We start from the raw sequence: 56,117 nt of genomic DNA, 5'->3' as shown, positions 1-56,117 counted from the left end.
TGCCGTCGAGCACCATCGTGTACCGGCCGGCGGCGGGGAACGTGCATCGACCGGTGCCGCAGACGATCGAGCCTTCCTGGTCGTACACCCGGCCGAAGGTCTCGTAGCCGTCCGCGCTGGGCGTGCTGAGCCGGTAGTCGCCGGCCTCCGGAACCTCCAGGGTGCGACAGCGGATGCCGCCGGGCGCCGGTGCGACGCCGTAGCTGCCGACCGCGACGGTGGGGCAGCCCACGGCGTTGGAGAGCCGCCGGATTTGAATCCGATACGTCAGGTCGGTGTAGTCGTCGTTCCACTCCCAGAGGTACGAGATCGCCCGGTAGCTGCCCGCGGCCGGGAGCACGCACCCGTCGTTTCCTGCCTCGGTGCAGATCCACGCACCACTCTCGTCGACCAGCCACATGAAGGCCTCGCCGTACTCGTCCGGCGAGTCGTACGTGACCACCCGGTCACCGGCCTCACCCTCGAACGGTTGGCAGTTGGTCTGCACCGGCGAGGTCTGGTGCAGGCGCACGGACGGCTGGTCCCACGAAATGCCGGCGGTCGCGGCGCACCCGTCACTGCCGTCGAGCCGGGCCACCGCGACCTGGTAGTCCACGTCGTTGTCGGTGCCGTCCTGGTGGCGCACCATCACCGTGTACGTCCCAGCCGCCGGCAGCGGGCAGGAGCGCTGGTTCTCGAACTCGTTGCAGACCGCGCGGCCCGTCGTGTCGTACACGTCCCACCAGATCCACTGGTCGTCGAGACGCTGGAAGCGCACCAGGACCGGGATCGCGGCCGCCGCGGTGAAGGTGTGACAGGCCACGTCGGCCTTGCGCACCGTTCCACCACCGGTGGCGGTGCCCGGGTCGCCGAACGAGGCCAGCGCCACGGCCTGGCAGCCCACCGGGTTCGACAGCCGCGGCATCTTCAGCGTGTAGCTGCCCGCCGTGCCGTAGTACTCGCGCACCAGCAGCCGGTAGGGCCCCTGCGTGCTGAGCGTGCACATGCCTCCGTAGCGGATCTCGCAGAGCGACTCGTACGACGCGTCGAGGATCTGCCCCTGGATGTCACCGCTGCCGAGCGGCTCGGCCACCTGCAGCACCGAGTTCACCGGCTGGTCGAACGTGTAGCACTGCGCGGCCGCACCGGCCGGAAGCGACTTCGTGACCCCGGGGGAGCCGAAGGAGAAGTAGCTCTCCGGCAGCGTCTCGCACGCCGACGGGGTACGCGTCGACTCGACCGCGATGGTGTAGTCGCCGCGTCCGGTGGGGTACGGGAGCGTCACGGTGATGGTGTAGGTGCCGGCCGCGCCGAGCTGGCAGCTGCCCGAGTCGTTGGAGAACCGGCAGACGTGCTGGCCGGCGGCGTCGGTGACCGAGGCGCCGACGGAGAACTCGCCGCTGCCCCGACCGAGCTGGGTGACCAGGACGTCCTGGTCGGCGGTGCTGGTGACCGTCCACTTGTGTTCCTGCCGGTCGACGATCGACCGGCAGGTCTCGACCTTGCCGAAGGCCAGCTTGCCGCCGCAGGTGGGGCGGTACTGGGTCAGCGGATTCCGGGTGGCCTTGGCCGTCCGGTGCCGGGTCGGCTCCACGGTCGGCTCGCCGACGGTCCGCTTCCCCGGCGCGGTGGGCGCGACGGCCGCGATCGGGGTCGGTGCGGTGGCGCGTGCGGTCGTCGTAGCGGCCGGCGGTGCCGTCGTGGTGGCAGCTCCGGCGGTCACGGTCGTCGTGGCCGACCGGGCGGTGGTCGCGGCCGGTGCGGTCCCGCTGGCGCCGGCGGCGGACGGCCCGACCAGGAACGCCGGGACGGTCAACACGGCGACGGCGGCCATGGCGAGCCGCGGCAGCCCCCTGCTGGTCCGGTTCTTCGGGCAGGCGGGCAGGGTTGTTCTCACATCGACTCCCCCATGAGATGCCGCGCGGCGACTGCGCGGGCGAGGAGATGATTCCATGCAGGATGATCACTGACAATCCCGCTTTCCGCCCGGGAAAGCCACTGGTCAGCGCCGGCCCGGCACCCTTGCCGACGGGCGGCGGACCCGCTGCGGTGTACGCCCGGCCGATCCGCGCGGACCGGCCGGGCGTTGCGTCTGCGTACCGCTAGAGGTTGTAGCCGCCGGCGACCTCGATGTTCTGGGCGGTGATCCAGCGGCCCTCCTCGCCGAGCAGGGTCGCGATCACCATGCCGATGTCGTCGGGCTCGCCCACCCGGCCGAGGGCGGTCTTCGCGGCCAGCGCCGGGATCACCTCGGGGAACCGCTCGAAGGCGTTGTCGGCGAGCCGGGTCCGGGTGGAGCCGGGGGCGACGGAGTTGACCCGAATGCCGCGCGGGCTGAACTCCTTGGCCATGTACCGGGTCAGCACCATCAGGCCGCCCTTCATGGTGGCGTACCCGGAGTAGCCCGGCTCCAGGCCGGACTCCATCGCCGAGTTGCTGGCGACGTTGACGATGGCGCCGCCGTCGGCCAGCAGCGGCAGCAGGGTCTGGGTGAGGAAGTACGGCCCCTTGAGCAGGACCCGGAAGAACCTGTCGAACAGCTCCTCGGTGGTGTCCTCGAACATCGACATCTGGGCGAAGCCGGCATTGTTGACCAGGAAGTCGAAGGTGTCGCGCTGCCAGGTGTCGCGCAGCGCCGCGACGACCGACTCGCGGAACGCGGGGAAGGTCTCGCTCCGGCCGACGTCCAGTGGCAGCGCCACGGCCGTGCCGCCCTCCTTCTCGATGCTCGCCACCGTGTCCAGCGCGCCTGACTGGTTGGCGCCGTAGGTCAGGATCACCCCGGTGCCGCGCTTGGCGAGCTGGATGGCTGCGCTCTGCCCGATGCCGGAGCTGGCCCCGGTTACGACTGCGACCCGCATGATGTGACCACCTGTCCATTTCTGGAGCTGCTGTTTGCTCCTTGGGATCTGACTCACCAATCAAACCCAGGCGAGCTGCTGAATCGGTAGAACGATGCTCTCCACCTCTTGCCTGATCCTCTCCCTGGTGGGAATGCGGGTCGAGTGCTTCAATGGCCTCATGCCCCTCGACGAGCTGCGCGCCCTGCTCGCCCGCCACGTCCGCCCCGACGGGACCACCGCCATCGACGACGTCCTGATCGCCAAGGTCGAGCGGTCCGATCCGCCGTCGGCCTCGATGTCCGGCACGGTGCTGGCGCTCATCGCGCAGGGCGCGAAACGGCTCGCGCTCGGCGACCGGGTCTACGAGTACCGCGCCGGGCAGTACCTCGTCGCGTCGGTCGACCTCCCGGTCACCGGCCACTTCACCGAGGCCAGCCCCGACCGGCCGGCACTCGGGTTCGGGCTCACGCTGCAACCGGCCGCCGTCGCGGAGCTGCTGCTACAGGCGGCCCCGGGAGACCTGCCACCCGCCACCGGTGGCGTGCCCTCGGGCATCGCCGTCAGCGACGCCTCCGACGAGCTGCTCGACGCGGTGATCCGGCTGCTGCGCCTGCTCGACCGGCCCCGCGACATCGCCGTGCTGGCGCCGCTGATCAAGCGGGAGATCCTCTGGCGGCTCATCACCGGCGAGCAGGGCGCCGTCGTCCGCCAGCTCGGCCTCGCCGACAGCAGCCTCGCGCACGTCGCCCGGGCGGTCCGGTGGATCCGCGACCACTATCGGCGGTCGTTCCGGGTGGAGGAGGTGGCCCAGCTCTCCGGCATGAGCGTCTCCGCCTTCTACCGCAACTTCCAGGCGGTCACCGCGATGAGCCCGATCCAGTTCCAGAAGCAGATCCGGCTCCAGGAGGCCCGGCTCCTGCTCGCCACCCACCCCAACGACGTCACCGGCGTCGGGCACCGCGTCGGCTACGACAGCGCGTCACAGTTCAGCCGCGAGTATCGCCGCCAGTTCGGCACACCACCGAGCCAGGACGCCCTCCGACTTCGCGGCTCGACGCTCACCGCCGCCTCGCCCCTGCCGTAACCGCCACCCGAGCCTGTCGCACGGCCCCCTCCGAGCCGGCGCCGCGGATCGGGGTGAACAGCCCGGCGATCGCGATCAGGAGGCAACCGCCACCGGCGACGAGGGCGACGGCGGTGACGCCGAAGCGGCTGGTGGCCCAGGTCAGCGCCGCCGCACCGGCCGGCCCGAGCGAGTAGTGCGTGCTCCAGAAGGCGGACGTCACCCGGCCCAGCAGGTGATCCGGGGTGATCTCCTGGCGCAGCGACATCGAGCAGATCCCGCCGACGCTGACGCCACAGAGGTAGACCGCGGTCAGCACCGTGACGGCGGGCACCGTCCCCGCGACCCCGATGCCCACGAGGGCGAGGCCGCAGAGCGAGATCGCGCCGACCCAGGTGACGCCGAAGCCGCGTCGACGCCGCAGGGGCGCGGCCAGCAGCGCGCCCGCGATGGTGCCGAGCGCGGCCAGCCCGAGCACGGTGCCGACGGTGCCGTCGGAGCCGCCGAGGTCGTGCTTCACGTGGTAGATGAGCACGTCGGTGAAGCCGAACGTCAGGAAGATGAAGACCGAGAGCAGGACGGTCAACGAGCGCAGCACCGGCTGACGCCAGAGGAACCGCGCCCCGGCCAGGAACTCGGCCAGTGGCCGCTCCCGTCGCGACACGCCCTCGCCGAGCGCCGAGCCGTCCCGGGCCGCCTGCCGGAGCCGGACCACCCAGAGACCGGCCGCCGACAGGGCGAAGCTGGCCGCGTTGATGGCGATGGCCGCGGTGGGGCCGAACCGCGCGGAGACCACGCCGGCGAGCAGCGGACCGCCCACGGCTGCCGCCGCGTACGTCGCCTGCAACCGACCGTTGGCCTCGGTGATCCGGTCCCGGTCGACCAGGTTGCGGACCGCGGTCACCGCGGCGACCTGGAACAGCATCCCGGCCGCCTCGCAGATCGGCAGGACCACGAAGATCAGCCAGACCTGCGGGCCGGCGAGCCAGGCCAGCGGCACCAGGCCGTAGAGCACCAACCGGGCCAGGTCCGCGGTGATCATCAGGGTGCGCCGGTCGTACCGGTCGACCAGGACGCCGCCGAAGACCCCCGCGCCGACGGACGCGACGCCGGCCACGGCGGTGAGCAGACCCATCTGCGCGACCGACCCGGTCGCGTGGAGCACGAGCAGCGGCATCGCGATGTAGGCGAACGAGTCGCCGACGGCGGAGAGCGACTGCGCGAGCCAGTAGGTGCCGAAGTTGCGGTCCCGCCACAGCGGACGACCGACCGGGTCGACGGGGAGGCTCACGCAGCCGAGCGTAGTACCGCTGCCGGACAGGCTCGGGGGCATCGGCGGGCGCTCTGCCGGGCACCCCGTGCCCGCCCGGTTGTGGCACGATTACCGGCCGTGCGCCCTCCGCGTGTCCTGCTGCTGGTGTCCGCCGTGGCGGGCGTGTTCTCGGTCCTGGCCACGCTCTTCTCCGAGTCGCGGGCCGCCCTTCAGTCCGGCCTCGTCGCGGCGGTCGCCTTCCTCGGGTACGTGCTGCTGGCCGGCCGGGTGGCGCCTCGGGTGCGTACCGCGCTCGCCGCCGGCATCGGGTTTTTCGCCCTGGTCATGGCCATCCAACTGTGGTGGCTCCCCGAGCAGCCGGCGGGAAACGGTTGGCTGGAGCCGTTCTACGCGCCGCTCGACGGCAGCGGGCCGGACGTGGGGTCGGGGCAGCTCGAGTCCGTGTTGCTGGACCAGTGGCGGCGGGGGATCGACCGGGAGCGGATCGCCGCGGTGGGGCTGCTGCTCGGCGTGCTCTGCCTCGCGTTCGCGGTGTTCGCCCTGCCCGCCCGGCATCGGTCGAGGCGTGCGCTGCTGGCCAGGGTCGTCGTCGCGGTGCTGCTGCTCGTGGTGGTCGGTGCGGATGCTTGGGACCGGGTTGACGACGCCCCGCTGTCCGGAGTGCTCGGCGTCGCGTTGCCCGCGCTGCTGGCCACCCTGATCGCGGCCGGGGTGGTGGTCCTGTCGGGTTTGCGTGCTGACCGGTTCGCGCTCGTGTCGCTCGGAGCGCTGCTGCTCGCGGTGACGGCGGGCGCCGCCTTCACCGATCTCGCGGATACCTGGGCGGCCTGGCAACGGTCCGCCGACGAAAGCGGCGACGCCTTCCTGTCGGTCGGCATCGCCGTCCCGTCGGACCGCTTGGCGGACCGGTCCGCGGTGGTGGGCGCGGCGGTGGCGCTCGCCGGGCCGGCGCTGCTGGCGATCGGCGCCCTACGCGCCTCCCGCGACCCGGACCCGACCTGACGGGCGCCGGTGGCCCCGGCGCCGGTTCAGCAGGGGCCGGCGCCTTCGACGAAGAGTTGCCGGGCCCACTCCGCGTAGCCCGCGATGACGTTGCGCACCCTTTGTCCATCATGGAGGAAGAGGTAGCCGCGGTCGCCGCGCCGGGCCAGCAGGCCGTCGAAGCGGTACGTCCCGCGTGGCGCGTGCAGCGTGATGACGGATGGATATCGGGACCAGACCTCGGTGACCGGGGTGCCGACCGTCACCCCCTCCGGGGTCTGCATCGGGTCGCCGGCCCAGAGCAGCACCAGCCGGTCGTCGACGAAGACCGGGCTGACCGTCTCGTGCCCGGTGAGCAGCGGGCCGCAGGCGTCGACGTCCGAGCGCAGCACGCCGCGTCGGGTCAACTCGGCCTCGGTGTCGCCGAATGCGACGTTGCGCAGGCCGTTCAGGTCGAGCACCTCCACGCTGCCGGCGCGTACCGGCCCCTGTGGAGCGAATGTTGGTCCGTTCGGTGCGCTGCCGGAGATGACGGCAGCTGTCAGCAGCCCTGCGATAAGGGCAAATTGGCGCAATTTCATCGGCTTCCCCCGGGGTCCTAACGGGACGGGGGCGTCCAGGTTGCTGCTATTTGCCGGATTCCTGACTTTCCCATTGCTCGGCTAGGTCGTCCCAGTAGTCGGCGCTGAGCCGCCGCCGCCCGTGCGCCAGCCAGCCGTCGGTGTTCCGCTCAAGGTGCAGCCCCAGCTCGGCGAACGGGTCGATCCACGTCCCGGGCTCGACGCCCAGCTCGACCAGCGCCGCGTTGATCGGCCACTGGGCCCGGGGCGACTCCAGCGTGTCGTCGAATCGCGGCCCCCAGGAAACCGCGCCGCCCAACCAGAGCACCGCCGACTGATATCCGAGGCCGCCGGAGAACTCCGCCTCCAGGTAGCCGAGCGGGCCCCGCTGCGACCAGCCGGCCAGCACGTCGGTCAGGGCCGGTGCGAGCAACAGGTGGAACGGATGGTCGGCGTCCGGAGCGTCGACGCGGAAGTCCGGCAGCTCGCCGGTCAGCTCCTCGATCAGTTGCGGGGTGACCGGCAGCAGCGCGAAGTCCTGCCGCAGCTCGCCGAGGACCGCGTGATCCAGCTCCGCGGTCTGCTCGCGGAGCAGTTCGGCATCCGCGACGACCGCGCTGAGCTGGTAACTCATCGGCAACCTCCGGCATCCACAGCCTGTGGATGGAACATGTGTACGACAGATCGAGCGCTTGGCCGGGGTCGTGCTCGGCCCGGGTCTCGGCCTGGTCGTGCTCGGTCGGGTCGTGCTCGGCCCGGGTCGTGCTCGGCCTGTTCTGCTCGGGCGGGCTCGGTCAGCGGTGCTCGGGCAGCTTCGCGACGAACGCTCGCCAGGCCGTCGGCGCGAAGATCAGTGCCGGCCCGGTCGGGTCCTTCGAGTCGCGTACGCCGATCACGCCGGGCAGGTTGTCGGCGACCTCGACGCAGTCGCCGCCGTTGCCGCTGCTGCGGCTGCTCTTGCGCCACCTTGCGCCGTTCAGCTCCATGTCTCCGCCACTTCTGAGATGAGGTCGAGAGATTGCCGGCGGGAGAGCGCCTCGCCGCGCACGTTCTCCCATGCCGTCAGTATCGCCGCGATGTCATCAGGGTCGCTAACCACTTGTCCCTGGAGCTGGTTGTCCAGGTAGCCGGCGACCCGGTGGTCCCGCGCGGCGGCGATCACGAATGGTCCGTTCAGTCCTGCGTACGCGCCGACCGTGGCCGGCACCACGTGCACCCGGACGTGCGGCTCGCCGCAGGCCGCCACCAGGGCGCGCAGCTGCTCCCGCATGGTGGCCGGGCCGCCGACCGGCCGGCGCAGCACCGCCTCGTCGACCACCGCGGTGAACTGCGGCGGGTCGTCCTGCTTGAGGATGCCCTGCCGGTTGAGCCGCGCGACGATGAGCCGCTCGACGTCGCCGCGCGGGATCAGCCCGGCGCCGCCGAGCACCGCGCGGGCGTACGCCTCGGTCTGCAACAGCCCGGGCAGGACGACCGACTGATACGACCGCAGCGACACCGCCTCGCGCTCGATCTCCTGCCACGGCCGGAACCAGATGGGGTCACGACGTCTCGAAGTGTCCGGCCAGATGTCCGCCACGTCCCGGCGAAGCTCCTCCGCGGCCGACAGCCGGTGCCGGGCGTGCGGGATGCGGCCCTCGGTCAGCCACCGGCCGACCGTCTTCGGGTCGACGCCGACTCGTTCGGCGAGCGATTCGATCGTGTGCCCGGTGTCGCTGAGCGCCACCCGGAGCGCGTCGTTCACGGGCGCCTCCATCGGATGTCCCAAATATCTGGCCACCATATCGCTACGCCCTGTGTTTGTCTGACCACTAGCGGGAGCCTGGTCTGGTGAACCACCTGACCGTCGGCACGACGATCCGGGTGCCCGAGGAGGCGTACCGGTTCGGCGAGGGGCCGCTGACCCTGCTGATCACCGAGGTGCTGAGCGTCGGGCCGTTCCAGGGCGCCGAGTGGGCCGAGGTGCGCGGCCACGAGGTGCATCCCGACGGCACCCTGCGGGCCCGGCAGAGCTACGCGCTCGTCCGCGTCGACCGGGCCCGGCAGGTCGAGGTGCGAGCCCTGTGACCCGCCGCCGCGAACACCTGCCGACCCGGCCCACCTGGCGCTGCGCCGCCTGCGGCATCGCCTGGCCCTGCTCGCCGGCGAAACTGCGACTGCTCGGCGAGTACCGGCACGACCGTGCGGCGCTGACCGTCTACCTGGCGACCCTTCAGGCCGAGGCCGCCGAGGAACTCGCCGCCCTCGACCAGGCCCCGCCGCCGACCGACCTGACCAGCCGCTTCCTCACCTGGGCCCGGCCGTGACCCCGGCGCTGCGGGTGCCGCCAGCGGCGCCGCTGGCCGTGGCCGCCGCTGCTCACCCTCGCCCGCAGCGGGCGTCGCCCGCCCACCTGAGCCGGGCGGGGTGCCGCGGGCGCGACTCGGCGCGGCGCACGGCGCAGGTGAGTCTGATGTGGACCGTGAGCAGCGACGCAACGTGTTAATCTCTGTCACTAGGCATGATCACCTTGAGCGACCGAGGGGACACATGGTGGCCGGCGTTCCAGGCACGGGCGGCTTGCTGGACCCGGACGGCGCCATGGAGCGCCTGGCCGAGTGGAAGGGCCGGATCAACCAGCTCGCGGCCGACACCAAGGCGATGAGCGACCAGCTCCAGGAGCTGCGGGTGACGGCGGCCGACGACAACGGGCTGGTGGAGGTCACCGTCGACTCCTCCGGGCAGTTGATCGACCTCTGGCTCGGCCAGCGGATCCACCGGGTCGCGCCCGACGTGGTCGCCAGGACGGTCATGAACACGATCCGTGCCGCCCGGCAGCAGTTGGCCGACCGCTCGCAGGCGATCATCGCCGACACCATGGGCACCGAGTCGCCGGCGGCGCGGGCCATCGCCGAGCGGGTCGGGCAGCAGCTGCGCGACGCCGACCCCGCCGCGGACGGCCCCGACGACCAGCAGCGCAGGTGGTGACCGCGTGGGTGACGGATTCGAGGTCGACGCGGAGCAGATCCGCCAGCACGCGCGCAACATAGACGCGCTGCGCGGCCGCTTCGGCGCGATCAAAGGTGCCAGCGCGCACATCACCGGGGACGACGCGGCGTACGGGGTGCTGTGCGGGTGGATCTCCGGCGTCCTGGAGAGCCGGCACACCCGGCAGGACGAGCTGATCGCCTACGTAGAGGAGAACCTGGCTCTGGTCGTCAAGGGGCTGGGCACGACCGCCGACAACTACGACAACGCCGACGCCGACTCCAGCAACACGATCCGCAAGGCGGGGAGCGGGTTGGACGGCAGTCGGGCGGGGGCGGCGCATTGAGCGACGGGTCGCTGATCGCCGACGTCCAGTCGACCCGCAAGCCGTGGACCGGGGCGGCCGCCGCCGACAGCTTCCAGGGGCTGGTCGACGCCATTCGCAGTGAGGGTTGGGTCGACGACCTCATCGCCGGTGCGGCGTTCGGGGTGGAGGCCGTCGCGACCGTGCTGGACCCTTTCAGCGCGCTGCTCGCCAACGGGCTGGGCTGGGCGATGGAGTACTTCGAGCCGCTGCGGCAGGTCCTCGACGAGTTGACCGGGATGCCCGACGTCGTCGCCTCGCACGCCGCCACCTGGGACAACATGGCCGCCGAGCTGGAAAGCATCGCCATCGACCTGAAGTCGCACCTCGGCGCGGACACGCCGCTCTGGCAGGGGCAGGCGGCCACCGCCTACCAGGGCCTGATGGCGCACAACGTGGCGGCGATCGACGGGATGAGCGGCATCTCCGCCGCGATGGCCGCGGCGACGCAGGCCGCCGGCAACCTGGTTGCGTTCACCCGTGACGTCGTACGCGACCTCATCGCCGACCTGGTGGCGCGCGTGGTCATCTGGGCGGTCGAGGCGATCTTCGTGGTCACCATCCCGGTGATCGCCACGCAGATCGTGGCGGCCGTGGTCAAGTGGGGCGGACGCATCCTGACCTACGTCGCCGCACTGATCAGCAGCCTGACCAACCTCACCAAGCTGCTGAACGGCTAGGGCCGGCGATGGCGAAGCCCAAGACACCCCCGGGCGGGCACGGTGGCGGCGGGACGACCCCGCGCCCGGGTGACGGTGACGGCGAGAGCGGCATTCCCGGGCAGCGGCGGCGCAGTTCCACCGAGGTGCCCGACAACGTCTCCCGGGCCCAGGAGGTCGCCGGCGAGGAGGCGAAGCTGGGTCGCCCCGGCGGCGACTCCGGCGAATCAACGGGCCGGCCCTCCGGCGGCAACGACGACTACCAGACCCCCAAACCCGGCACCCCGGAGTACGACCGCCGGGTGGAGGAGCTGGCCGCGGACCCGGCGCACAACGGCAACATCAGCGCCAAGTCCCGCCGGGAGGCCGAGGTCGGGCTCGCGGCGGAGGCGGAGGGCAAGATTCCCGGTCCGATTCGCCGTGCCGAGCTCGACAACTCTGATCCCGCGTTCCAGAAGGACCAGGGCGAATTCATCGACTCGAACGGCGACAACTGGGACGTGAAAGCGCCGGCCGACGTATTCCCTGCTGGTCGGCACGCCGGCCAGCCGATGCCCGAGGGAATGCGGGGGCGCTACGATGGCGACGAGTTCGAGCAGAAACTCGCCGACGAGGTAGCCGGCGGACAGAATGTGGTCATCGACACCAAGAATCTGTCCCCGAGCGCCGTGGCTGATCTGAAGAGTCGGGTCGCCGGTCGCACGGACTGGGACGGCAAGGTGGTGTTTGACAAATGAGCAGATACAAGCGCAGCAGCGCGGACGTGATCCGCTGGCCGGAGAGCCCCGACGCCAGGGAGGCGCTTGAGGAGTGGTTCGCCACCGCTGCTCCGGGCACGTCCTACCTGTCCGGCGACTTTCTCGACTTTCGCGGCGCCGATCTCAGCAACCTCGACCTGACCGGCGCCTACCTGGCCAATTCCAACCTGACCGGCGTGCGTTTCGAGGACGCCAACCTCGGCGACGCCAATCTCAACAACTGCGAGCTGGAGCGCGCCGATTTCTCCTTCGCCGATCTGGCCAAGGCGGAAATGGTCGGCTGCCTGGCCGGAAACGCGCGGTTCCGCGCGGCGCGGCTGTTTTCGGTCCAACTCGACGAAGCCGTGCTGGCCGGCGCCGATCTGAGCCACGCGATCCTCAACTCGGCCAAGCTCTACCGCACCGATCTGCGCGAGGCCGACCTGCGGTTCGCCAGCCTGCGGTGGTGCACGCTGGGCGGCACGACCATGCCCGCCGTGCTGACCGGTGCGCGACTGTTCGGCTGCCAGCTCGAGGGCGCGAAGGGGTCCGTCATCGGCCCGGTCTTCGTCGACGAGGAGGCCAACCGGTCGCTCGGCGGCGCCGACCTTCAGGCCTGGTTCGCCGAGCAAGGCGCGGAGCAGGTGCAGGTCGCGAGCTGACGCCGTCCCGCCGGCGCAACGGGCGGGCGAGGCGAGCATGACCGTGGCGACGACACAGGGCCGGTCCCCGTTGGGGCCGGCCCTGTCGTCCGTACCGCCACCGCGGGTCTCCACGGCTGGTCGAACGGGCTGATCCGCCCAGCTAGGGGTGGGTTCGCGCCCTGAGTCGCCGAGCTACCGTGCGGACCGGGCCCATCGTTTTTTCTCCGGGCTGCGGTAAATGGATCGGGGCGCTGGTGCGTAAAGCAGGTGTGGAACGAGAAGGGACGGACTTCGCGGAGTTCTATCAGCGCTCTCGGGACGACTGCCTGCGCGCCGTACTGGCCGGTACGGGCGATCGCGCGCTGGCAGAGGACCTGGTCGCTGAGGCGTTCGCGCGAGCCTGGGCCTCCTGGCGGAAGGTGAGCCGGCATCCGGCACCGGCGGCGTGGGTGGTGCGCACCGCCCTCAACGTCCGGGTGTCCTGGTGGCGGCGGCGCAGACGTGAGGTGGCGCTCGACGCCCACGACCGGGCGCAGCTCGCCGAGGACGGACTCGGCATGGACGACGCCCTGCTGACCGCCATACGCCAGCTGCCGAAGCGGCAGCGTGAGGTGATCGTGTTACGCATCTGGCTCGACCTGGACACCAAGGCCGTGGCCGATGTGCTGGGCATCTCCGCCCGAACCGTAGCCGTCCACCTGTCCCGTGCCACCGCAACCCTGCGGGCGCAGCTCGTGCCCGTAGCCAGTTAGGAGATTGGACATGAGAGACGATGAGGTGCTGGACGCGGTGAAGCAGACCCTTTCCGACGTACAGATGGATCGTCCGGTCGGGGCGATCGAGCGGCGTGGCCGGGCGCGGCGGCGCAACCGCAGCCTCGGCCTGGCCGGTGGTGGCCTCGCGGCCGTGGCAGCGCTCGCGCTGGCCGTGCCGATGGCCACCCAGCAGCTCGGCGCGGCCCCGGCCGGCGACGGCGCGGCCGCTGGTGGCAGCACGACCGGCGCTACCACGGCGATGGCGCCGGTGGCGTTCACGCTGACCAAGCAGGCGGACAGCACGGTGAAGCTGACCCTGAACTACAAGCAGGTGCTGGATCCCGCCGCCCTGCAGAGCGCGCTGACCGACGCGGGTGTCCCCGCCGAGGTCAAGGCCCACGCGCTCTGCGTGCCGAAGGGCAAGGAACTGCCGGGGGCCGACCAGGTCTACCGGACCGAGAAGGTCAACTGGCCCGACGGGTCGCCGAAGCAGTACGACCTCGTCGTCGCGCCGGCGAAGATGCCGAAGAACAGCCGCATCTACTTCAGCGTCTTCTCGGTGCGGGGGGCCGAGGAGTTCGACAAGGCCGCCCACTTCCTCGTGTCGGACGGTGCCCCGATGAGCTGCCGGTCCGACAAGGAATTCGCCCCGGCGGGCTCCTGACCTGTGCCGTACTCCCTGGTGGGGTGAGCTGACGGTCGGTGAGTGGGCCCGCTCATCGACCGCTGGCGTGTCCGGGTGGTTCGCGTCGTGCAACCCCTGGCCATGGCATCTCCGTTTCAGGGGTGCGCCGTCTGTGGCGTTCTGCGATGGGGGACCCTGATGAACACTCGTCGGCGACGTGTCGACGCAGCGGGCCGAGCGAGCGGGCGCGGACCGTCGCGGCGGGGACTGCTGGCGGTGGCGGTGCTGGCCCTCACCGGCGGCGGTGTGGCCGAGGCGAGCGCCGTCTGGCGGCTGTCCGGTGGCCGCGACGAGTCGACGCCCGAGGCGGGGGGCCGGGGACCCGTCAGCCCGCCCACACCCAGTCCGACGCCGGACCACCTTGCCGCCGCCCGGCAGAAGGTCACGGCGTACCTGGAGAGGGTCGGGAACGGCCAGGTCGCGGTGGCGGTGAAGGACCGACGATCCGACGTCGCGCTCACCGTCGGCGCCACCCGCTTCCAGACGGCCAGCATCGTCAAGGTCGACATCCTGGCTGCCCTGCTGCTACGAGCGCAGCAGCAGAACCAGGGGATCACCGACACCGATCGGCGCAACGCCAAGAAGATGATCACCGCGAGCGACAACGTCGCCACGACCGCGTTGTACCGCCGGATCGGCCGGAAGTCGGGACTGACCTCGGCGAACAGGACCTTCGGCATGAAGGAGACCACCCCCGCCGCGTCGTGGGGGATGACCACGACCACCGCGGCCGACCAGATCCGTCTGCTCACCTCGCTCACGGACGAGGACGGCCCACTGGACGAGGACGGCCGGACCTACCTCTTCGACCTGATGGGCCAGGTCGAGGAGGACCAGGACTGGGGAGTTCCCGCAGCAGCGGGCGCGCAGACCACGGAGGTCTACGTCAAGAACGGGTGGGACACGGTGACCGCCGACGGTGGCCTCTGGCAGGTCAACACGATCGGGCGGCTCGTCGAGCCCGGGCACGACTGGCTGGTGGCCGTGCTCTCCAACCACCACCGGACGCAGGCTGCCGGCATCCGGATGATCGAGGCCGTGGCCCGGTACACCCTCGGCGAGCTGCGCAAGATCCCCACGGCGCCGGCGGCCTAGACACGACTCAGGGCCGGTCCCCGTTGGGGCCGGCCCTGTCGTGTTCCTGCTCGAGCGAGCGGAGGATACGAGATTCGAACTCGTGAGGGTGTAAACCCAACACGCTTTCCAAGCGTGCGCCCTAGGCCTCTAGGCGAATCCTCCGCGAGCCAGGATACAGGCCTCCGCCGGCCGGGCCACCCCACCACCCCCTGAAGATCGACGGGCGGTCGGGTAGGGTTGGTGGCACCTCCCGTGCGGCGGTATCTCGTGAACCTCCCCAGGGCCGGAAGGCAGCAAGGATAAGCGAGCTCTGCTGGGTGCACGGGAGGCCTTTCTGTCTGTGGGCCGGTTGATCCACTCCACGTCGCCGATGTGGGGCTGTCCCGGACGCCACGACACCGCCCTGTCGCCGACATCGAGTTGATCAAGCCGGCCGTGCCGAGCGGCCCGCGCGCAACGATCCGGCGGGGTGGGTGGTCACCCGGGGCGGACCGGCGCAGAATGGCTCGGTCGAGAGGAGGCGGGACGAGTGGCACTGGCGCTCTACCGCAAGTACCGGCCGCGTACCTTCGCCGAGGTCATCGGGCAGGAGCACGTCACCGAGCCGTTGTCGCAGGCGTTGCGCAGCGGGCGGCTCAACCACGCCTACCTCTTCTCCGGCCCCCGTGGCTGCGGCAAGACGTCCAGCGCCCGGATCCTGGCCCGTTCGCTCAACTGTGAGCAGGGGCCCACCCCGGAGCCATGTGGGCAGTGCGACTCCTGCCGCTCGCTCGCCACCGACGGCGCCGGCTCGATCGACGTGATCGAGATCGACGCGGCCAGCCACGGTGGCGTCGACGACGCCCGCGAGCTGCGTGAGAAGGCGTTCTTCGCGCCGGCCAGCAGCCGCTTCAAGATCTACGTCATCGACGAGGCGCACATGGTCTCGTCGGCCGGCTTCAACGCCCTGCTCAAGCTGGTCGAGGAGCCGCCGGAGTACGTCAAGTTCATCTTCGCCACGACCGAGCCGGAGAAGGTCCTCGGCACGATCAAGTCGCGGACCCACCACTACCCGTTCCGGTTGATCCCGCCGAAGGTGCTCCGGCCGTACCTGGAGCAGCTCACCCAGGCCGAGGGCGTCGACGTCGAGCCGGCGGTCTTCCCGCTGGTGGTGCGGGCCGGCGGCGGCAGCGCCCGGGACAGCCTCTCGGTGCTCGACCAGCTCATCGCCGGCGCCGGGCCGGAGGGGGTCACCTACTCCCGGGCCGCCGCGCTGCTCGGCGTCACCGACGCCGCGCTGATCGACGAGATGTGCGACGCGCTGGCCGCCGGGGACGGCGCCGCCGCCTACGCCACCGTCGACCGGGTCGCCGAGGCCGGGCACGACCCGCGCCGGTTCGCCGCCGACCTGCTGGAACGGATGCGCGACCTGATCGTGCTCCAGCAGGTGCCCGACGCCGCCACCAAGGGCCTGATCGACGGCCCGGCCGACCAGATCGAGCGGATGGCCGCGCAGGCCCAGCAGCTCGGCCCGGGCACCCTGTCCCGCTGCGCCGACATCGTGCACAACGGCCTGGTGGAGATGCGCGGCACCACGGCGCCCCGGCTGCTGCTGGAGCTGATCTGCGCCCGGATGCTCCTCCCCGGCGCCGACGACACCGCCGGCGGCCTGCTCCAGCGCCTGGAGCGCATGGAGCGCCGGCTCACCCTGGCCGGCACCGACGCGCCGACCGCCGCCGCCGGCCCCGGGTCGGCCACCCCCACCTCCGGGGTACGCCAGGAGCCTTCCGCCCCGCCCGCGGCTGCCGCCGCGCCGCACCCGGAGACCGCCGGCACGCCGGCGGCTGCCGGTGCGTTGACCGGGGCTGCCGCCGCCCGCGCCGCCGCCACGGTCGCCGGCGCCCGTTCCACCGCGCCCGCCCCGGGCTCGGCCAACCGGTCCCCGGGCGCTCCCGCCCCGGTGGCCGGAGCCCAGGCCGGGCACGGCTCGGAACGCGCCATCCCCGGCGCGGGCCACGGCGCCTCCGGCGGGGGCCACGGCGCCCCCGGCGCGGGCCACGGCGCCCCCGGCGCGGGCCACGTCGGTGCCACCGCGCATGGCTCGGAACGCGCCGTCCCCGGCGCGGACCATGCCGCCGCCGCGCCCGGCTCGGAACGCGCCGCCCCCGGCGGGGGCCACACCGCCGCGGTGTCCGGCTCGGAACGCGTCGTTCCCGGCGGGGACCGCATTGCCGCCGCGCCCGGCTCGGAGCCCGCCACCTCCGGCGCGGACCAGGCCACCCCCGCCCGCCGGCCGGTACCGCCGTCCGCGGTGATGGCCGACCCGGCCACCCCCGAGCCGCCGCGTCCCGGCGCTGCCCCGGCCGGCGCGCTGGACGCCGTCGCGGTCCGCCGCGTCTGGCCGGACATCGTCGCCAAGGTCAACCGGATCAAGAAGCCCGCCGCCGCGCTGATGCGCGACGCGGTGGTCCGCGACGTGGACGGCGACACCCTGGTGCTGACCGTGAAGTCGCCGGTGCTCGCCCAGATGATGGGCAACCACACGTCGGTGCTGGTCGAGGCGCTGTACGAGGAGTTCGGCGGTCGCTGGCAGATCCGCTGCGAGGTGGCCGGTGAACGAGGCGCCGCTTCGCTCGCCGGGCCGCCCCCCGCGGCGACCGCCCCGCCCCGCCCCGCCCCCGCAGCACCGGCCGCACCCACGTCGCCCTCTTCGTCGGCAGCGGCGACTTCACCGGCAGCACCAACTTCGCCGGCAGCGCCAGCCGCGCCAACTTCGCGGGTTGCGGCGGCTTCGTCGAGCGCGCCGACGAGCGCGGCCCCGGCCCGTTCCGCAACCGCCTCGCCGGCCGGCCCGACGTCCGGCGCGGCCGGTGTCCGGCGCGGCGCGTCCACTGGTGGCCGCGCGGCCGGAGACGGTCCGGCTCGTGCCGGTTCGGCTGGTGCCGGTTCGGCTGGTGCCGGTCCGGGCGGAGGCGGTCCGGTCGGTGCCACCGCGCCCGCCGACGACGAGGAGGACTGGCCGGAGCCGGCCCGCCCTGGCGGAGCCGCGTCCGGCCCGGACAACTTGGCCAGCACGAGCGACACCGGCAGCACGGGTGACACGGGCGAGGACTGGCCCGAGCCGGCCCGCCTGGGCGGCCCGCCGGCGGATGCGTCGACCGGACCGTCCGATCGTCCGGCCGCACCGACCAGCGCCTCGGCGGGCCCGGCCGGTCGGTCGACCGGCGCGGCGTCCGGCGGACCGGCGTCGGCCGCCCCGCGCCAGGCCGGGAACGGCAGCGCCCCGGTGAGCAGCGCCATCGCGGCCGCTCGAGCCGCCGCAGCGGGCCGAGGGCCGCGTCCCACCCAACCGGTCCGGCAGACCGCGGACAGCGACTGGGCGGGCGAACCACCGTACGACCCGGACTACGACGGGCCGGTCCGTCCCGGCGGGCGACCGTCGGCCCCGTCGGCCGCGACCCCGGTCTACGAGGGGTTCGACCCCGGTGACGAGCCGCTGGACGACGTGATCGACGAGAAGACGGCCCGGGAGTCCAGCGAGGCTCAGGCGGTACGGCTGCTCCGCGAGGCACTCGGCGCCGAAAAAATCAACGAAGTAGACGCCCGCTAACGCGGTCGCCCCCCACCCCCCACCCCCCACCTCGCCCCGCCCCACGCTGCGGTCGATCATGCACTTATGGTGCCCGACTGATGCCGGTACGAACCTTTCGTTCACCCCCACAACTGCATGATCGACGGGGCGGGGGCTGGGGGCGGGGCGGGGCGATCGACGGGGCGGGGGCGGGGCGCGCCGGGCCGCGCCGGGCCAGGGCGGGCGGGGCGAGGGTCGCGCCGGGCCACGGCGGGGCGAGGGCCGTGCGGGGCCAGGGCGGGCGGGGCCAGGACGGGCGCGCCGGGCCGCGCTGGGCCAGGGCGGGCGGGGCGAGGGCCGCGCCGGGCCAGGGCGGGGCGGGGGCCGGGGGCGGGGTGGCGGTGCGGGGTTAGGGGCGTTGGGCGGGGAGGCCGTGGGGGTGGGCCTCGGCTAGGAGTTGGGGCGGGGCGGTGTTGATGCGGGCGTGCAGCTGGAAGTGACGGGCGTCCACCAGGTCCGGCTCGAAGAGCAGGTGCGCGACCGGCGCGTCGGCGTCGGCTGCGGCGGCCAGCCGGTCGAGTTCGGTGTTCACCCGCTCCCACTCGTCGGCGGGCACGTACTGCCGCATCACCGAGTGCCACACCACGGTGAGCGCGCCGGGCCGTGGGTCGATCCCGGCCAGGAAGTCCGCCGCCCCCGCCGCCGTCACCCGGGCGGGCACCCGTCGGGCCAGCGTCAGCGCCCCGGCCAGCCGGGCGGCCCGGTCGGTGTGTTCCGGCCAGACGTACGCCCGCAGCGCCAGCGCGCCGTCCTCGCTGGTCGGATCGAGCGGGGTGAGGTCGCAGCCGAGCCGCTCCACCACGGTCAGCTTCGGGTACGCCCCCGCGGCGGCGCGCAGCCAGTCGGGTGTGCCGTCGCGCCAGGCGTCCGGCAGCCGCACCGGGGAGTCGGGCCGGCCCCCAGGCCCAGCCCGGCGCCTCGACGCGGAACAGGTCGGCGCGCAGGTTGAGCCCGGCGCTCGCGCCCAGCTCGACCAGCCGCACCGGCCGCCCGCCCACCTCGCCGAGGGCGTAGAGCAGGCCCGCGATCAGCAGGTTGGCACGGCCCACCTCGTTGGTCTGCGGCGGGCGGCGCAACCAGTTCCGTACCGTGTCGCGCTCGGTGTCGACCACCGCGCGGAACGCGTCCCAGCAGGCGTCGGCGTCGCCCGGCGCCTGCCGCCCGCCGGCGCTGGGATAGAAGGCGGCCAGCTCCGGTGCCCGTCCGGTGAGCACCAGGGCGTGCACCCCGCCGAGCAGCCGCAGCGGGACCGCCGCGTCGAACGGGGCGTCCAGGTAGCCGGCGAGCACGTCGGCGAACAGCCCGCCGGCGCGGACGTCCGCGGCCGCCCGCGACAGCAGGTCGGCGTATCGGCCGGCGGCCATGGCCGCGCAGGCCCGGGCCTGCCGTTCCAGGCTGGTCGCGGCGTGCTCGACGGTCATCCGGTGCCCCCTCGTGCTCGGTTCCCGTGATCGTCCGTCCGGCGCGCGGCGGGCGGAAGCACCGGGCGGGGCGAGCCTGCTCACAACGGATAGGCTGAGCGGCGGCCGAGCAGACGAGTGCGAGAAGGAGCCATCGTGCGCCCAGGTGGACAGCCGAACATGCAGCAGATGCTGAAGCAGGCGCAGAAGATGCAGCAGCAGATCGCCAAGGCGCAGGCCGAGCTGGCCGAGGCCGAGCTGACCGGCACCGCGGGTGGCGGCCTGGTCACCGCGACCGTCGCCGGCTCCGGCGAGCTGAAGGCGATCAAGATCGACCCCAAGGCGGTCGACCCGGACGACGTCGAGACGCTGGAGGACCTGGTCGTCGCGGCCGTGCACAACGCCGCCGAGGCGGCGCGGGAGCTGACCGAGCGGAAGATGGGCCCGGTAACCGGCGGCATGGGCGGCCTCGGCCTGCCCGGTTTCTGAGCGGCTGATGTACGAAGGCGCCATCCAGGACCTGATCGACGAGCTGGGGCGGTTGCCGGGCGTTGGCCCGAAGAGCGCCCAGCGGATCGCCTTCCACGTCCTGTCGGCCGACCCCGCCGACGTCAACCGGTTGGCCGGCGCGCTGCGCAAGGTCAAGGAGCTGGTCCGGTTCTGCACCACCTGCTACAACGTCGCGGAGTCCGAGCAGTGCCGGATCTGCCGCGACCCGCGCCGCACCAGCGAGGTGCTCTGCGTGGTCGAGGAGCCGAAGGACGTGGTGGCGATCGAGCGGACCGGTGAGTTCCGCGGTCGCTACCACGTGCTCGGTGGCGCGATCAATCCGCTGGAGGGGATCGGGCCCGACAACCTGCGCATCCGCGAGCTGATGACCCGGCTCAGCGGCGGCGAGATCCGCGAGCTGATCCTGGCCACCGACCCGAACACCGAGGGTGAGGCGACCGCGACCTACCTCGCGCTGATGGTCAAGCCGATGGGCATCTCGGTGACCCGGTTGGCCAGTGGTCTGCCGGTCGGCGGCGACCTGGAGTACGCCGACGAGATCACCCTCGGGCGGGCCTTCGAGGGGCGTCGGGCGGTCTGACGACCAGCGCGCGTTGATCTGACACCTGTCGCCCGGACCGGCGGGATCGACGTAACAGTTTGGCATCGTGAACACCGAATCCTCGGATTTGCCCGCTGTTCACCTTCGAATCGACGGCCAAACCCCGGCAAAGACACGATCCGATACCAACCGTCCATGCCACGGTTTCCGCACGGTCGTAACGGGAGCTATGGTCACCGCCATCGGTGACCCCTGTCACCACGTTGTCCGTACCCCCAAGGACGAGGTGAAGCACATGCGTGCACCCAGGCCGAAGGTCGCGATAGCGGCCGTCGCGGTCGCGGCCCTCGCGGTAGCAGGCTGCGCCGAGAGCAACCGCGATGACAGTTCCGGCGGTAGCAAGAAGGACACCCTCGTCTTCGGCGTCGCCGGAGACCCGAAGGTGCTCGACCCCAGCTTCGCCAGCGACGGTGAGTCGCTGCGTGTGGCCCGCCAGGTGTTCGAGACCCTGGTCCGCCCGGAGGAGGGCGGCACCAAGGTGACGCCCGGTCTGGCCGAGACCTGGACGCCGGATGCCGCCGGCACCACCTGGACGTTCAAGCTGCGCTCCGGTGTGAAGTTCCACGACGGCACGGACTTCAACGCCGAGGCCGTCTGCTACAACTTCAACCGCTGGTACAACGGCAAGGGCCTCATGCAGAGCCCCGACGTGACCGCGTACTGGCAGGACGTCATGGGCGGCTTCGCCAAGAACGAGAACCCGGACCTGCCGCCGAGCCTCTTCAAGTCCTGCACCGCCAAGGACGCGACCACTGTGGACCTGGCCTTCACCCGGGTCTCCAGCAAGATCCCGGCCGCGCTGATGCTGCCGTCGTTCTCCATCCACAGCCCCAAGGCTCTGGAGCAGTACGACGCCAGCAACGTGGGCGGCACCGCCGAGGACATCAAGTACCCGGCGTACGCCACCGAGCACCCGACCGGCACCGGTCCGTTCAAGTTCAAGTCCTGGGACGTCGCGAACAAGACGCTGACCCTGGAGCGGAACGACGACTACGCCGGCACGAAGGCCAAGCTGAAGACCCTCATCTTCAAGACCATCTCGGACGAGAACGCGCGTAAGCAGGCGCTGCGCTCTGGCGACATCCAGGGTTACGACCTGGTCGGCCCGGCCGACGTCAAGCCGCTGGGTGACGAGGGCTTCAACGTCCTCACCCGTCCGGCGTTCAACGTGCTCTACCTGGCGATCAACCAGAAGGGCAACCCGAAGCTCGCCGACATCCGGGTCCGGCAGGCCATCGCGTACGCGCTGAACCGGCAGGCCCTGGTCGACTCGAAGCTGCCCCCGGGCGCCAAGGTCGCGGCGAACTTCATGCCCGACACCGTCGAGGGCTGGAACGGCGACGTCACCAAGTACGACTACAACCCGGAGAAGGCCAAGCAGCTGCTGGCCGAGGCCGGGGCGTCGAACCTGACCCTGAAGTTCCACTACCCGACCGAGGTCACCCGGCCGTACATGCCGAGCCCGAAGGACATCTTCGAGCTGCTCTCGGCCGACCTGCAGGCGGTGGGCATCAAGGTCGAGGCCATCCCGCTGAAGTGGAGCCCGGACTACCTGAACGCCACCACCTCCGGGTCCAAGCACGACATCCACTTCCTCGGCTGGACCGGTGACTACGGCGACGCCTACAACTTCATCGGCACCTTCTTCGACCGGCCGAAGGACGAGTGGGGCTTCACCAACAAGGCCCTCTTCGACCAGTTCAAGGACGCCGACACCACCGCCGACCAGGCGGCCCGGACCGAGAAGTACAAGGCCCTCAACAAGGCCGTGATGGACTTCCTGCCGGGTGTGCCGATCTCGCACTCGCCGCCGGCGATCGTGTTCGGCAAGGACGTGATCGGGATCAAGGCCAGCCCGCTCACCGACGAGCGCTACGCCAGCGCCGAGTTCAAGTCCTGACCTGACGCAAGGAACGCGGGCGGGCGCTGGATCCTCAGCGCCCGCCCGCAACCCTCCGCACCCCCTCCGAGGCTGCCCGTGTTCCGGTTCATCGTCAGACGCCTGCTCCAGCTGATACCGACGCTGTTCGGGCTCTCCCTCCTGCTCTTCATCTGGCTCCGGCGTCTGCCCGGCGGCCCCGAGACCGCCATCCTCGGCGAACGCGGGACGCCCGAGATGCGCGCCGCGATCCGCCGCAACATGGGCCTGGACGAGCCGATCCTGGTGCAGTACGGCCGGTTCGTCCGACGGCTGATCCGGCTGGACCTCGGCACCTCCACCTCGACCAAGCGCTCCGTGGTCACCGAGTTCGTCGAGCGCTTCCCGGGCACCGTCGAGCTGACCGTCATGGCCATGGTGATCGCGATCGGCATCGGTATCCCGCTGGGCTACCTGGCCGCTCGCCGTCGGGGCCGGTTCCTCGATCACGCCTCGGTCGGCGGCTCGCTGATCGGCATCTGCATCCCGGTCTTCTTCCTGGCGTACGTGCTGAAGGCGATCTTCTCGGAGAACCTGCACTGGTTCCCCTCCACCGGACGGCAGGATCCGACCATCGGCGCCACCCGGGTCACCAACTTCTTCGTCCTCGACGGACTGATGACCCGGGAGTGGGACGCCGCCGCCGACGCGCTCTGGCACCTCGTGCTTCCGGGCATCGCGCTGGCCAGCATCCCGCTGGCGATCATCGTCCGGATCACCCGGGCGAGCGTGCTGGAGGTGCTCAACGAGGACTTCGTCCGGACCGCCGAGGCCAAGGGCCTCACCGAGCGGACCGTCCGGGGCCGGCACGTGCTGCGCAACTCGCTGCTGCCGGTGGTCACCTCGATCGGCCTGCTCACCGGCGGCCTGCTCTCCGGCGCGGTACTGACCGAGACCGTCTTCGCCTACGGCGGCATCGGGGCCTTCATCTACGAAGCGATCAGCCAACGTGACTATCCGGTGCTGATGGGCTTCATCCTGATCATCGCGGTGGTGTACGTGCTGGTGAATCTCCTGGTCGACCTCTCCTACAGCCTGATCGACCCGAGGGTGAGGGTCCGATGACCATCACCACCGGTAAGAAGCGGGAAAAGATCGACCGGCTCGGTGAGCTGGCCGCCGTCCGCGACGACGAGCAGGGCGTCAGCCTGTGGCGGGAGGCGTTCCGGCGGCTGCGCCGCAACCCGGCGGCGATCGCCGGCGCGGTCATCCTGGCGCTGTTCCTGCTGGTCGCCATCGTCGGCCCGTTCTTCGCCCCGCACCCCGCGGACGCCCAGCTCTGGAAGGGCGAGGTCCGCCTCGGCGACTTCCCCGGCCCGCGGGCCGAGAACTGGTTCGGGACCGACCACATCGGTCGGGACGAGTTCAGCCGCATGATCGTGGGCGCCCGGCAGACCCTGCTGGTCGGCGTGATCTCGACGCTGATCGGTCTCGCCGTCGGCTCGTTCATCGGCGGCGTCGCCGGCGCCGCGGCCGGTCTGGGTGGCCGGTGGGGCCGGAGCCTCGACAACGTGCTGATGCGCTTCGTCGACATGCTGCTGGCGATGCCGAGCCTGCTGCTGGCGATCAGCATCGCCGCCATCCTCGGGGCCGGGCTCACCACGGTGATGATCGCCGTCGGTGTGGTGTCGGTGCCGGTCTTCGCCCGGCTGCTACGCGGTTCGATGATCGCCCAGGCGAACAGCGACTACGTGCTGGCCGCCACGTCGCTCGGGGTGAAGAAGCCGAAGATCGCGCTGACCCACGTGGTGCCGAACTCGCTCGCCCCGGTCATCGTGCAGGCCACGCTGACCCTGGCCACCGCGATCATCGAGGCCGCGGCGCTCTCCTTCCTCGGCCTGGGCAACAACGACGCCTCGATCCCCGAGTGGGGGGTCATGCTCGCCGACGCGCAGCAGTATCTCGACACCGCTCCCCGGCTGGCGATCCTGCCCGCCCTCGCCATCATCATCACCGCGCTGGGCTTCACGCTGCTCGGCGAGGCGATGCGCGAGGCCCTCGACCCGAAGCTGCGGAAGTAGGTCTGCGCAATGGCACTCCTCGAAGTTGACGACCTCTCGGTCACGTTCGCCCGACGTGGTCAGCGCACCGTGAACGCGGTGGACGGGGTCTCGTTCTCCGTCGACGCCGGCGAGGTGGTCGGTCTGGTCGGCGAGTCCGGGTGCGGCAAGAGCGTCACCTCGCTGGCGATCATGGGCCTGCTGCCGAAGCAGCCGGGCCTGCGGGTCGGCGGCAAGGCGGTCTTCGACGGCACGGACCTGCTCCAGCTGGACGACCGGTCCCGGCGGGACATCCGCGGCCGGGACATCGCCATGATCTTCCAGGACCCGCTCTCCTCGCTGAACCCGGTGATCCCGATCGGATTGCAGGTCACCGAGGTGTTGGCGCGGCACCGGGGGATGAAGGGCGAGGCGGCGGCCAAGGAGGCGGCGGCGCTGCTCGACCGGGTCGGCATTCCTGACCCGAAGCGCCGGCTCAAGGAATACCCGCACCAGCTCTCCGGTGGCATGCGGCAGCGCGCGCTGATCGCCATGGCGGTGGCCTGCCAGCCTCGGCTGCTCATCGCCGACGAGCCGACCACCGCGCTGGACGTCACCATCCAGGCGCAGATCCTGGAGCTGCTCAAGGAGCTGGTCCGCGACTCGGGCACCGCGCTGGTGATGATCACGCACGACCTCGGCGTGGTGGCCGGCATGTGCGACACGATCAACGTGCTCTACGCCGGGCGGGTGGTGGAGACGGCCCGCCGTCGTCCGCTCTTCCGCGAGCCGCGCCACCCGTACACCGTGGGTCTGCTCGGTTCGGTGCCGCGCCTGGACGCCGGACGCGGCGAGCGGCTCATCCCCATCCCCGGCTCGGTCCGCGACGTGCTGCCCTGGCCGGACGGCTGCGCCTTCGCCCCGCGCTGCGCCCGGCGGATCGACGAGTGCGTCGGCGAGCCGCCGGAGTTGGTGCTGGCCCACGACGGCCGCAGCTACCGGTGCGTCAACCCGGCCCCGGTGCCCGGCTCGGTGCCGCCCGCGGCGAAGCTCGGCCCGGACGCCCCCGCCGCACCGGCGGACCCGGCGACCGCTCCGGCCGACCGGGCCACCGCCCCCGCCGCACCGGCCGACTCGGCCACCGCACCGGCGGACCCGGCGACCGCACCGACCCAGGTGCCCGCTCCGCGCGAGGAGGAATCAGCATGAGCGACAGCGACATCCTCGTCGAGGTACGCGACCTGAAGGTGCACTTCCCGATCCGGCGGGGGGTGCTCTTCGACCGGACCGTCGGCCACGTGAAGGCGGTCGACGGGGTCGACCTGAGCATCCCGCGGGGTAAGACCTACGGGCTGGTGGGCGAGTCGGGCTGCGGCAAGTCGACGCTGGGCCGGGCGCTGCTCCAGCTGACCCCGCCCACCGACGGCGAGGTGAGCTTCGACGGCGTCGAGCTGACCAAGCTGGCGCCGGGCAAGCTCCGGTCGATGCGCCGCCGGATGCAGATGATCTTCCAGGACCCGATGTCCAGCCTGGACCCCCGACAGAACGTCGAGTCGATCCTGACCGAGGGGTTGCAGACGCACGGGATCGGCGCCGACCGCAACGAGCGCCGCAAGATCATCGGCGAGACGCTGGACGCGGTCGGGCTGCCCCGCTGGGCGCTGTCCCGCTATCCGCACGAGTTCTCCGGCGGTCAGCGCCAGCGCATCGGCATCGCCCGCGCGGTGGTGCTCGGGCCGGAGCTGATCGTCGCCGACGAGCCGGTCTCCGCGCTGGACGTGTCGATCCAGGCCCAGGTGGTCAACCTGCTGGACGAACTCCAGGACAGTCTCGGCCTGACCTACCTGGTGATCGCGCACGACCTCGCCGTGGTGCGGCACATCTCCGACACGGTCGGCGTGATGTACCTGGGTGCGTTGGTCGAGGAGGCGCCGAGCGACCGGCTCTACACCGAGCCGCTGCACCCGTACACCCGGGCGCTGATGTCGGCGGTGCCGGTGCCGGACCCGGACGTCGAGGACCGCCGGGAGCGGATCCTGCTCGCCGGCGACCTGCCGTCGCCGGCCAACCCGCCGTCCGGCTGCCGGTTCCACACCCGCTGCCCGTGGGCGCAGCCCACCCGGTGCGCCGACGAGCGGCCGGCGCTGCGGGACATCGGCGGTAGCCGGGTGGCCTGCCACTGGGCGGAGCAGATCGCCAGCGGCGAGCTGCGACCGCACAAGGTCAGCGTCCAGATCGTCCGTCCGGAGGGCGAGGGGGAGACCCCGGGCGTCGTCTCCGCACCCAGCGAGCCCGGCTCGTACGTCTGATCCCGGCCCGGCGGCGGCCTCGGGACCGCGCGACATGCCGCAGCGTCATGATCATGATGCTGCGGCATGTCGCCGTTTCAGCGGCGGTGCGGTGCGACGTCCGGCGGCGACCCGGCGCGGGGCGGCGGTCAGCCCTCGGGGCGGTGCAGCAGGCCGACGGCGATGCCGTGCACCGCGTCCAGGCCGGCCGGGTCGGGCAAAGCGGCGCTGCCACCGGTAACGGTGTACCACTCGTCGGCGTCCTTGTACTGCACCCGCAGGATGACCCGGCCGTCGGCCCACTCGGCGCGCAGGGTCAGCTCGCCGGTGACCACGCCGACCTCGTCGGTCATCACCCCGCCCGGTCCGGGCACGACGTCGGCGGTCCGGCTCTGCGGGCCGGCGGCCGGGGCGGTGCCGCTGCCGGCGTCCGCCTGCATGCCGGCGCCGGGCACCGCGGCGGCGGCCCCCGACGGCCCGTCGGCGTTCATGCCGGCACCCGGTGTCGCGGCCGGCGCTCCGCCGTCCGCGTTCATGCCGGCGGTGCCGGGCCCGCCGGCGCTGGTCTCCGGCCCGGTCACGGCTTGCTCGCCCATGTGCAGCCCTCCAACATGTCGGTCAGGGCGGCCTTCTCGGCGCTGGTCACCGTCAACCGCCAGTGGTGTTTGACCGTCACCCAGTGCTCGGCGTACTGGCACCAGTACGACCGGTTCGCCGGTTTCCACTGCGACGGGTCCTGGTCACCCTTTGCCCGGTTGGAGGAGGCGGAAACCGCGATGAGCTGCGGTCTCGTCGTGTCGTTGGCGAAATCGCCCCGCTTCGCGTCGTCCCACTCGTCGGCGCCGGAGCGCCACGCGTTGGCCAGCGGCACCATGTGGTCGATGTCCACGTCGGACGGATCGGTGAAGGCGCGCCCGTCGTAGACGCTCTCCCAGCGCCCGCCCACCACGTTGCAGCCGGAGAGCTTGATGTTCTTCCCGTCCCGCTTCAGCACGGTGTCCCGCACGTCGCAGTTGGTGCCGGTGTCCCGCCAGTGCGGAAAGCGTTCCCGGCTGTAGCCCTTCATCGACCCGGCGCCGGCCACGGTCAGCTCGCCGAGCTGCTCGACGGCGTTGCCGCCGTCACTCGTCGGCGCCGGCTCCGGCTCGTCCACCGGCACGCAGCCGGCCGCGGCGAACGTCAGCGCCGCGGCCGCCGCGGCCACGAGCACCGCGCGCGGTCCTGATCTGGTACGCACAGACGACACCCTTCCAGCTTGCGCGCTTCCGGCGATCCCGCACAGTACCCGGACACGGTTTCGGCGTTTCGTGGCGTCTCCCAGATAGTGCGGGAAAGATGGGTAGCCATGACCCAGCCCGCTCCCGCCCTCCGGATGGGCACCGCCGCGGGCCGGGGCACACTGCTTGCCGCGGTCCTCGCCTCCGGCATGGTCTTCCTGGACAGCACGGTCGTCAACGTAGCCCTGCCCCGGCTCGGCCGCGACCTGAACGCCACCGTGGCGGATCTCCAGTGGACCGTGAACGGCTACCTGCTGATGCTCGCCGCGTTCGTGCTGCTCGGCGGGGCGCTCGGGGACCGCTTCGGCCGGCGCCGGATCTTCCTGATCGGGGTGGTCTGGTTCACCGCCGCGTCGGTGCTCTGCGGGCTGGCCCAGGGGACGGGCTGGCTGGTCGGCGCCCGGTTCCTCCAGGGTGCCGGCGGGGCGCTGCTGACCCCCGGCTCGCTCTCGGTGCTCCAGTCCAGCTTCCACCCGGACGACCGGGGTCGCGCGATCGGCGCCTGGTCCGGGCTCTCCGGGGTCTCCACCGCGCTCGGCCCGTTCATCGGCGGCTGGCTCATCGACGCGCTCTCCTGGCGGTGGATCTTCTTTCTGAACCTGCCGCTCGCCGTGCTGGTCGTGCTCGCCGCGCTGCGCTGGGTGCCGGAGAGCCGGGACGAGAACGCCTCCCGTACCCGGGCCGGGAGCCGCCAGCACCGTCGGTTCGACGTGGCGGGCGCGCTGCTCGGCGCGCTCGCCCTCGGCGGCATCACCTACGCGCTGATCGACGCCCCCGGCCGCGGCCTCGGTGCCCCGCCGGTGTGGGGGGCGGCGCTGGCCGGGGTGGTCGGCGCGGTCGCCTTCGTGCTGCTGGAGCGGCGCCGGGGCGACACCGCCATGCTGCCCACCGGGCTGTTCAGCAGCCGGCTCTTCTCGGTGCTGAACATCTTCACCGTGGTGGTCTACGCCGCGCTCGGTGGCTTTACCTTCTTCTTCGCCGTCTACCTGCAGAACGTGCTCGGCTGGTCGGCCCTGCTCACCGGAATCGCCCTGCTACCGATGACCGTGCTGCTGCTGGTGGGCTCGGCCAGGGCCGGCGCGCTGTCGGCGCGGATCGGGCCGCGGCTGCCGCTGACCGTCGGCCCGGTGGTCGCCGCCGTCGGCTTGCTGCTGCTGCGCGAGGTCAGCCCGGGAGCGTCGTACTGGCCCGACGTGCTGCCCGGGGTGCTGCTCTTCGGCGCCGGCCTGACCCTGGTGGTGGCGCCGCTGACCGCCTCGGTGCTGGCCGCGGTCGCCGACCGGTTCGCCGGGGTGGCCAGCGGCTTCAACAACGCCGCCGCCCGGGCCGGCGGCCTGCTCGCGGTGGCCGCGCTGCCGCTGCTGGTCGGCCTCTCCGGCGCGGGGTACGAGCAGCGCGGCGCGCTCACCGACGCGTTCCGGGGGGCGATGGCCTGGTGCGCCGGGTTGCTGGTGGCCGGCGCGGTGATGGCTCTCGTGCTGATCCACCGCCCGCCGCGGTCGGCACCACCGTCGCAGCCCTGCCACTCGTTCCCGGTGTCCACCCCGCCCGCCGGCGGGCGCGACCGCGGGGAAGGGCCCGGCTGAACCGCGCCCTTCCCCGTCGGTCGTTTCAGCCGCGCGCGCGGTTGACCGCGCTGGTCACCGCCTTGATCGAGGCGGTGACGATGTTCGCGTCCACCCCGACGCCCCAGACCGTGCGGCCGTCGACCTCACACTCCACGTACGCGGCGGCCTGCGCGTCGCCCCCGGAGGAGAGCGCGTGCTCGTGGTAGTCGAGCACCCGTACGCCCACGCCCACCGACTGGAGCGCGTTCACGTACGCGTCGATCGGGCCGTTGCCGACCGCGGTGAGCGTCGGCTGCTCGCCGCCGACACCGACCCGGGCCTCGATCTCGACCTTGCCCTCGACGGTGCCGATCGTGTAGCCGGCCAGCGTGACCGCCGGGTCGGGCTGGTGGTCGACCAGGTAGTGCCGGGCGAAGATCTCCCACATCGCCGACGGCTCGACCTCGCCGCCGTCGTGGTCGGTGACCTGCTGGACCACGCCGGAGAACTCGATCTGGAGCCGGCGCGGCAGGTCGAGCTGGTGCTCGCTCTTCATGATGTACGCGACGCCGCCCTTGCCGGACTGCGAGTTGACCCGGATGACCGCCTCGTAGGTGCGGCCCAGGTCCTTCGGGTCGATCGGCAGGTAGGGCACCGCCCAGGTCTGCTCGTCGATCGGCACCCCGGCGGCCGCGGCGTCCGCCGCCAGCGCGTCGAAGCCCTTGTTGATGGCGTCCTGGTGCGAGCCGGAGAAGGCGGTGTAGACCAGGTCGCCCGCGTACGGGTGGCGCTCGTGCACCGGCAGCTGGTTGCAGTATTCGACGGCCCGCTTCACCTCGTCGATGTTCGAGAAGTCGATCATCGGGTCGATGCCCTGGGAGAAGAGGTTCAGGCCCAGCGTGACCAGGTCGACGTTGCCGGTCCGCTCGCCGTTGCCGAAGAGGCAGCCCTCGATCCGGTCCGCGCCGGCCAGCAGGCCCAGCTCGGCGGCGGCCACGCCGGTGCCCCGGTCGTTGTGGGGGTGCAGGCTGAGCACCAGGCTGTCGCGGCGCGGCAGGTGCCGGTGCATCCACTCGATCGAGTCGGCGTAGACGTTCGGCGTGGCCATCTCGACGGTGGCCGGCAGGTTGATGATCAGCTTCCGGTCCGGCGTCGGGTCGATCACCTCGATGACCCTGGCGCAGACCTCCAGCGCGTACTCCAGCTCGGTGCCGGTGTACGACTCCGGCGAGTACTCGTAGTGGATGTCGGTGTCCGGGGTGTGGATCTCGGCGTACTTCTGGCAGAGCCGGGCGCCGGTGGTGGCGATGTCGGTGATGCCGTCCCGATCCAGACCGAAGACCACCCGGCGCTGGAGCGTCGAGGTGGAGTTGTAGAAGTGCACGATCGCCCGCTTCGCGCCGCGCAGCGACTCGAAGGTCCGCTCGATCAGGTGCTCCCGGCACTGGGTGAGCACCTGGATCGTCACGTCGTCCGGGATCAGGTCCTGCTCGATCAGCTGGCGGACGAAGTCGAAGTCGGTCTGGCTCGCCGACGGGAAGCCGACCTCGATCTCCTTGTAGCCCATCTGCACGAGCAGCTGGAACATCCGGCGCTTGCGCTCGGGCGACATCGGGTCGATCAGCGCCTGGTTTCCGTCGCGCAGGTCCACCGCGCACCAGCGGGGTGCGGCGTCGACGTGCCGGGTCGGCCAGGTGCGGTCCGGCAGGTCGATCCGGAACTGCTGCTGGTAGGGCTGGTAGCGCTGGAACGGCATCCGGCTGGGGCGCTGCCGGGCGATCGGATCGGTCTCGGCGTCGGTGACAGGTTGAGCCATGACGGAGTGCTCCCGTGGGTCATGTGGGCGTCAGCAATCGGAAGGTGTCGGCGAGGTGCCGGGCGACGGTGCCCGTGCGGGTGCCGAGGAAAAGTTCGGATGTGCTGGACGGCGCGGTTCGACTCCGCGACGAGGTGCCGGCCGGTCAGGCCTCGTCGCGGCAGCGAAGGAGGAGCGCACGCCACATGACAGGGTGACCCTACGTGATGGGACCGGGGGCGGGAAGGCTGGTCCGCACTATGAGACCGGATTCATCCCTGCCTCAGCGCAGCAGCAGGTCGGCGACCGGGCGGCGGTGGCGCAGCCCGGTCTCCCGGTCGCGCAGCTCGGCCGGGAGGGTGAACGGGTCACCGAGCCGGCCGACCGCGGCGACCACCAGCGGGCGGATCCCGCCCGGCAGGTCGAGTTCGGTGGCGAGGCCGGCCCGGTCGAAGCGGGTGAGCTGGCGCACGTGCAGGCCGAGCGCGGTGGCCTGCACGGTCAGGTGCGCGATCGCCTGCCCGAGGTCGTACGCGGCCCGCTCGGCGTCGCCGCCGGTGTGCGCGCCGACCACCAGGGTGGCGGCGTGCCGGGCCCAGCCCTGGTCGCGGCCCGGGAGGTTGATCAGGATCCGCTTCCAGGTCTCGTCGTCCCGGTGGCCGAGGGCGAACCGCCAGGGCTGCCCGTTCTCCGCCGACGGCGCCCAACGCGCCGCCTCCAGCAGCGAGGCCGCCTCGTCCGGACTCAGCTCGGCGTCCGGGTCGAAGGCCCGGGGGCTCCAGCGGAAGGCGAGTAGCGGGGTGAGATCGGCCATGGGGGAAGCGTCCCGTATGGCCGTTTCGCCCCGACGGACGGGCCGGGTAAATGTGGGCAAGAGCACCCGTAACGGGATGAAGATCAGGACGTTCCCGGGCTCGGGCTGCCGGACGGGTCGGGTGGCGGCGGCGAGCTGGTGCCGAGCGGCTCGCCCTCGACCACCGGCCCGGCGAGCTGCACCGTGACCGGCGCCGGTCCCGGCGGGCCTGCCAGCTTGAGCGTGCCGTGCTCGGTCCGCACCGCCGTGGGGGTGCCGTCCTGCTCGTAGCAGTAGATGCCGACGTCGAGCGGGGCGTTCAGCGAGGCCGAGGTGGTCTCCACCGAGTAGCAGACGCCGCTGGCGCCCGGCAGCGGCTTCGCGGGCGAGACCGACAGCGGGGCGCGCCGGTCGGTGAGCACGTCCAGCCAGTCGGTGAACGGGTGCTGTACCCGGGGGTCCAGCCGGCGCGGGAGATTGTCGTCCCGGTCGCCGAGGCGTACGCAGCTGGCCGGCTCGGGCCGGACGGCCGACGGCAGGCCGCACTGGAAGAGCCCGTCCGGGGTGGCGGCAAGCGAGATGTCGGCGCCCCCACCGAGCGCGCCGCCGGGCACGTCGACCCGCCAGCTGCCGTCGTTCGCGCTGGTGACCACGATCGTCCGATCGGGCTGACCGGCCCTGCTCTGCGTGTAACTGGCCACCAGGTGCCGGTCCTGCGCCGCCGCGGCCAACCCGGCCAGCTCGTCGCGGGCGGCGTCGACCGCCACCGGTTCGGGCTCGGCCGGCGGCGGGGTCGTGGGCTGGTCGGTGGCGCAGGCGACGAGGAACGCCGGCAGGGTGAGCGCGAGCGCACCGAGCGAGAGCCGGCGCAGGCGGCGCGGGCCGGTCTTTGGGCGGCCGAGCGGACGCTCGTGGCGGCTGCGTCGGGCCGGGTGGGAGTGGGCGGGCACCGGCCCATTCTCCGGTGCCCCGCGTCCGGGCGGGGCCCGGTGGACCCGGCGCCGGTCGGCGTGTCGCCCGCCGTCCGGACGGGCCGGCCCGGGCCGGATGGTGGGATCACCTGACCCGCCGGTCGGGCCCGCCCGATACGCTCAGGAGGTCTGACACGCGCCGCCGGCCCCGTGACCGGCGGCGTCGGCACGCTCAGGGTCGCCGGGAGGGAGTGCACCGTCGTGGCACTCGTGGTGCAGAAGTACGGCGGGTCCTCCGTCGCCAACGCCGAGCGGATCAAGCGGGTGGCGGAGCGGATCGTCGCCGCCCGTAAAGCCGGTGACGACGTCGTGGTGGTGGTCTCCGCGATGGGCGACACCACCGACGAGCTGCTCGACCTGGCCAACCAGGTCAGCCCGCTGCCGCCGGGGCGCGAGCTGGACATGCTGCTCACCGCCGGGGAGCGGATCTCCATGGCGCTGCTCGCCATGGCCATCCACAACCTCGGCTACGAGGCCCGCTCGTTCACCGGCTCACAGGCCGGAGTGATCACCACCTCGGTGCACGGCCGGGCGCGGATCATCGACGTGACCCCGGGCCGGCTCAAGGGCGCGCTCGACGAGGGATCGGTGGTGATCGTCGCCGGCTTCCAGGGCGTCTCCCAGGACACCAAGGACGTCACCACGCTGGGCCGGGGCGGGTCGGACACCACCGCCGTGGCGCTCGCCGCGGCCCTGCACGCCGACGTGTGCGAGATCTACACCGACGTCGACGGCATCTTCAGCGCCGATCCGCGGATCGTGCCGAACGCCCGGCACATCAAGCAGATCACCTACGAGGAGATGCTGGAGCTGGCCGCCTGCGGCGCCAAGGTGCTGCACCTGCGTAGCGTGGAGTACGCCCGGCGGGCGGGGTTGCCGATCCACGTCCGTTCGTCATACTCGACCAACACCGGCACGATGGTCACCGGATCGATGGAGGACCTTGCTGTGGAGCAAGCGCTGATCACCGGGGTCGCCCACGACCGCAGCGAAGCGAAGATCACGATCGTCGGGGTGCCCGACGAGCCGGGCGCCGCCGCGAGCATCTTCGACACCGTGGCGGGCGCTGAGATCAACATCGACATGATCGTGCAGAACGTCTCCACCGAGGGCACCGGGCGGACGGACATCTCCTTCACCCTGCCCAAGACCGACGGCCCGACCGCGATGGCGGCGCTCAGCAAGATCCAGGAGTCGGTCAAGTTCAAGGGCCTGCTCTACGACGACCACGTCGGCAAGGTCTCGCTGATCGGCGCCGGGATGCGTTCGCACCCGGGCGTGGCGGCCGGCTTCTTCGCGGCGCTCGGCGCCGCCGGCGTCAACATCGAGATGATCTCGACGTCCGAGATCCGGGTCTCCGTGGTCTGCCGGGACACCGACCTCGACGCGGCGGTCCGCGCCATCCACGAGGCGTTCGAGCTCGGCGGTGACACCGAAGCCGTGGTCTACGCGGGGACCGGGCGGTAGCGCCGATGGGGGCGCTGCCCACCCTTGCCGTGGTCGGGGCGACCGGTGCCGTCGGCACCGTGATGTGCGAGCTGCTCACCGGGCGCCGCAACGTCTGGGGCGAGATCCGGCTGATCGCGTCCGAGCGGTCGGTCGGGCGCAAGGTGCGCTGCCGGGGCGAGGAGCTGACCGTCCAGGCGCTGACCGCCGAGGCGTTCGACGGCGTCGACGTGGCGATGTTCGACGTGCCCGACGAGGTCTCCGCCCAGTGGGCGCCGCTGGCGGTCGGCCGCGGCGCGGTGGTGGTGGACAACTCGGGTGCGTTCCGGATGGATCGGGACGTGCCGCTGGTGGTGCCCGAGATCAACCCGGAGCAGGTCCGCAACCGGCCGAAGGGCATCATCGCCAACGCCAACTGCACCACCCTCGGGATGATCATCGCGGTCGCTCCGCTGCACCGCGAGTACGGCCTGCGCGAGCTGGTGCTCGCCTCCTACCAGGCGGTCTCCGGAGCCGGCCAGGCCGGCGTGGACGCCCTGCACGCCCAGCTCGGCAAGATCGCCGGCGACCGGGCGCTCGGCTCGCGCACGGGCGACGTACGGCAGGCCGTCGGCGACGACCTCGGGCCGTTCCCGGCACCGCTGGCGCTGAACGTGGTGCCCTGGGCCGGCTCGCCCGCCGACGGCGGCTGGTCGTCCGAGGAGATGAAGATCCGCAACGAGTCGCGGAAGATCCTCGGCCTGCCCGACCTCAAGGTCTCCGCCACCTGCGTCCGGGTGCCGGTGGTGACCGGGCATTCGGTGGCCGTGCACGCCGTCTTCGCCACCGAGGTCGACGCCGAGGGGGCCCGCGAGGCGCTGCGGAACGCACCGGGCGTGATCCTGGTCGACGACCCGGCCGCCGGCGAGTTCCCGATGCCGATCGACGCGGTCGGTACCGACCCGTCCTGGGTCGGCCGGATCCGGCGCGCCCTCGACGACCCCCGGGCCCTGGACCTCTTCATCACCGGCGACAACCTTCGCAAGGGCGCCGCCCTGAACACCGCCCAGATCGCCGAGGTCCTCGCCACCGAGTTGACCCCGCGCTGATCTCCCACCCCTACCGGGGCGGGTCAGGCGGGAGCCAGCCGGACGCCGTCGCGGCCGTGTCGTTTGACGGCGTAGAGGGCCTGGTCGGCGCGGCGGAGCGTGAGTTCGGCGGATTCGCCGAAGCGGGGGAGCGCCACCCCGACGCTGATGGTCCGGCCGGTGCGCCGGGCCGCCTCGGTCAGCCGCTCGGCGATCCGGACCGCCTCCTCCGGGCGGTTCACCTCGATCACCGCCACGAACTCGTCGCCGCCGATCCGGTACAGCTCGTCGCCCTGGCGCAGGGCACCCTCCAACGCCCGGGCCAGGTCGACCAGCAGCCGGTCGCCGGCCTGGTGGCCGTACGTGTCGTTGACCGTCTTGAAGCCGTCCACGTCGATCGCCAGCAGGGCGGTCCGGCCGGGCGTGGCCGCCGCGATCCGCTGGCCGAACGGCCCGGTGTGCCGCAACCCGGTGAGCGGATCCGAGCTGGCCTGCTCGCGCAACCGGGCCAGGGTGCGCAGCCGGTCCAGGCCGTTCCAGGCCTGCGCGGCGAGCAGCTCCATCAGGCTGACCGTGGTCGGGTCGGGGCGCAGCAGCCGCTCGTCGGCGACGAGGAGCACGCCGCCCTCGTCCGGCGGGCCGACCGGGACCGCGACCAGGGTGCGTACGCCGGCGGCGGCGAGCGGGAGGTAGTCCTCGGTCGGCGGGTGGTCGGCCTCGCCGAGGGTGTAGCCGGCACCGTAGCGGTGCGCCCGACCGACGATGCGGCCGAGCGCCGCCGGCCCCGCCTCGGTCAGCTCGGCGCGGATCCGGGACTCCAGCTCGCCCGGCACGCGTGGCGGCGCGCCGAGCCGGGCCTCGTCCCGGTCGCCGAGCAGCAGCACGGCGGCGGAGAGGGTGGAGACGTCCCGGGCGGCGCAGATGGCCGCGCTCATCAGGTCCCACTCGCTTCCGGCGGTGGAGAGCGCGGCGGCGTGCCGGAGCAGCTTCTCGCTGCGGCTCTCCGCCGGCGCCCCGCCGAGCGCCGTGATCCGGGCGCCGAGCTGGACGGCCAGCCGCGCCGCGGTGTCTCGCCACGGTGCCAGGTCGACCGGCGTGCTCCACTGCAGGTCCAGCACGCCGATCGGCCGCCCGGCCCGGTCCAGCACCGGTACGCAGATCTCGGCCGTCACGTCCGGGCGGACCGGTAGGTAGTCGGGGTCCGCGTTGACGTCCGGCACCACCGCGGCCTCGCCGGAGGCGTAGACCCGCCCGACGATGCCGGTCTTCGGGGGTACGGTCGCGAAGACCTGCCAGGCGCCGGTGGCGGCGACGCAGCGCAGCCGGTCGTGGGCCTGGAGCAGCACGGAGATGGTGGCCGGGGCGTACCGGGCGAGCGTGGTGACGGTCCACTGGCAGGCCTCCACGGCGGTCGAGGCCATGGGGAGGCGGACCGTGACGTCACGGATGACTCGCTGGTGATCCACTCGCACGTCGTTCCAGGTAGGGGTGGGGTCGGCCGGCGCCGAACCGTGCGATCAAGCGTACTCACGTTCGGCGCGGTGCCGTCCCGCTCAGGAACGCGCAGCGGCTTCGTACACATGTGCTATCCACAGGCTGTGGACACAGCCGGTGGACAGAGCGGCCGCCGAAGGGGCGGCGCGACGATAGCGTGGACATCCCGCCGCGAGGAGGCGCCCAGATGCTCATCGCCCAACTCAGCGACCCGCACCTGACCACCGGCCCGCTCGCGGCCGAACCCGCCGCCGGGCTGCACCGCGCGCTCGGCCGGGTGCTCGCGCTGCGGCCCCGCCCCGACTGCGTAGTGATCACCGGCGACCTGGTCGAGCACGGCAGCCCCGAGGAGTACCAGGCGCTGCGGGCACTGATCGGCCAGTTCCCGCTGCCGGTGCACCTGGCGGCGGGCAACCACGACGACCGGGAGTCGCTGCTCGACGCCTTCGGCGGCACGCCCTGGCTGGGCGGGGGCTTCTCGGCCTACTACCACGTCGACCACCCGGAAGCCACCGTCGTGGTGCTCGACTCCCTGGTGCCCGGCGCCGACGGTGGGCAACTCGGCGAGGAGCAGCTGAGCTGGCTGGACGGGGTGCTGGCCGGCCGCTCGGAGGTGCCGGCCGTGGTCTGCCTGCACCACCCGCCGGTCCCGGTGGGCATCCCGGCCGCCGACGCCATCCGGCTGGCCGACGCGGACGCGTTCGCCGAGGTGATCCGCCGGCACCGGCACGTGGTCCGGGTGGCGGCCGGCCACCTGCACCGGCCGGTCACCGCGCCGTTCGCCGGTACCGTGCTCACCGTCGCCCCGAGCACCGTCCGGCAGAGCTCGCTGACCATGCGCGCCGACGACGAGATCGGCTGGGTCGCCGAGCCGACCGCCTTCCTGCTGCACCTCGTCGGCCGCGACGAATGTGTCACGCACACCGTGCAGGTCAGCCACGCCGCCGGGCAGACCTGCGGGTTCTGACCGGATGCACCTCTGGTACGTCGCGTACGGGTCGAACATGCACGCCGCCCGGCTCAACTGGTACCTGACCGGCGGCTGCCCGCCCGGCGGCCGCCGGACGTACCCCGGCTGCCGGGATCCGCGACCACCCCGACGCACCGCGCCGGTGTGGCTGCCCGGCGGCGTCTACTTCGCCGGTGAGTCCCGGGCCTGGACCGGCGGGATGGCCTTCTACGACCCGCACCTGCCGGGCCGGGCCGCGGCCCGCGCGTACCTGCTCACCACCGACCAGTTCGCCGACGTCGCGGCGCAGGAGATGTACCGGCCGCCCGGCGCGGACCTCCACCTGATCGCCGAGGCGTTGGCGACCGGGCGGGCCACGATCGGGCCGGGCCGCTACGAGACGCTGGTCTGCGCCGGCCAGCGGGACGGCCTGCCGCTGCTCACCTTCACCGCGCCCGGGCCCGCGTCGGCGATGCCCTGGACGCCGCCGGCCCCGGTCTACCTCCGGATGATCGCCCGCGGCCTGCACGAGGCGTACGGCTGGCCGGCGGCCCGGATCGCGAGCTACCTCGCCGACCGGCCGGGCGTCGCCGGCGGATGGCAGCGGGCAGACGTCGAGGCCCTGGTGGCCGCGGAGCTATCGGCCGGCGCCACCGGTATCCCTGGTGGACGGTCTCCGGTCCCGGGCGGGACGACCTGCGGTGACCCGACGGTCAGGTCGGACTCATCCGGTTGACCCGGCCGGGTCGCCGGACGTATTCGCAGGTCTGATGGGCTCCCCGGTCGACCGGCCGGGCCGGGGATGAGAGGCTGTCCCGGACGGGGCAGTGACCCCCAACCGCTGCCACCGAGACCGATCCTTCCGACGGTGTCGGTCGGTGCCCGGCCCACCCATCGTCCGGGCACCGTACGCACCGATTCCCATGAGGAGTTCCATGACCATCCCCGGGATGCGTCGGGCCGCCGTCGGCCTGACCGCACTCGCGGTGGCCGCGTTCGGCGCGGTCACCACCACCCCCGACCAGGCGGAGGCGGGACCGAAGCCCGTCGACGTCACCCTGCTCGCCCTCAACGACTTCCACGGCAACCTCGAACCGCCGACCGGTTCCAGCGGCACCATCGCCGGGCAGACCGCGGGCGGCATGGAGTACCTGGCCACCCAGCTGGCCGAGCTGCGCGCGGCGGCCAAGAAGAAGAACAGCATCACGGTGGCCGCCGGTGACCTGATCGGCGCTTCGCCGCTGCTGTCGGCCGCGTTCCACGACGAGCCGACGATCGAGGCGCTGTCGATGGCCGGGCTGGACTACGCCAGCGTCGGCAACCACGAGTTCGACGAGGGCGCCGCCGAGCTGCTGCGGATCCAGAACGGCGGCTGCCACCCGGTGGACGGCTGCGCCGACGGCACCCCGTTCAAGGGCGCCGGCTTCCAGTACCTCTCGGCCAACGCGTTCAAGACCGCCACCGGCCGGCCGCTGCTGCCCCCGTACGCCATCCACAAGGTGCAGGGCGTCAAGGTCGGCTTCATCGGGATGACCCTGGAGGGCACCCCGGAGATCGTCAGCCAGCAGGGTGTGGCCGGCCTGAGCTTCGCCGACGAGGCGGAGACCGCCAACCGGTACGCCCGTGAGCTGCGGCGCAAGGGTGTGCAGACGATCGTCGTCCTGCTGCACGAGGGCGGCACCCAGGCCGCCGGCGGCGGCATCAACGACTGCGTCGGCATGACCGGCCCCATCGTGGACATCGCCAACCGGATGGACCCGTCGATCGACGTCGTGGTCAGCGGGCACACCCACCAGGCGTACAACTGCGACATCAACGGCAAGCTGGTGACCAGCGCCAGCTCGTTCGGCCGGCTGGTGACCGACATCGACCTGAAGATCGACCGGCGTACCGGCGACGTGCTCACCGCGCAGGCCGAGAACGTCGTGGTCACCCGGGACGTCGCCAAGGACCCGAAGCAGACCGCGTTGATCGAGCGCTACAAGACCGTCCTCGGCCCGGTCGCCGACCGGCAGGTCGGCGAGACGACCGCGGCCATCACCCGGACGCAGGAGAACCTGCTCGGCACGTGCTCGCCGGCGGTGCCGGCCTCGTGCGGCGAGTCGCCACTGGGCAACCTGATCGCCGACGCGCAGCTCGCGGCCACCGACGACGAGCAGAACGCGGTCGCGGCGTTCATGAACCCCGGCGGCGTCCGGGCCGACCTGGACGCCGGCCCGGTCACCTACGAGGAGGCGTTCACGGTCCAGCCGTTCGCCAACAACCTGGTGACGCTCGACCTGACCGGCGCGCAGCTCTACTGCGTGCTGGAGCAGCAGTTCGTCACCGGCCGGATCCTCTACCCGTCTTCGACCGTGGGCTACGTGGTCGACCTGAACGGCACCACCGCGCCGACGACCGACCCGTGCGCCGGTAGCCGGGTCGTCCGGGGCAGTCTCACGCTGGGCGGCGCGACCGTCGACCCCGCCGCCACCTACCGGGTGACGGTGAACAACTTCCTGGCCGGCGGCGGTGACGGCTTCAGCGCACTCACCGCCGGCACCAACCTGGTCACCGGCCAGATCGACCTGGACGCCTTCGTGGCGTACCTGACCGCCGAGTCGCCGGTCTCCGCCCCGGCGCTGGACCGGATCCGCACCACCGCCGAGGTCCCCGCCGCCTGACGGCAGACCCCGAACCCATCGGGCCCCGGAGCACCCGCTCCGGGGCCCGACCCCTCCCTGCCGCCCAGCCCTCGCCGTGTTGATCAAGAGGTTCGCGTCAGGATCGGGCCCGTTCCTGACGCAAACCTCTTGATCACCGGGCCGGCCCGCCCCCCCCGGGGGGTGGGGGGTGGGGGGTTAGGCGGGGGTGGGGGTGGGTTCGGGGGATGACGGGGTGAGGAGCTGACGGCCGTCCTGGGTCGGGTTGAGCAGCCGGCGCAGGGAGAGCGCGACCAGCGATGCGATCAGGCAGCCGCTGACGACGGCGATGACCCAGATCTTTCCGTCGGCCGCGCCGATCAGCGGGCCGGCGGTCACCGGGCCGATCACTCCGCTGATGCCGAAGATCATCGAGCTCATCGCGTTGTAGCGGCCGCGCAGCTCGTCGGTGGCGAGCGCGTTGGTCAGCGCCGGCATCACCGGCGAGAGCAGGGTCTCGCCGAAGCCGAAGATCGCCGAGCAGGCCACCACGCCGAGCGCGGCCAGCAGCGCGTTGCTCGTGCCCACCACGCCGGCGGCCCCGAGGACCAGCCAGGCGATGGCGAACACGGCGCCCACCACGGCGAGCGCGGCGGTGCGGCTGCGCCCCTCCATCCGCCGGATCACCAGCAGTTGGGCGAGCACGATCATCACGGTGTTGGCGGCCAGTGCCCAGGCCACCACCCGTGGACTGACCTCGACGACCCGGACGGCGTACGCGGCGAAGCCCACCTCGATCTGCGCGTAGCCGCAGGTGGTGAGGACCAGGCCGAAGATCACCAGGCGCCGGAACGGACGGTCGCGCAGCACCGTGAGGTAGCCGCCGGCCGACAGCCGCTCGCCGACCGGCCCGGCCGCGAGCCGGTGGCCCACCCCGGGGAGGGTGAGCAGGATGAGCGCCGGCATCAGGTAGCTCACCGCGTCCAGCAGGTAGATCGTCTGGAAGGTGACCGGCCGGCTGGTGTCGATGATCGCGCCCGAGGTCAGGCCGCCGATGCCGATGCCGAGGTTGAGCAGGGCGAAGTTCAGCCCGAAGACCCGCTGCCGCTCGCCGTCGTCGGTCAGCGAGGCGAGGATGGTGTTCTGCCCGGACCAGATGGCCGAGCTGCCGACGGCGATCACCGTCATCACCAGGAACGCCGACGCGGTCGAGTCGACCAGGGCGAGCGAACCGGTGCCCACCGCCTCGATCAGCAGGCAGGGCAGCACCACCCGGCGGGCGCCGAACCGGTCGATCAGCGTGCCGCCCAGCGGCGACAGCGCGAGGGTCACCGCGCCGTACCAGCCGATCACCAGGCCGGCGCGGGCGTCGGTGAGCCCCCGTACGTCGGTCAGGTAGATGAAGAGGAAGGGCAGGGTCAGGCCCCGACCAACCGCCGACAGCAGGGTGCCGAGGAGCATCCGGCGGGCTTCCGGGCGGCGGGGCAGGGCGCGACGTAACATGCCGCGATTCTGGTCGGCGGGTGTGACGAGCAGAAACCCGTTTATCGCCACCGGCGGTCGCGAACGTCGCGCCTTTCCGGTGTACGGGCGTCGCCGACGTGACGAAGCCCACGGGTCCGGTCGACGTCGGAGCGTTCTGCGATGCTGACCCGGTGACCACGACCTGGCGCCAGTTGCCCGCCCCCGCCCGTGAGATCGCGGTGGCCGCCGTCGACGCGGTGACCGCCGCCCAGCAACGCGACGGCGAGGCGTACGACGTCGCGGTGGCCCGGCTCGGCGCGGCCGAACGGTCCGGCCTGGTCCTGGGCGCGGTGGTCCGGCTGCTGCTGGAGGAGAGCCACCCGGACGGCCTGGACGGTGACGACGTCCGCCAGGTGCTGGAGCGCTGCGTCCGGGGCGCCGCGCAGTGGCGACCCGACGTCGACCCGCACGTGCTGCTGGTGCTGCTCGCCGGCGCGCTCGGGGTGTACGACCCGGACGGCGACGAGTCCCCGCCGGATCCGTCGGCGCTCGCCCGGCACGTCCCGCTGCTCGTCGCCGACCTGCTGGCCAGCACCGGCCGACCGCTCGCCGGCTACCTGTCGGCCGCCTTCCTGGAGATCGAGCGCGCCGAGCGGCAGGACTGAGAGCCGCAGCGCCCAGCCCCAACGTGGGCCGGGACGCCTCGCCGCGCACCGCCGCCGCGCAGGACACCGCGGGCGCGGCTGATCGGGGAACCGGGCGCGCTGTGCCGGATTCGGGCAGAAGATGGCAGCATGCCCGCCTTCTGGTCCCGCTACGAGCGGACCGAGGAGACACACCGGACGACGAGCTTCGAGATCTTCTTCGATCTCGTCTTCGTCTTCGCGCTCACCCGGATCATCGAGTTCATGGCGGACCAGCCCACCGCCGTCAGCATGACCCGAGGGCTGCTGCTCTTCCTGCTGCTCTGGTTCTCGTGGTCGGCGTACGCCTGGTTGGGCAACGAGGTCCGGGCGGACATCGGCGTGGTGCGCACCGGCACCCTCATCGCGATGGCGGCGATGTTCCTGGCCGCTGTCGTCATCCCCGACTCCTGGCGGCACGAGGAACTCAGCGCCGGAGTGCCCGCGCCCCTGGTCCTGGCGTTGTCGTACATCATGGTCCGGGGGCTGCACCTGCTGATCTATCTGCGGGTGTCGGGGAGCCCGCAATTGAGCCGTACGCTGCGGCTCAGCGGCGTCCCGGCGGTGCTGGCCTGGGTTCCGCTCGTCGTCGGCGCGCTCGTCGGCGGCACGGCCCAGACCCTGCTCTGGGCGCTGGCCTTCGTCATCGACGTCGGCGGCGGGCGGTTCCTCTCCCGGTACAGCCCCTGGCAACTGCGCAGCGTCAGTCACTTCACGGAACGGCACCGGCTGGTGCTCATCATCGCCATCGGCGAGTCGCTCATCTCGATCGGCGCCGGAGCGGGCACCGAACTCATGAGGTGGGCGGTGCTGGTGGCGGCGCTGCTCGGCTTCGCCGCGGCGGTCTACCTGTGGCGGCTCTACTTCGATGCGGTCGCGCCGACGGCCGAGGGCGCACTGGCCGAGGTGCCCTGGTCGCGCCGGGGGACCCTCGCCAGCGACGCGTACAGCCTCGCCCACTTTCCGCTCGTCGCCGGGATCATGTACGTCGCGCTCGGCATCGAGGAGGTGCTGGCCACGCTGATCCATGAGGCGCCCGGGGAGATGCGCGGGGCGCTCAGCATGCCGGCCGTCGTCGCCCTCTACGGCGGTGCCGCCCTGTATCTCGCCGGTCGGGCGCTCTTCCTGCGGCTCACCACAGGCCGGGTCACGCCGGCTCCGTTGATCGGCATCGGGCTGACCCTGGTACTCCTGCCGCTGGTCCGGCTGCTGCCCGCCCTGGCCGCCCTGGCGCTGTTGGTGGCGGCGCTGGCGGCCCAGCTGGCGGTGGAGCGGCGCGCTCCCGGTCGGCTGGCAGCGGCTGCGGCGTAGCCGCCGCGTTACCGCCGGTCAGGGCCGGCAGCACCCCGGTGGGTCCTGCCGGCCCCGGCCGTTCGGTCCCCCCGGGGTCAGCTGGCGGGCGCGCGGCGGGCGACCAGCTCGAGGTACGCGGACGGAATCCGGACCGTGCCGTCGGTGCCGCCGCCGTGCCGGCGAGCCAACTCGACCAGGTCGGCGTGCAGCGCCGGTCGGCGGTCGTCATCCAGCGCCTCGAACGCCTTCAGCGTCGGGCCGTAGTTGGCCCGGAAGAAGTCGGCGAACTCCTCCGGCGTGGTGAAGCGGAACACGAACTCCCGGCGGGTCGTCCGCAGGTCGTGCACCGACCCGCCGAGCAACTCGCGCACCCGGTCGGCGTTGCCCCACTCGACCGGGGCGCGCAGCCCGGCCGGCGGTGGCACGTGCCGGCCGACCGTCCGGAACAGCTCGCCGATGAAGCCGTCCGGTGTCCAGGCCGCCAACGCCAGCGTGCCGCCGGGCCGGCAGACCCGGACCAGCTCCGCTGCCGCCCGCTCCTGGTCGGGCGCGAACATCACACCGACCACCGAGAGCACCGCGTCGAAGGCGCCGTCGGGGTAGGCCAACCGTTCCGCGTCGCCAGTCACGAAGGTCACCGGCAACCCCTCCGCCGCGGCCCGCGCGTGCCCGCGCTCCAGCAGTTCGGGTACGTAGTCGACCCCGGTCACCAGGCAGCCGCAGCGGGCCGCAGCGATGGCGGCGTTGCCGGTCCCGGTCGCCACGTCCAGCACCCGGGCCCCGGCCGGCAGGTCGGCCGCGTCGACCAGCCACTCCGACATCGGATGGATGCGGGCCGCGACGGCGCCGTAGTCGCCGCTGGCCCAGGTCTTCTGCTGGCGTGCCTTCACGGCGGTCAGATCCAGTGTGGTGCTCATCGGTGCCTTCCCTCCGATCGCGAAGCTCGTTGCCGTGCCGACGCTAGGCACGGCGGTGTGCCGGGGGATGGGGAGAACCACCTATGTTGGCGGCAGCAGGCCCTGCCGGCGGGCGGCGGCGACCGCCTGGCCCCGGCTCGGGACGGCCAGTTTCTCCAGCACCGCGGAGACGTGGTGGCCGACGGTACGGGCCGACAACGACAGCCGGCCGGCGATCTCGGCGTCGCTCAGCCCCTCGGCGAGCAGGGCCAGCACCTCGCGCTGCCGACCGGTCAGGCCGGCCGGGTGGGCGGCGGTCGCGGGTCGCGGCCCGCGCGGTACCCGGGCGATGCCCCGCCGGCGCAGCTCCGCCCGCACCCGCTGGGCCGTCCCGGTCGCGCCGAGCCCGTCCAGGATCCGCAGCGCCTCTCCGGCCGCCTCCTCGTCGCCGCAGGCCAGCGCCTCCGCCCGGGGGTACGGGCAGCCCAGCCGCTCCCACTCGTCGGCCGCGCCGGCCCAGTCGCCCTCGACCAACCTGCGGTACGGCGACGCCAGCACCATGCCCTCCCGGACCGGCTCGCCGGCCCGCCACAGCCAGTACGCCAGCTCGCCGGCGAACCACAGTTGCCCCGCCTCGGCGGCGAGCCGGTAGCCGCGGCGCGCCTCGCCGGCGGCCCGCTCCGGCTTCCCGGCCAGCCAGTACCGCTCGGCCAGCGCCGCCGTGACCGGCCCGACGAACTGCAGCTCGCGGCTCCGCTCCGCCCACCGCGCCGCCGTCGCCAGGTGGTCGGGCCCGGCCAATTCGCCGCGGCGCGATGCGAGCCGGCCGCGCGCGACCAGCGCGGGAATCAGGCTGCCGCCGGGCTGATCGGTCCCGGCGAGGGCCTGCTCCGCGTCCGTCTGGGCGCCGGCCCAGTCACCGCGGTCCAGCCGCAGCCGGGCCCGGTAACCGAGCAGGTGCCGGGCGTACCCGTCGAGGTCCCGAGCCCTGCTGAAGCGCAGCGCCCGGTCCAGCGCGTCCGCCCCCGTCGTCAGCCTGCGCCACTCAACCGACATGGTGGCGAGGTTGACCAGCGCCCGGGCGGCGTGGTCGTCCAGGCCGTGCGCGGCGGCGAGCGCGTGCCCGCGCTCCAACTCGGCGATGCCGTCGACGTCGCCGCGCTGCAACCGGGCCGATCCGACGTTCACCAGCGCATGCGCCTCGGTCTCGACGTCGCCCAGGCGCCGGGCCAGCGCGAGCGCCCGCCCGCCCCAGCGGATCGCCGCCTCACCGTCGTCGGCGAGCATGAGCAGCTGGGACATGTTGCTGTACGCCATGGCGAGCTGCACGCCGGGCGGTGCGGACTCAAGCACCTCGATCGCCCGTGTCGCGGCCGTCCGGGCCCCGCCGCTGTCCCCGGTCCACCAGGAGAGCCGGGAAACCCACCGCAGGTCCTCTCCGATCCGCAGCGGGTCGTCCTCGGTCTCCCGCAGGGCCAGGGCGGAGCGCCACGCGTCGAGCGCCTCCACGCCCAGCCCGGCCAGGTAACCCGCGGTCGCGTACGCCTCCAGCAGCTCGGCCCTGCGCGGTGCCGGCAGCGCGCGTGAGCGGGGCAGCGCCACCGCGTAGTGGTCCGCGGCCTGCCGGTGCGCGCCCGCCGTGGCGGCCCTTCGTGCCGCGATCGGCGCCCAGGTGAGCACGGCCTCGGCGTCGTCGGCGTGGTGGGCGTGGTGCACCAGCCGGGCGGCGTCCACATCGGGCCGGGGCGCCAGCTTCGTCAGGACCGTGACGTGCAGCGCGGCCCGCTGCACCGGCGACAGCGACTCCCGCACCGCCCGGCCGAGCAGCTCGTGGCGGAACCTCACCCCGTTGCCCGCCGGTACGAGCAGCCCTCGGTCCAGGCACTCCTGCACGGCCGCCGGGGGTTGGTCGTCGAGCAGGTACGACTCGGCCCGGGACGGCACCACCGAAACCAGCCCGGCCACCGCCCGGGCGGCCGGGGAGACCGTCGCGAGCCGGGCCAGCACGAGATCCCGTACGGTCGGCGGCACGCCCTCCCCGTCCGCGGCCAGCACCTCGGTGATCAGCAGCGGGTTGCCCCCGGTGGCCTGGTAGAGGCCGGCGGGGGCCCGGTCCGCGCGGTGGGCGAGTTCCGCGACGGCGGCGGTGGAGAGCGGCGGCAACGGAAGCCGGCGGACCAGCGGCCGGGGCAGCCCGGCGAGCACGGCGTGCAGCGGATGCCCCGGCCCGACCTCGTCGTCGCGGAAGGTCAGCACGAGCAGGGCGTGGCAGCGGGCCAGCCGCCGGCCCAGGAAGGCGGTCAGATCCAGGGTCGCCTCGTCGGCCCAGTGCGCGTCCTCGATCACCAGCACCGGCCGGGGTCGGTGCCGCGGGCCGGCCAGCTCGTCGAGGAGCGCGTCGAAGACCGCGCCCCGGCGTAGCGGATCCGGCCGGCCGTCGGCGTGCAGCGCGGTCAGCCGCTCCGCCAGCACCCCGCCGACCTGGCGGGCCACGTCGTGCAGTGGGCCGAGCGCCCGTGGGGTGAGCAGCGGATCGCACGAGCCCCAGAGCACCCGGGCGCGCGGACCGAGCGCCGCCGCGAACGCGGTGACCAGGGTGGACTTCCCGGCGCCCGCTTCGGCGGCCACGAGCGCGATCTGGCCGCCGCTGGCGGTGGCGGCCAGCAGATCGTCCATCGCACCGAGCGTCTCCGCGCGCTCCAGCAGCTCCATCGTCGCTGATGCTAACGACGCCCCGGCCAGCCGAAACGTCTCTGACGGCGACCCGACGCCGCTGGCTACCATCCATGGGTGGGCGAGCGGCTGCCGATGGACCTGACGGCCTACGAGCGGCGGGCCCGGTCCGGCCGGTGCTTCGTCTGTTCGTTCCTAACCGGCGACGCGGGCTACGAACACGAACCGCTCTACGACGGCGGCTCCTGGGTGGCGTTCCTGAACCGCTACCCGACGCTCCCCGGCTCCGCCCTCGTCGCGCCGCGCCGGCACATCGAGGACGTGGTACAGGATCTCGACCCGGCGGACTACCTGAGTCTCCAGGCGGTGGTGCACCGGGTCGCCCGCGCCGTCAACCGGGTGCTCCGCCCGGAGCGCACCTACCTGCTGTCGCTCGGCAGCAGGCAGGGCAACGCCCACGTGCACTGGCACGTCGCGCCGCTGCCATCCGGAGTCCCGTACGAGCAGCAGCAGTACCGGGCGTTGATGGCCGAGGACGGCGTGCTGCGGCCGACGCCGGAGGAGGTCGCGGACCTCGGGCGGCGCATCCGCGCCGCCTTGGCGGAACTCGCCGACGGATGAACCCGAGCTGGCGCGATCGGCGGTCGCCCGGGGCTCGTCGATGTGGATCCCGTCAGGCGTTCGCTGACTTTCCGCTGACGCGCTGGGCGTCGGTCGCTCTCGATCGGCACGCAGCGGGCGGCGGCATCCCCTGCGCCGTGACAGGCTGTCGGCTGGGTACGAACTGAGGAGGACCAATGCGCAGCCAGGTCCCGAGGATCATGTTCGCGGTTGCCGGGTCACTGCTTCCTGTGTGCATCCTGCTCGCCGTCCTGATGGACAACCCGCTCTGGGCCGGGATGGTCGCCTGGGCCGTCGTTGCCGTCCTGCTCGTGCTCCTGGGGCTGGCGATAGGCCGCACACGCCGCTGACTTTCGCGGGTGACCAGGACGTGAGCGGCGACCGGCCGACGACCAGCGCCGATGGGGAAGATCACCAGGGCAACGAAAAGGGCCAGGTGAGAGTCCTTCTCACCTGGCCCTTGCCTCTGGTCGGGGTGGCCGGATTCGAACCGACGACCTCTTCGTCCCGAACGAAGCGCGCTACCAAGCTGCGCCACACCCCGAGGCGTGCCGACAAATAGTAGCCCACCCGTCCCGGTGGTCAAACTCGGTACCCCCGCCGCCGGCGCACCCCTCCGAGCCTGGCTCAAGATCCGCACAACTTCCGGGAAGTAGGGGCCTCCCAGGTCGAACGAGGCCACTACTTCAGGGAAGTTGCGCGGATCTTGACCGGGCTCGCACGGGCGCGCCCCGGCGCGCACGGCCCGCACGGCCCGCGGGGCCCGCACGGCGTGCGCGCCGGGCGCGTCAGCGGGGGATGAGGGTGAGGATGCTCGCCTCCGGGGGGCAGGCGAAGCGGACCGGGGCGGTGGGGTGGGTGCCGAGGCCGGCGGAGACGTGCAGCCAGGAGTCGGAGCCCGGCCAGCGGTGCAGCCCGCGCGCCATCGACCGGGGCAGCCCACAGTTGGTGACCAGCGCCCCGTACCCCGGCACGCAGACCTGCCCGCCGTGGGTGTGCCCGGCCAGCAGCAGGCCGAAGCGGTCGGCCGCCATCTGGTCGAGCACCGCCGGCTCGGGGGAGTGGGTGAGCGCGATCGACAGGTCGGCCGACACGGCGACCTGGCCGGAGACAGCGGGGTAGTCGTCCCGTTCGATGTGCGGGTCGTCCACGCCGACCAGGTCGATCAGCCGCCCGCCGGCCTTGAGCATGGCCCGGGCGTTGTTCAGGTCGTGCCAGCCCGCCCCGGTGAACACCTCGCGCAGCTCCTCGTACGGCAGCTCGACGCCCTCGGTGTACTCCCGGTCCGGGAGGAAGTAGGTGAACGGGTTCTTCAGGACCGGGCCGGTGTAGTCGTTGGAGCCGAACACGAAGGCCCCCGGGCGGTCCAGCAGCGGCTGGAGGGCGCGCAGCACCCCGGGCACGGCGTCGGGGTGTGCCATGTTGTCGCCGGTCACCACGACCAGGTCGGGGTCGAGCGCGGCGAGCGACGCCACCCAGCGCTGCTTGCGCGCCTGGTCGGGCATCATGTGCAGGTCCGACAGGTGCAGGACGCGCAGCGGCTCCGCGTCGGCCGGTAGCACCGGCACGTCGTACCGCCGCAGGGTGAACATGTTGCGTTCGATGAGCGACGCGTACGCCAGGGTGGCCGCGCCCACCGCGGCGGCCGAGGCCGCGAGCCGGAATACTGTGCGCTTTCGCATGCCGTTCAGGGTAGTTTGACCGTCCATGAGCACGCTGAAGGACCGCCTGACCGCGGACATGCGGAGCGCCTTGAAGGCGCGCGACGAGCTGACCACCTCCACGCTGCGGATGGCCCTGGCCGCCGTGGGCAACGCCGAGGTGGCCGGAAAGGCCAAGCGCGAGCTCACCGACGACGAGGTGCTCGCGGTGCTGACCAAGGAGGCCAAGAAGCGTCGGGAGGCGGCGAGCGCGTTCGCCGAGGCCGGTCGCGGCGAGCAGGCCGCGAAGGAGTCGGCGGAGGAGCAGGTGTTGGACCGTTACCTGCCGAAGCAGCTCTCCGACGCCGAGCTGACCGAGCTGGTCACCGGGGCGCTCAGCGCCGGCGGCTTCACCGGCAAGGCGCAGATGGGCCCGGCGATGAAGGCGGCGCAGACCGCGGTCGCCGGCCGGGCCGAGGGTGGTCGGGTGGCCGCCGAGGTACGCCGGCAGCTCGGCCTCTGATCAGCATGGCGCGGGTCACCGGGCCCGTCTGACCGGTCGCTGCCGCTGCGCCGATCGTCGGCCGACCGGGCTGTCGCGCCCCGAACCCGCCGCGCCCCGAACCCGCCGCGCTCCGGAACCGGAAACCCGAAACGGGCGGGCACCCTCGCTGGGTGCCCGCCCGTCGCGGTTCACGCTGTCGACCCGGGCCCGTCCGGGGTTGCCGCCGGGCCCGTAGCTCAGCCTCAGTTCCGGCCGGGCGGCCGGCCGGGCTGATTGCCGGGCTGATTGCCGGGTGGGTTGCCGGGCTGGTTGCCCGGCGGCGTGGCGCCGCCACCACCGCTGCTGATCTGGATGGTGACCACGCCGCCCTTGATGGTCCGGCCGTCCGGGCTGGTGCCCGCAGCGGTGCCCGGCGGGCAGCTGGAGGCGACCTTGGCGTCGGAGACGATTGCCTCGAAGCCGGCACCCTTGATCCGGGACCGGGCGGTGTCGACCGACTGGCACTTCACGTTCGGAATGGAGCGCTGATCACCCTCGGAGATCTTCTTGCCGGGTGGCTCGAAGTTGATGCCCTTCTTGCCCTTCATGGCGTCCCGCAACGTCTCGTAGACCGGCGGGTTGATGCCGTTCTTGACGTTGTGCCCCATCTTGACGTTGGTCTGCGGCCAGTCCGGGTCGGCCATGATGCCGGCCACCGCGTACTGCTTGGTCATCGCGACCAGGGCGGCGGTCTTCTCCGAGTCGGTGGTGCCGGACTTGCCGGCCACCGGCTTGCCGACGATGCCGCGCACGTTCGCCGCCGTCCGGCTGCCACCGCACTTGGTGGTCGCGGAGTTGTCGCCGACCGGGCAGCGGGCGGCGTCCACGGCGGCCCGGGCGACCTCGGTGCTGATCCGCTTCTCGCAGCGCGGGTTGGCGATGTCCAGGTTCTTGCCGTCCGGACCGGTGATCTTCTGCACCGGGATCGGCTCGCAGTACTTGCCGTCCGCGGCCAGCGTGGCGTACGCGTTCGCGAGTTCCAGCGGGGTGGTCTGCGAGACGCCGAGGGTGAACGCGCCCCACTGGTGCGCGAAGTCCTTGGTGCCGGCGAACTTGGCGTCCTCGCTCTGCCGGAACTGGATGCCGAGTCGCTTGGCGACGTCGACCACGTTCTCCGCGCCGACCTGCTGCTGCAGCGGCACGAAGTAGGTGTTGATCGACGCGCTGAAGGCGCTCCACATGTTCTGCACGCCGCCGGCCTTCTTGCCGGAGTTGGTCGGGCAGTAGAAGTGGGTGCCGGGGCAGGCGGCCGGGCTGCTGCTGTCGATGATGTATTCCGACTTGAACTGCTGTGGCGCGTTCATGCTGTAGCTGAGCGGGACGCCCTTCTCCAGCGCGGCCACGATGGTGAACATCTTGAAGGTCGAGCCGGCCTGGTAGCCGGTGATGCCGTCACCGCCGGTGAGCAGCGGGTTCACCGTGTTCGGATAGTTGCCGAGCTTGCCCTTGCTGCGCTGCTTCGGGTCGCTGTGCGGCTTGTTGGTCGGGTGCTTCGGGTCGTCGAGCTTGAAGTTCCGGTTCACCGCGAGGGCCCGGACCCGGCCGGTGCCCGGCTCCACGACCGCCACCATCGCGGCTTCCTTGCTGTTCACGCTCTTGGCCTTGCGGACCGCCTTGTCCGCGCCCTTCTGGGCCTGCACGTCGATCGAGGTGACGACGGTGTAGCCGCCGCTCTTCAGCCGGCGCTCGCGGTCGTACGAGGTCGAGCCGAACGTCTCCTGCTGCATCCACCAGCGGTAGAAGTAGTCGCAGAAGAAGCCCCAGCTGTTGACGTTCGTGGCGACGCAGCCGTTGGGGGTGCGCTTGTCCTTGACCACCAGCTTGGTGGCCTTGGCCGCGTCGGCCTCCTGCTGGGTGATGGCCTTGATGTCGACCATGTTCTGGATGACGTAGTTGCGCCGGTCCAGGGCGAGCGGGTAGCCGCTCTTGGTGGTCGGGTCGTTCGTCGTCGGCGCCTTCACCATGCCGGCCAGCAGCGCGGCTTCCTCGATCTTGAGCTTGCTCGGCGGCTTGCCGAAGTAGACCTGGCTGGCGGCGTAGATGCCGTAGGCGCCGTTGCCGAAGGAGGCGATGTTCAGGTAGCGCTCCAGGATCTCGTCCTTGGAGAGCTCCTTGTCGATCTGGAGCGCGTAGCGCATCTCGCGCAGCTTGCGGGCGCTGGTGTCCTCGGTCGCCGCGACGACGTCGGCCGGGTGGGTGGCCGAGTAGGCGATGGCGAGCCGGACGTACTGCATGGTGAGCGTCGAGGCGCCCTGCCGGCCGTTCGCGCCCTCGTTCTGGTTGTTCACGAACGCGCGGGCGACACCGTTGATGTCGACGCCGTTGTGCTTGTAGAAGTCGTGGTCCTCGGCCGCGATGATGGCCTTCTGCATGTGCGGCGAGACGTCGGCGAGTTTCACGTCGCGCCGGTTCTCGTCGTACATCGTCGCGAGCGGCGTCTTGCCGTCCGAGGCGAGCAGGTAGCTGATCTGTGGCGCGCGGGCCACCGTCAGCTCAGTGGGCAGTGCACCGAAGGTCTCGGCGCCGGCCTTGGCGGCAAGTCCGGACATCGCCACCGCGGGGAAGGCCGCCGCCGCGACCACCACGCCGGCCAACAGGCCACAGATGAGTAGCGATGCGGCGTTGGTCAGTACGTTGTGGTCACGTTTCCGCATCCAGGTCACCTCGACAGGGTACGCGTACAGGGAACGAGGGGCGCTGGGGTGTTCTTTCCCCATTTCCTGCGCGCGCTGCCCTCGTTGTGTTAAACGCACGACCCCTGGTGCGTGGTTGCGTGTGACTGGCGCCGAGTCTCCTCCGTCGGGAGTGGGCTCCGCAGCGTTTTCACGTACTGCCTCGGGGTAACCGGCGAGCGATGGCCCGGGAAGCCGGGAGTGTCCGGAATGATGGATTTGGCCGACAACGTTGCGTAATCAGTCGACTACAGAGCATGATGGTGGCGGCGACAGCGCCACATGTCGTCCGTGCCGCCTTGGGGAAGGCCGGCAGGGCGATCGGGGGGAATTGCCGGCTGACGCGTAACGAGGTCGGTAGGTACTGCAAGGGGGGACGTGTACACATGGGCATGATTGCCGACTGGCCGTCGCTGGCGGCGTGTCAGAACGGGGACCCGGACGCGTTGTTCGTACAGGGCGCCGAACAGAACGTGGCGAAGCGGATCTGCCGGAGCTGCCCAGTTCGGTACGAGTGCCTGGCTGACGCGCTCGACAACCGGATCGAGTTCGGTGTGTGGGGTGGCATGACCGAACGCGAACGCCGCGCGCTGCTGCGTCGTCACCCCCAGGTGACGAGCTGGCGCAAGATGTTCGAGGCCGCGATGAAGAAGAACAGCAAGGACAAGACCGGTAAGGACAAGATCCTGGTCACGACCGGCTGATCGCCGCGCCGATCGTCCGCAGCCCGTCGACGTCGTGCACGTCGGCGGGCTGTGCCGTCACCGAGACCGTCGGCACGGCCGGGAACGCCTCGGTGAACCGGGCGGCCACCTGCTGTTCGCGTACCGCCTGCCGGGCCAGCGCGGCGTGTGCCCGCAGCACGTCGGCGGTGCCCTCGTGGCCACCCAGTTCGGCCAGCCGCTCCGCGGCGGCCCTGCTGCGCGCCGCGTCCAGCTCCGGCACCGCCGGCCGGTGCACCCGGTTGAGCACCAGACCCGCCAGCGGCATCCGCTCGTCGCGCAGCCGCCCGGCGAAGTAGGCCGCCTCCCGGACCGCGTCCGACTCGGGCGCCGCGACCAGCAGGAAGGCCGTCTCTCCGGCCTGCAGGATGCGGTACGTCTGCTCGGCCCGCTGGCGGAAGCCGCCGAACATCGAGTCGAGCGCCGCCACGAAGCCGGACAGATCAGTCAGCAGCTGAGCGCCGAGGACCTTCTGCACCACCTTCGAGAACATCCCGAACGAGGCCGTCACCAGGCTGAACATGCTGCGGCCACCGCTGCGCGCCGGTGCGAGCAGCAGGCGCAGCATCCGGCCGTCGAGGAACCGGGAGAGCCGGGCCGGCGCGTCCAGGAAGTCCAGCGCCGAGCGCGACGGCGGAGTGTCGACCACGATGAGGTCCCACTCACCCCGGGCGTGCAACTGCCCGAGCTTCTCCATCGCCATGTACTCCTGCGTGCCGGAGAAGGTGGAACTCATCGCCTGGTAGAAGGGGTTGGCGAAGATCTCCGCCGCCTTCGTCGGATCGGTGTGCTGGAGCACCACGTCGTCGAAGGTCCGCTTCATGTCGAGCATCATGGCGTGCAGCTCACCGCCGCTGCTCTCGACGTCGATGCCCTTCACCTGGCGGGGGGTGTTGTCCAGCTCGGTCAGGCCGAGAGACTGGGCCAGCCGGCGGGCCGGGTCAATGGTGAGCACCACCGTCCGGCGGCCGTGCTGCTCGGCGGCCCGCAGCGCCAGCGCGGCGGCCGTGGTCGTCTTCCCCACCCCACCCGCACCGCAGCACACCACGATCCGGACGCCCGGATCAGCGAGGATCTGGTCGACGTCGAGCTGCGGCGCCGCGTCTTCGGAAGGCACCAATCGAGCGTATCGGGCCGACCGGGTCCGTGCGCCCGTGCCGACCGCAGGTGTGAGTCAATCCGCCCTCAGCAGCGCTGCGGCCAGGGTGGCCAGCCCGGACCGGTCGACCCCGTCGGGCAGCAGCGGCAGCTCGATCAGCGGCAAACCCAGCTCGATCAGATCGGTCCGGAGGGAGTCCTCCAGTTCCCGGCGGATCACCTGGTCACGCGCCTCGTCGGCCAGCCCGGCGACGATCTCCCGGTCGGTCGGCAGCCCGGCGGCGAGCAGGCCGCGCCGCAGCTCGGCGGCGGTGACCACCCGGCCGGCGGGCAGCGGTGGCCGGGTTCCGTTGACGATCACCCGGCCCACCGGAAAGCCGAGCGAGGTCAGCTCCGCGATCGCGTCGACCGTCTCCTGGACCGGCATCTCCTCGAGCAGGGTCACCACGTGCACGGCGGTCATCGGCGAGCGCAGCAGCGCCGCGACGCCCTCGCTCTGCGTCTTGATCGGGCCGACCTTGGCCAGTCGGGCGGTTTCGGCCGTCACGTTCAGGAATCGGCCGATCCGTCCGGTCGGCGGGGCATCCAGCACCACCGCGTCGTACACCCGCCGCTGGCCGTCGGTGCGGGTGGTCGCCTCCTTCGCCTTGCCGGTCAGCAGCACGTCGCGCAGCCCCGGGGCGATGGTGGTGGCGAAGTCGATGGCACCGAACTTGCGCAGCGCCCGGCCGGCCGCGCCGAGCTTGTAGAACATGTCCAGGTACTCGAGCAGCGCCTCCTCGGCGTCCACCGCGAGCGCCCGCACCTCACCGCCGCCGGGCGCGTCGGTGAGGTGTCGCTCGGCGTACGGCAGCGGGTCGATGCCGAAGAGCTGGGCGATGCCCTGCCGTCCCTCGACCTCGAGCAGCAGGGTTCGCCGCCCGCCGTGGGCCAGCGCCAGGGCCAGCGCAGCCGCGAT

The 56,117-nt window shown here is 72.4% G+C and carries 52 protein-coding genes, 2 tRNA genes, 1 other RNA gene and 2 pseudogenes (2 of these 57 cut by a window edge); 33 read left to right on the top strand and 24 right to left on the bottom strand.

Annotated elements, in window-relative coordinates; translation table 11 throughout:
* Positions 1–1,876, bottom strand: the 5' portion of a protein-coding gene (locus tag ACIP9D_RS26745) for a hypothetical protein (protein ID WP_350873631.1). Its footprint begins 713 nt before the window's first position; the window shows 1,876 of its 2,589 coding nt (coding positions 1–1,876); the start codon lies at positions 1,874–1,876; its stop codon lies off the left edge, out of view.
* A gap of 205 nt (positions 1,877–2,081) precedes the next feature.
* Positions 2,082–2,840, bottom strand: coding sequence for an SDR family oxidoreductase (locus ACIP9D_RS26740; protein WP_350873630.1), 759 nt, complete (start codon positions 2,838–2,840; stop codon positions 2,082–2,084).
* A 160-nt stretch (positions 2,841–3,000) separates the two neighbouring features.
* On the opposite strand from ACIP9D_RS26740, the gene ACIP9D_RS26735 reads away from it, so the two are divergent.
* Complete coding sequence (locus tag ACIP9D_RS26735) at positions 3,001–3,906, top strand: AraC family transcriptional regulator (protein ID WP_350873629.1); 906 nt, start codon at positions 3,001–3,003, stop codon at positions 3,904–3,906.
* Here ACIP9D_RS26735 and ACIP9D_RS26730 read toward each other — a convergent pair.
* Positions 3,881–5,176 (bottom strand): MFS transporter, encoded by a 1,296-nt coding sequence (locus tag ACIP9D_RS26730; protein WP_350873628.1) that lies wholly within the window; start codon positions 5,174–5,176, stop codon positions 3,881–3,883. The genes ACIP9D_RS26735 and ACIP9D_RS26730 overlap by 26 nt on opposite strands.
* A gap of 99 nt (positions 5,177–5,275) precedes the next feature.
* On the opposite strand from ACIP9D_RS26730, the gene ACIP9D_RS26725 reads away from it, so the two are divergent.
* Complete coding sequence (locus ACIP9D_RS26725; RefSeq protein ID WP_350873627.1) at positions 5,276–6,160, top strand: hypothetical protein; 885 nt, start codon at positions 5,276–5,278, stop codon at positions 6,158–6,160.
* 26 nt (positions 6,161–6,186) lie between these two features.
* On the opposite strand, the gene ACIP9D_RS26720 is transcribed toward ACIP9D_RS26725, so the two are convergent.
* The 4 genes from ACIP9D_RS26720 to ACIP9D_RS26705 all read right to left on the bottom strand — a co-directional run bounded on the left by ACIP9D_RS26720 (position 6,187) and on the right by ACIP9D_RS26705 (position 8,443).
* A complete protein-coding gene (locus ACIP9D_RS26720) occupies positions 6,187–6,684 on the bottom strand; it encodes a hypothetical protein (RefSeq protein ID WP_350873673.1) in 498 nt (165 codons plus the stop codon).
* An 82-nt stretch (positions 6,685–6,766) separates the two neighbouring features.
* Positions 6,767–7,333, bottom strand: a complete 567-nt coding sequence (locus ACIP9D_RS26715) for a hypothetical protein (RefSeq protein ID WP_350873626.1) — start codon at positions 7,331–7,333, stop codon at positions 6,767–6,769.
* A 160-nt stretch (positions 7,334–7,493) separates the two neighbouring features.
* On the bottom strand, positions 7,494–7,685 hold the full coding sequence (locus tag ACIP9D_RS26710; protein WP_350873625.1) for a DUF397 domain-containing protein: 192 nt from the start codon (positions 7,683–7,685) through the stop codon (positions 7,494–7,496).
* A complete protein-coding gene (locus ACIP9D_RS26705; RefSeq protein WP_350873624.1) occupies positions 7,676–8,443 on the bottom strand; it encodes a helix-turn-helix transcriptional regulator in 768 nt (255 codons plus the stop codon). The genes ACIP9D_RS26710 and ACIP9D_RS26705 overlap by 10 nt, the downstream gene beginning before the upstream one ends.
* An 86-nt stretch (positions 8,444–8,529) precedes the next feature.
* Here ACIP9D_RS26705 and ACIP9D_RS26700 point away from each other — a divergent pair, with 86 nt between their 5' ends.
* The 10 genes from ACIP9D_RS26700 (at position 8,530) to ACIP9D_RS26655 (ending at position 14,605) form a co-directional block, all read left to right on the top strand.
* Positions 8,530–8,766, top strand: coding sequence for a hypothetical protein (locus tag ACIP9D_RS26700; protein WP_350873623.1), 237 nt, complete (start codon positions 8,530–8,532; stop codon positions 8,764–8,766).
* Entirely contained in the window at positions 8,763–9,005 is a 243-nt protein-coding gene (locus ACIP9D_RS26695; protein ID WP_350873622.1) for a flavin reductase, read from the top strand. The genes ACIP9D_RS26700 and ACIP9D_RS26695 overlap by 4 nt, the downstream gene beginning before the upstream one ends.
* A gap of 226 nt (positions 9,006–9,231) precedes the next feature.
* Entirely contained in the window at positions 9,232–9,666 is a 435-nt protein-coding gene (locus ACIP9D_RS26690) for a YbaB/EbfC family nucleoid-associated protein (RefSeq protein ID WP_350873621.1), read from the top strand.
* 4 nt (positions 9,667–9,670) lie between these two features.
* On the top strand, positions 9,671–10,012 hold the full coding sequence (locus ACIP9D_RS26685; protein ID WP_350873620.1) for a hypothetical protein: 342 nt from the start codon (positions 9,671–9,673) through the stop codon (positions 10,010–10,012).
* Positions 10,009–10,710 carry a hypothetical protein gene (locus ACIP9D_RS26680; RefSeq protein ID WP_350873619.1) on the top strand — a complete coding sequence of 234 codons (702 nt, stop codon included), beginning with the start codon at positions 10,009–10,011 and terminating at the stop codon, positions 10,708–10,710. Before ACIP9D_RS26685 ends, ACIP9D_RS26680 begins: the two co-directional genes overlap by 4 nt.
* Positions 10,711–10,835: 125 nt before the next feature.
* Entirely contained in the window at positions 10,836–11,426 is a 591-nt protein-coding gene (locus ACIP9D_RS26675) for a hypothetical protein (protein ID WP_350873618.1), read from the top strand.
* Positions 11,423–12,088 (top strand): pentapeptide repeat-containing protein, encoded by a 666-nt coding sequence (locus ACIP9D_RS26670; RefSeq protein WP_350873617.1) that lies wholly within the window; start codon positions 11,423–11,425, stop codon positions 12,086–12,088. Before ACIP9D_RS26675 ends, ACIP9D_RS26670 begins: the two co-directional genes overlap by 4 nt.
* Positions 12,089–12,324: 236 nt before the next feature.
* On the top strand, positions 12,325–12,822 hold the full coding sequence (locus tag ACIP9D_RS26665) for a sigma-70 family RNA polymerase sigma factor (protein ID WP_350873616.1): 498 nt from the start codon (positions 12,325–12,327) through the stop codon (positions 12,820–12,822).
* Positions 12,823–12,832: 10 nt separating this feature from the next.
* Positions 12,833–13,489, top strand: a complete 657-nt coding sequence (locus tag ACIP9D_RS26660; protein ID WP_350873615.1) for a hypothetical protein — start codon at positions 12,833–12,835, stop codon at positions 13,487–13,489.
* 237 nt (positions 13,490–13,726) lie between these two features.
* Positions 13,727–14,605 (top strand): serine hydrolase, encoded by an 879-nt coding sequence (locus ACIP9D_RS26655; protein ID WP_350873614.1) that lies wholly within the window; start codon positions 13,727–13,729, stop codon positions 14,603–14,605.
* A 59-nt stretch (positions 14,606–14,664) separates the two neighbouring features.
* Here ACIP9D_RS26655 and ACIP9D_RS26650 read toward each other — a convergent pair.
* A tRNA-Ser gene (locus ACIP9D_RS26650) sits at positions 14,665–14,749 on the bottom strand.
* A gap of 82 nt (positions 14,750–14,831) precedes the next feature.
* Here ACIP9D_RS26650 and ffs point away from each other — a divergent pair.
* Together ffs and ACIP9D_RS26640 are read left to right on the top strand one after the other, a co-directional pair.
* An RNA gene (ffs, locus tag ACIP9D_RS26645) (signal recognition particle sRNA small type) lies at positions 14,832–14,921 on the top strand.
* A 195-nt stretch (positions 14,922–15,116) separates the two neighbouring features.
* Entirely contained in the window at positions 15,117–18,176 is a 3,060-nt protein-coding gene (locus ACIP9D_RS26640) for a DNA polymerase III subunit gamma and tau (RefSeq protein WP_350873613.1), read from the top strand.
* A gap of 370 nt (positions 18,177–18,546) precedes the next feature.
* Here the strand turns inward: ACIP9D_RS26640 and ACIP9D_RS26635 are convergent.
* Positions 18,547–19,086: pseudogene (locus ACIP9D_RS26635) on the bottom strand (DUF2332 family protein); the annotation flags it as partial.
* Positions 19,087–19,111: 25 nt separating this feature from the next.
* Positions 19,112–19,618 (bottom strand): annotated as a pseudogene (locus tag ACIP9D_RS26630) (DUF2332 family protein); the annotation flags it as partial.
* 159 nt (positions 19,619–19,777) lie between these two features.
* Between ACIP9D_RS26630 and ACIP9D_RS26625 the strand changes: the two are divergent.
* The 7 genes from ACIP9D_RS26625 to ACIP9D_RS26595 all read left to right on the top strand — a co-directional run bounded on the left by ACIP9D_RS26625 (position 19,778) and on the right by ACIP9D_RS26595 (position 26,914).
* Positions 19,778–20,086 (top strand): YbaB/EbfC family nucleoid-associated protein, encoded by a 309-nt coding sequence (locus tag ACIP9D_RS26625; RefSeq protein ID WP_350873672.1) that lies wholly within the window; start codon positions 19,778–19,780, stop codon positions 20,084–20,086.
* A 7-nt stretch (positions 20,087–20,093) separates the two neighbouring features.
* Positions 20,094–20,687, top strand: coding sequence for a recombination mediator RecR (recR, locus tag ACIP9D_RS26620; protein ID WP_350873612.1), 594 nt, complete (start codon positions 20,094–20,096; stop codon positions 20,685–20,687).
* Positions 20,688–20,943: 256 nt separating this feature from the next.
* Positions 20,944–22,608, top strand: coding sequence for an ABC transporter substrate-binding protein (locus ACIP9D_RS26615; protein WP_350873611.1), 1,665 nt, complete (start codon positions 20,944–20,946; stop codon positions 22,606–22,608).
* A 78-nt stretch (positions 22,609–22,686) separates the two neighbouring features.
* Positions 22,687–23,691, top strand: a complete 1,005-nt coding sequence (locus ACIP9D_RS26610) for an ABC transporter permease (RefSeq protein WP_350873610.1) — start codon at positions 22,687–22,689, stop codon at positions 23,689–23,691.
* On the top strand, positions 23,688–24,647 hold the full coding sequence (locus tag ACIP9D_RS26605; RefSeq protein WP_350873609.1) for an ABC transporter permease: 960 nt from the start codon (positions 23,688–23,690) through the stop codon (positions 24,645–24,647). Before ACIP9D_RS26610 ends, ACIP9D_RS26605 begins: the two co-directional genes overlap by 4 nt.
* A gap of 9 nt (positions 24,648–24,656) precedes the next feature.
* Positions 24,657–25,814, top strand: coding sequence for an ABC transporter ATP-binding protein (locus ACIP9D_RS26600; protein WP_350873608.1), 1,158 nt, complete (start codon positions 24,657–24,659; stop codon positions 25,812–25,814).
* Positions 25,811–26,914 carry an oligopeptide/dipeptide ABC transporter ATP-binding protein gene (locus ACIP9D_RS26595; protein WP_350873607.1) on the top strand — a complete coding sequence of 368 codons (1,104 nt, stop codon included), beginning with the start codon at positions 25,811–25,813 and terminating at the stop codon, positions 26,912–26,914. The genes ACIP9D_RS26600 and ACIP9D_RS26595 overlap by 4 nt, the downstream gene beginning before the upstream one ends.
* Before the next feature lie 128 nt (positions 26,915–27,042).
* On the opposite strand, the gene ACIP9D_RS26590 is transcribed toward ACIP9D_RS26595, so the two are convergent.
* The gene (locus ACIP9D_RS26590) at positions 27,043–27,489 is read right to left on the bottom strand and encodes a hypothetical protein (RefSeq protein ID WP_350873606.1); all 447 of its coding nucleotides are present in this window, start codon (positions 27,487–27,489) and stop codon (positions 27,043–27,045) included.
* Positions 27,471–28,130: an HNH endonuclease family protein gene (locus ACIP9D_RS26585; RefSeq protein WP_350873605.1), complete on the bottom strand. Its 660-nt coding sequence runs from the start codon at positions 28,128–28,130 to the stop codon at positions 27,471–27,473. Before ACIP9D_RS26585 ends, ACIP9D_RS26590 begins: the two co-directional genes overlap by 19 nt.
* A gap of 108 nt (positions 28,131–28,238) precedes the next feature.
* On the opposite strand from ACIP9D_RS26585, the gene ACIP9D_RS26580 reads away from it, so the two are divergent.
* Positions 28,239–29,756, top strand: a complete 1,518-nt coding sequence (locus ACIP9D_RS26580) for an MFS transporter (protein ID WP_350873604.1) — start codon at positions 28,239–28,241, stop codon at positions 29,754–29,756.
* Positions 29,757–29,781: 25 nt separating this feature from the next.
* Here the strand turns inward: ACIP9D_RS26580 and leuA are convergent, their stop codons facing one another.
* The 3 genes from leuA to ACIP9D_RS26565 all read right to left on the bottom strand — a co-directional run bounded on the left by leuA (position 29,782) and on the right by ACIP9D_RS26565 (position 33,255).
* On the bottom strand, positions 29,782–31,533 hold the full coding sequence (leuA, locus tag ACIP9D_RS26575) for a 2-isopropylmalate synthase (protein ID WP_350873603.1): 1,752 nt from the start codon (positions 31,531–31,533) through the stop codon (positions 29,782–29,784).
* Between the two features lie 262 nt (positions 31,534–31,795).
* Positions 31,796–32,326, bottom strand: coding sequence for a nitroreductase family protein (locus tag ACIP9D_RS26570; RefSeq protein ID WP_400451122.1), 531 nt, complete (start codon positions 32,324–32,326; stop codon positions 31,796–31,798).
* Between the two features lie 83 nt (positions 32,327–32,409).
* The gene (locus ACIP9D_RS26565; RefSeq protein ID WP_350873602.1) at positions 32,410–33,255 is read right to left on the bottom strand and encodes a hypothetical protein; all 846 of its coding nucleotides are present in this window, start codon (positions 33,253–33,255) and stop codon (positions 32,410–32,412) included.
* Between the two features lie 222 nt (positions 33,256–33,477).
* On the opposite strand from ACIP9D_RS26565, the gene ACIP9D_RS26560 reads away from it, so the two are divergent.
* Together ACIP9D_RS26560 and ACIP9D_RS26555 are read left to right on the top strand one after the other, a co-directional pair.
* Positions 33,478–34,743, top strand: coding sequence for an aspartate kinase (locus ACIP9D_RS26560; protein ID WP_350873601.1), 1,266 nt, complete (start codon positions 33,478–33,480; stop codon positions 34,741–34,743).
* A 5-nt stretch (positions 34,744–34,748) separates the two neighbouring features.
* Positions 34,749–35,810, top strand: a complete 1,062-nt coding sequence (locus ACIP9D_RS26555; protein ID WP_350873600.1) for an aspartate-semialdehyde dehydrogenase — start codon at positions 34,749–34,751, stop codon at positions 35,808–35,810.
* A gap of 23 nt (positions 35,811–35,833) precedes the next feature.
* Here the strand turns inward: ACIP9D_RS26555 and ACIP9D_RS26550 are convergent, their stop codons facing one another.
* A complete protein-coding gene (locus tag ACIP9D_RS26550) occupies positions 35,834–37,255 on the bottom strand; it encodes a diguanylate cyclase (protein ID WP_350873599.1) in 1,422 nt (473 codons plus the stop codon).
* Positions 37,256–37,470: 215 nt separating this feature from the next.
* Between ACIP9D_RS26550 and ACIP9D_RS26545 the strand changes: the two genes are divergently transcribed.
* From ACIP9D_RS26545 to ACIP9D_RS26535, 3 genes are all read left to right on the top strand, one after another.
* Positions 37,471–38,250 carry a phosphodiesterase gene (locus ACIP9D_RS26545; protein ID WP_350873598.1) on the top strand — a complete coding sequence of 260 codons (780 nt, stop codon included), beginning with the start codon at positions 37,471–37,473 and terminating at the stop codon, positions 38,248–38,250.
* Positions 38,251–38,254: 4 nt separating this feature from the next.
* The gene (locus ACIP9D_RS26540) at positions 38,255–38,968 is read left to right on the top strand and encodes a histone deacetylase (protein ID WP_350873597.1); all 714 of its coding nucleotides are present in this window, start codon (positions 38,255–38,257) and stop codon (positions 38,966–38,968) included.
* 199 nt (positions 38,969–39,167) lie between these two features.
* A complete protein-coding gene (locus ACIP9D_RS26535) occupies positions 39,168–40,895 on the top strand; it encodes a bifunctional metallophosphatase/5'-nucleotidase (protein WP_350873596.1) in 1,728 nt (575 codons plus the stop codon).
* A gap of 177 nt (positions 40,896–41,072) precedes the next feature.
* Here ACIP9D_RS26535 and ACIP9D_RS26530 read toward each other — a convergent pair whose 3' ends face one another.
* Positions 41,073–42,356, bottom strand: a complete 1,284-nt coding sequence (locus tag ACIP9D_RS26530) for an MFS transporter (RefSeq protein WP_350873595.1) — start codon at positions 42,354–42,356, stop codon at positions 41,073–41,075.
* Positions 42,357–42,508: 152 nt separating this feature from the next.
* Between ACIP9D_RS26530 and ACIP9D_RS26525 the strand changes: the two genes are divergently transcribed.
* Complete coding sequence (locus ACIP9D_RS26525; RefSeq protein WP_350873594.1) at positions 42,509–42,982, top strand: hypothetical protein; 474 nt, start codon at positions 42,509–42,511, stop codon at positions 42,980–42,982.
* A gap of 129 nt (positions 42,983–43,111) precedes the next feature.
* Entirely contained in the window at positions 43,112–44,311 is a 1,200-nt protein-coding gene (locus ACIP9D_RS26520; protein WP_350873593.1) for a low temperature requirement protein A, read from the top strand.
* A gap of 77 nt (positions 44,312–44,388) precedes the next feature.
* Here ACIP9D_RS26520 and ACIP9D_RS26515 read toward each other — a convergent pair whose 3' ends face one another.
* Both ACIP9D_RS26515 and ACIP9D_RS26510 read right to left on the bottom strand, forming a co-directional pair.
* Positions 44,389–45,210 carry a class I SAM-dependent methyltransferase gene (locus tag ACIP9D_RS26515; RefSeq protein ID WP_350873592.1) on the bottom strand — a complete coding sequence of 274 codons (822 nt, stop codon included), beginning with the start codon at positions 45,208–45,210 and terminating at the stop codon, positions 44,389–44,391.
* 81 nt (positions 45,211–45,291) lie between these two features.
* On the bottom strand, positions 45,292–47,901 hold the full coding sequence (locus tag ACIP9D_RS26510; protein ID WP_350873591.1) for an AAA family ATPase: 2,610 nt from the start codon (positions 47,899–47,901) through the stop codon (positions 45,292–45,294).
* 78 nt (positions 47,902–47,979) lie between these two features.
* Between ACIP9D_RS26510 and ACIP9D_RS26505 the strand changes: the two genes are divergently transcribed.
* Together ACIP9D_RS26505 and ACIP9D_RS26500 are read left to right on the top strand one after the other, a co-directional pair.
* On the top strand, positions 47,980–48,483 hold the full coding sequence (locus ACIP9D_RS26505) for an HIT family protein (RefSeq protein ID WP_350873590.1): 504 nt from the start codon (positions 47,980–47,982) through the stop codon (positions 48,481–48,483).
* Positions 48,484–48,659: 176 nt separating this feature from the next.
* Positions 48,660–48,833, top strand: a complete 174-nt coding sequence (locus tag ACIP9D_RS26500; RefSeq protein WP_350873589.1) for a hypothetical protein — start codon at positions 48,660–48,662, stop codon at positions 48,831–48,833.
* Between the two features lie 117 nt (positions 48,834–48,950).
* Here the strand turns inward: ACIP9D_RS26500 and ACIP9D_RS26495 are convergent.
* Together ACIP9D_RS26495 and ACIP9D_RS26490 are read right to left on the bottom strand one after the other, a co-directional pair.
* Positions 48,951–49,027, bottom strand: a tRNA-Pro gene (locus tag ACIP9D_RS26495).
* A gap of 244 nt (positions 49,028–49,271) precedes the next feature.
* Positions 49,272–50,165 (bottom strand): metallophosphoesterase, encoded by an 894-nt coding sequence (locus ACIP9D_RS26490; protein ID WP_350873588.1) that lies wholly within the window; start codon positions 50,163–50,165, stop codon positions 49,272–49,274.
* Between the two features lie 25 nt (positions 50,166–50,190).
* Here ACIP9D_RS26490 and ACIP9D_RS26485 point away from each other — a divergent pair, with 25 nt between their 5' ends.
* Positions 50,191–50,646 (top strand): GatB/YqeY domain-containing protein, encoded by a 456-nt coding sequence (locus tag ACIP9D_RS26485; RefSeq protein ID WP_350873587.1) that lies wholly within the window; start codon positions 50,191–50,193, stop codon positions 50,644–50,646.
* A 224-nt stretch (positions 50,647–50,870) separates the two neighbouring features.
* Here ACIP9D_RS26485 and ACIP9D_RS26480 read toward each other — a convergent pair whose 3' ends face one another.
* Positions 50,871–53,321 carry a transglycosylase domain-containing protein gene (locus ACIP9D_RS26480; RefSeq protein WP_350873586.1) on the bottom strand — a complete coding sequence of 817 codons (2,451 nt, stop codon included), beginning with the start codon at positions 53,319–53,321 and terminating at the stop codon, positions 50,871–50,873.
* A gap of 404 nt (positions 53,322–53,725) precedes the next feature.
* On the opposite strand from ACIP9D_RS26480, the gene ACIP9D_RS26475 reads away from it, so the two are divergent.
* Positions 53,726–54,043: a WhiB family transcriptional regulator gene (locus ACIP9D_RS26475; RefSeq protein WP_350873585.1), complete on the top strand. Its 318-nt coding sequence runs from the start codon at positions 53,726–53,728 to the stop codon at positions 54,041–54,043.
* Here ACIP9D_RS26475 and ACIP9D_RS26470 read toward each other — a convergent pair.
* Both ACIP9D_RS26470 and ACIP9D_RS26465 read right to left on the bottom strand, forming a co-directional pair.
* Positions 54,030–55,181, bottom strand: coding sequence for an ArsA-related P-loop ATPase (locus ACIP9D_RS26470; RefSeq protein ID WP_350873584.1), 1,152 nt, complete (start codon positions 55,179–55,181; stop codon positions 54,030–54,032). The two genes, ACIP9D_RS26475 and ACIP9D_RS26470, sit on opposite strands and share 14 nt — an antisense overlap.
* Before the next feature lie 54 nt (positions 55,182–55,235).
* Positions 55,236–56,117, bottom strand: the 3' portion of a protein-coding gene (locus ACIP9D_RS26465) for an ArsA-related P-loop ATPase (protein ID WP_350873583.1). The gene runs 96 nt beyond the window's last position; 882 of the gene's 978 nt are visible here — the last part of the coding sequence; its start codon lies off the right edge, out of view; it ends in the stop codon at positions 55,236–55,238.

Origin of the sequence: Micromonospora sp. NPDC093243, assembly GCF_044753725.1 — a bacterium.
In the GTDB taxonomy this organism is placed as follows: Bacteria; Actinomycetota; Actinomycetes; order Mycobacteriales; family Micromonosporaceae; genus Micromonospora.
The sequence above is the reverse complement of the archived record's forward strand: the minus strand, read 5'-3'. Positions and strand labels throughout refer to the sequence as shown.

Excerpts from the sequence above, each read along its gene's own strand:
- ACIP9D_RS26740 (WP_350873630.1), bottom strand. The coding sequence starts at position 2,840 with ATGCGGGTCGCAGTCGTAACCGGGGCCAGCTCCGGCATCGGGCAGAGC.
- ACIP9D_RS26735 (WP_350873629.1), top strand. The coding sequence starts at position 3,001 with ATGCCCCTCGACGAGCTGCGCGCCCTGCTCGCCCGCCACGTCCGCCCC.
- ACIP9D_RS26715 (WP_350873626.1), bottom strand. The coding sequence starts at position 7,333 with ATGAGTTACCAGCTCAGCGCGGTCGTCGCGGATGCCGAACTGCTCCGC.
- ACIP9D_RS26710 (WP_350873625.1), bottom strand. The coding sequence starts at position 7,685 with ATGGAGCTGAACGGCGCAAGGTGGCGCAAGAGCAGCCGCAGCAGCGGC.
- ACIP9D_RS26670 (WP_350873617.1), top strand. The coding sequence starts at position 11,423 with ATGAGCAGATACAAGCGCAGCAGCGCGGACGTGATCCGCTGGCCGGAG.
- ACIP9D_RS26660 (WP_350873615.1), top strand. The coding sequence starts at position 12,833 with ATGAGAGACGATGAGGTGCTGGACGCGGTGAAGCAGACCCTTTCCGAC.
- ACIP9D_RS26625 (WP_350873672.1), top strand. The coding sequence starts at position 19,778 with ATGCAGCAGATGCTGAAGCAGGCGCAGAAGATGCAGCAGCAGATCGCC.
- recR (WP_350873612.1), top strand. The coding sequence starts at position 20,094 with ATGTACGAAGGCGCCATCCAGGACCTGATCGACGAGCTGGGGCGGTTG.
- ACIP9D_RS26615 (WP_350873611.1), top strand. The coding sequence starts at position 20,944 with ATGCGTGCACCCAGGCCGAAGGTCGCGATAGCGGCCGTCGCGGTCGCG.
- ACIP9D_RS26605 (WP_350873609.1), top strand. The coding sequence starts at position 23,688 with ATGACCATCACCACCGGTAAGAAGCGGGAAAAGATCGACCGGCTCGGT.
- ACIP9D_RS26600 (WP_350873608.1), top strand. The coding sequence starts at position 24,657 with ATGGCACTCCTCGAAGTTGACGACCTCTCGGTCACGTTCGCCCGACGT.
- ACIP9D_RS26595 (WP_350873607.1), top strand. The coding sequence starts at position 25,811 with ATGAGCGACAGCGACATCCTCGTCGAGGTACGCGACCTGAAGGTGCAC.
- ACIP9D_RS26590 (WP_350873606.1), bottom strand. The coding sequence starts at position 27,489 with ATGGGCGAGCAAGCCGTGACCGGGCCGGAGACCAGCGCCGGCGGGCCC.
- ACIP9D_RS26580 (WP_350873604.1), top strand. The coding sequence starts at position 28,239 with ATGACCCAGCCCGCTCCCGCCCTCCGGATGGGCACCGCCGCGGGCCGG.
- leuA (WP_350873603.1), bottom strand. The coding sequence starts at position 31,533 with ATGGCTCAACCTGTCACCGACGCCGAGACCGATCCGATCGCCCGGCAG.
- ACIP9D_RS26570 (WP_400451122.1), bottom strand. The coding sequence starts at position 32,326 with ATGGCCGATCTCACCCCGCTACTCGCCTTCCGCTGGAGCCCCCGGGCC.
- ACIP9D_RS26555 (WP_350873600.1), top strand. The coding sequence starts at position 34,749 with ATGGGGGCGCTGCCCACCCTTGCCGTGGTCGGGGCGACCGGTGCCGTC.
- ACIP9D_RS26545 (WP_350873598.1), top strand. The coding sequence starts at position 37,471 with ATGCTCATCGCCCAACTCAGCGACCCGCACCTGACCACCGGCCCGCTC.
- ACIP9D_RS26540 (WP_350873597.1), top strand. The coding sequence starts at position 38,255 with ATGCACCTCTGGTACGTCGCGTACGGGTCGAACATGCACGCCGCCCGG.
- ACIP9D_RS26535 (WP_350873596.1), top strand. The coding sequence starts at position 39,168 with ATGACCATCCCCGGGATGCGTCGGGCCGCCGTCGGCCTGACCGCACTC.
- ACIP9D_RS26530 (WP_350873595.1), bottom strand. The coding sequence starts at position 42,356 with ATGTTACGTCGCGCCCTGCCCCGCCGCCCGGAAGCCCGCCGGATGCTC.
- ACIP9D_RS26520 (WP_350873593.1), top strand. The coding sequence starts at position 43,112 with ATGCCCGCCTTCTGGTCCCGCTACGAGCGGACCGAGGAGACACACCGG.
- ACIP9D_RS26515 (WP_350873592.1), bottom strand. The coding sequence starts at position 45,210 with ATGAGCACCACACTGGATCTGACCGCCGTGAAGGCACGCCAGCAGAAG.
- ACIP9D_RS26510 (WP_350873591.1), bottom strand. The coding sequence starts at position 47,901 with ATGGAGCTGCTGGAGCGCGCGGAGACGCTCGGTGCGATGGACGATCTG.
- ACIP9D_RS26500 (WP_350873589.1), top strand. The coding sequence starts at position 48,660 with ATGCGCAGCCAGGTCCCGAGGATCATGTTCGCGGTTGCCGGGTCACTG.
- ACIP9D_RS26490 (WP_350873588.1), bottom strand. The coding sequence starts at position 50,165 with ATGCGAAAGCGCACAGTATTCCGGCTCGCGGCCTCGGCCGCCGCGGTG.
- ACIP9D_RS26485 (WP_350873587.1), top strand. The coding sequence starts at position 50,191 with ATGAGCACGCTGAAGGACCGCCTGACCGCGGACATGCGGAGCGCCTTG.
- ACIP9D_RS26480 (WP_350873586.1), bottom strand. The coding sequence starts at position 53,321 with ATGCGGAAACGTGACCACAACGTACTGACCAACGCCGCATCGCTACTC.
- ACIP9D_RS26475 (WP_350873585.1), top strand. The coding sequence starts at position 53,726 with ATGGGCATGATTGCCGACTGGCCGTCGCTGGCGGCGTGTCAGAACGGG.